General features: G+C 44.9%; 47 protein-coding genes and 1 riboswitch (1 of these 48 only partly in view). Of the genes, 19 read left to right on the forward strand and 28 right to left on the reverse strand.

Annotated features, from left to right (window positions below):
- Positions 1-25: 25 nt before the first annotated feature.
- Positions 26-2,479, reverse strand: a complete 2,454-nt coding sequence (locus tag ABIO93_RS27390; RefSeq protein ID WP_348073199.1) for an outer membrane beta-barrel protein — start codon at positions 2,477-2,479, stop codon at positions 26-28.
- Positions 2,480-2,769: 290 nt separating this feature from the next.
- Positions 2,770-2,961, reverse strand: a complete 192-nt coding sequence (locus ABIO93_RS27395; protein WP_348073200.1) for a cold shock domain-containing protein — start codon at positions 2,959-2,961, stop codon at positions 2,770-2,772.
- 181 nt (positions 2,962-3,142) lie between these two features.
- Between ABIO93_RS27395 and guaA the strand changes: the two genes are divergently transcribed.
- Positions 3,143-4,672 carry a glutamine-hydrolyzing GMP synthase gene (gene guaA, locus ABIO93_RS27400; protein ID WP_348073201.1) on the forward strand — a complete coding sequence of 510 codons (1,530 nt, stop codon included), beginning with the start codon at positions 3,143-3,145 and terminating at the stop codon, positions 4,670-4,672.
- A gap of 65 nt (positions 4,673-4,737) precedes the next feature.
- Here the strand turns inward: guaA and ABIO93_RS27405 are convergent, their stop codons facing one another.
- Positions 4,738-4,902, reverse strand: coding sequence for a DUF1328 family protein (locus ABIO93_RS27405; RefSeq protein ID WP_026628251.1), 165 nt, complete (start codon positions 4,900-4,902; stop codon positions 4,738-4,740).
- A gap of 241 nt (positions 4,903-5,143) precedes the next feature.
- Between ABIO93_RS27405 and ABIO93_RS27410 the strand changes: the two genes are divergently transcribed.
- On the forward strand, positions 5,144-7,000 hold the full coding sequence (locus tag ABIO93_RS27410) for a M1 family metallopeptidase (protein ID WP_348073202.1): 1,857 nt from the start codon (positions 5,144-5,146) through the stop codon (positions 6,998-7,000).
- Here the strand turns inward: ABIO93_RS27410 and ABIO93_RS27415 are convergent, their stop codons facing one another.
- The 3 genes from ABIO93_RS27415 to ABIO93_RS27425 all read right to left on the reverse strand — a co-directional run bounded on the left by ABIO93_RS27415 (position 7,001) and on the right by ABIO93_RS27425 (position 11,102).
- Entirely contained in the window at positions 7,001-9,568 is a 2,568-nt protein-coding gene (locus ABIO93_RS27415) for a DUF5686 and carboxypeptidase regulatory-like domain-containing protein (RefSeq protein ID WP_348073203.1), read from the reverse strand.
- Positions 9,569-9,736: 168 nt separating this feature from the next.
- The gene (locus ABIO93_RS27420) at positions 9,737-10,444 is read right to left on the reverse strand and encodes a DsbA family oxidoreductase (protein WP_348073204.1); all 708 of its coding nucleotides are present in this window, start codon (positions 10,442-10,444) and stop codon (positions 9,737-9,739) included.
- Positions 10,445-10,469: 25 nt separating this feature from the next.
- A complete protein-coding gene (locus ABIO93_RS27425; protein ID WP_348073205.1) occupies positions 10,470-11,102 on the reverse strand; it encodes an NAD(P)H-dependent oxidoreductase in 633 nt (210 codons plus the stop codon).
- Positions 11,103-11,211: 109 nt separating this feature from the next.
- Here ABIO93_RS27425 and ABIO93_RS27430 point away from each other — a divergent pair, with 109 nt between their 5' ends.
- On the forward strand, positions 11,212-11,619 hold the full coding sequence (locus ABIO93_RS27430) for a helix-turn-helix domain-containing protein (RefSeq protein WP_348073206.1): 408 nt from the start codon (positions 11,212-11,214) through the stop codon (positions 11,617-11,619).
- On the opposite strand, the gene asnB is transcribed toward ABIO93_RS27430, so the two are convergent.
- Positions 11,564-13,468, reverse strand: coding sequence for an asparagine synthase (glutamine-hydrolyzing) (gene asnB, locus ABIO93_RS27435; RefSeq protein WP_348073207.1), 1,905 nt, complete (start codon positions 13,466-13,468; stop codon positions 11,564-11,566). The genes ABIO93_RS27430 and asnB overlap by 56 nt on opposite strands.
- A 348-nt stretch (positions 13,469-13,816) precedes the next feature.
- Positions 13,817-14,896, reverse strand: a complete 1,080-nt coding sequence (fbaA, locus tag ABIO93_RS27440) for a class II fructose-bisphosphate aldolase (RefSeq protein WP_348073208.1) — start codon at positions 14,894-14,896, stop codon at positions 13,817-13,819.
- Between the two features lie 184 nt (positions 14,897-15,080).
- Between fbaA and ABIO93_RS27445 the strand changes: the two genes are divergently transcribed.
- The 7 genes from ABIO93_RS27445 to ABIO93_RS27475 all read left to right on the forward strand — a co-directional run bounded on the left by ABIO93_RS27445 (position 15,081) and on the right by ABIO93_RS27475 (position 23,977).
- Entirely contained in the window at positions 15,081-15,326 is a 246-nt protein-coding gene (locus tag ABIO93_RS27445; RefSeq protein WP_348073209.1) for a hypothetical protein, read from the forward strand.
- Positions 15,323-16,528 carry a hemolysin family protein gene (locus ABIO93_RS27450; RefSeq protein WP_348073210.1) on the forward strand — a complete coding sequence of 402 codons (1,206 nt, stop codon included), beginning with the start codon at positions 15,323-15,325 and terminating at the stop codon, positions 16,526-16,528. The genes ABIO93_RS27445 and ABIO93_RS27450 overlap by 4 nt, the downstream gene beginning before the upstream one ends.
- Before the next feature lie 28 nt (positions 16,529-16,556).
- Entirely contained in the window at positions 16,557-17,462 is a 906-nt protein-coding gene (bla, locus tag ABIO93_RS27455) for a class A beta-lactamase, subclass A2 (protein ID WP_348073211.1), read from the forward strand.
- A 24-nt stretch (positions 17,463-17,486) separates the two neighbouring features.
- Positions 17,487-18,107, forward strand: coding sequence for an ABC transporter ATP-binding protein (locus tag ABIO93_RS27460; protein ID WP_348073212.1), 621 nt, complete (start codon positions 17,487-17,489; stop codon positions 18,105-18,107).
- Positions 18,108-18,127: 20 nt separating this feature from the next.
- Positions 18,128-21,589, forward strand: a complete 3,462-nt coding sequence (locus ABIO93_RS27465; RefSeq protein WP_348073213.1) for a gliding motility-associated C-terminal domain-containing protein — start codon at positions 18,128-18,130, stop codon at positions 21,587-21,589.
- 85 nt (positions 21,590-21,674) lie between these two features.
- Positions 21,675-22,124: a DUF4920 domain-containing protein gene (locus ABIO93_RS27470; RefSeq protein ID WP_348073263.1), complete on the forward strand. Its 450-nt coding sequence runs from the start codon at positions 21,675-21,677 to the stop codon at positions 22,122-22,124.
- 71 nt (positions 22,125-22,195) lie between these two features.
- Positions 22,196-23,977, forward strand: coding sequence for an SGNH/GDSL hydrolase family protein (locus ABIO93_RS27475; protein ID WP_348073214.1), 1,782 nt, complete (start codon positions 22,196-22,198; stop codon positions 23,975-23,977).
- Between the two features lie 23 nt (positions 23,978-24,000).
- On the opposite strand, the gene ABIO93_RS27480 is transcribed toward ABIO93_RS27475, so the two are convergent.
- The 4 genes from ABIO93_RS27480 to argS form a co-directional block, all read right to left on the reverse strand.
- Entirely contained in the window at positions 24,001-24,894 is an 894-nt protein-coding gene (locus ABIO93_RS27480; protein WP_348073215.1) for a 1,4-dihydroxy-2-naphthoate polyprenyltransferase, read from the reverse strand.
- A gap of 26 nt (positions 24,895-24,920) precedes the next feature.
- Positions 24,921-25,298 carry a DUF5618 family protein gene (locus ABIO93_RS27485; protein WP_348073216.1) on the reverse strand — a complete coding sequence of 126 codons (378 nt, stop codon included), beginning with the start codon at positions 25,296-25,298 and terminating at the stop codon, positions 24,921-24,923.
- Positions 25,299-25,397: 99 nt separating this feature from the next.
- Positions 25,398-25,955, reverse strand: coding sequence for a glutathione peroxidase (locus ABIO93_RS27490; protein WP_348073217.1), 558 nt, complete (start codon positions 25,953-25,955; stop codon positions 25,398-25,400).
- Positions 25,956-26,050: 95 nt separating this feature from the next.
- Positions 26,051-27,829, reverse strand: a complete 1,779-nt coding sequence (gene argS / locus ABIO93_RS27495) for an arginine--tRNA ligase (RefSeq protein ID WP_348073218.1) — start codon at positions 27,827-27,829, stop codon at positions 26,051-26,053.
- 162 nt (positions 27,830-27,991) lie between these two features.
- Here argS and ABIO93_RS27500 point away from each other — a divergent pair, with 162 nt between their 5' ends.
- Positions 27,992-29,542: a hypothetical protein gene (locus ABIO93_RS27500; RefSeq protein ID WP_348073219.1), complete on the forward strand. Its 1,551-nt coding sequence runs from the start codon at positions 27,992-27,994 to the stop codon at positions 29,540-29,542.
- Between the two features lie 2 nt (positions 29,543-29,544).
- Here the strand turns inward: ABIO93_RS27500 and pyrR are convergent, their stop codons facing one another.
- Positions 29,545-30,087 carry a bifunctional pyr operon transcriptional regulator/uracil phosphoribosyltransferase PyrR gene (gene pyrR / locus ABIO93_RS27505; protein WP_348073220.1) on the reverse strand — a complete coding sequence of 181 codons (543 nt, stop codon included), beginning with the start codon at positions 30,085-30,087 and terminating at the stop codon, positions 29,545-29,547.
- 63 nt (positions 30,088-30,150) lie between these two features.
- Between pyrR and pth the strand changes: the two genes are divergently transcribed.
- Positions 30,151-30,711: an aminoacyl-tRNA hydrolase gene (pth, locus tag ABIO93_RS27510; RefSeq protein ID WP_348073221.1), complete on the forward strand. Its 561-nt coding sequence runs from the start codon at positions 30,151-30,153 to the stop codon at positions 30,709-30,711.
- A gap of 606 nt (positions 30,712-31,317) precedes the next feature.
- Here the strand turns inward: pth and ABIO93_RS27515 are convergent.
- Entirely contained in the window at positions 31,318-32,712 is a 1,395-nt protein-coding gene (locus ABIO93_RS27515) for an OmpA family protein (protein WP_348073222.1), read from the reverse strand.
- A gap of 73 nt (positions 32,713-32,785) precedes the next feature.
- On the opposite strand from ABIO93_RS27515, the gene ABIO93_RS27520 reads away from it, so the two are divergent.
- Positions 32,786-33,670, forward strand: coding sequence for an EamA family transporter (locus ABIO93_RS27520; protein ID WP_348073223.1), 885 nt, complete (start codon positions 32,786-32,788; stop codon positions 33,668-33,670).
- Between the two features lie 16 nt (positions 33,671-33,686).
- On the opposite strand, the gene ABIO93_RS27525 is transcribed toward ABIO93_RS27520, so the two are convergent.
- From ABIO93_RS27525 to ABIO93_RS27535, 3 genes are all read right to left on the reverse strand, one after another.
- Complete coding sequence (locus ABIO93_RS27525; protein WP_348073224.1) at positions 33,687-34,475, reverse strand: PhzF family phenazine biosynthesis protein; 789 nt, start codon at positions 34,473-34,475, stop codon at positions 33,687-33,689.
- Between the two features lie 130 nt (positions 34,476-34,605).
- Complete coding sequence (treA, locus tag ABIO93_RS27530; protein WP_348073225.1) at positions 34,606-36,156, reverse strand: alpha,alpha-trehalase TreA; 1,551 nt, start codon at positions 36,154-36,156, stop codon at positions 34,606-34,608.
- A gap of 36 nt (positions 36,157-36,192) precedes the next feature.
- Complete coding sequence (locus ABIO93_RS27535; protein WP_348073226.1) at positions 36,193-37,134, reverse strand: M20/M25/M40 family metallo-hydrolase; 942 nt, start codon at positions 37,132-37,134, stop codon at positions 36,193-36,195.
- A 139-nt stretch (positions 37,135-37,273) separates the two neighbouring features.
- Positions 37,274-37,381: riboswitch (SAM riboswitch) on the forward strand.
- A 93-nt stretch (positions 37,382-37,474) separates the two neighbouring features.
- Here ABIO93_RS27535 and metX point away from each other — a divergent pair.
- Positions 37,475-38,527 carry a homoserine O-acetyltransferase gene (metX, locus tag ABIO93_RS27540; protein ID WP_348073227.1) on the forward strand — a complete coding sequence of 351 codons (1,053 nt, stop codon included), beginning with the start codon at positions 37,475-37,477 and terminating at the stop codon, positions 38,525-38,527.
- Here metX and ABIO93_RS27545 read toward each other — a convergent pair.
- From ABIO93_RS27545 to ABIO93_RS27565, 5 genes are all read right to left on the reverse strand, one after another.
- Complete coding sequence (locus ABIO93_RS27545; protein WP_348073228.1) at positions 38,520-39,290, reverse strand: glycerophosphodiester phosphodiesterase family protein; 771 nt, start codon at positions 39,288-39,290, stop codon at positions 38,520-38,522. The genes metX and ABIO93_RS27545 overlap by 8 nt on opposite strands.
- A gap of 129 nt (positions 39,291-39,419) precedes the next feature.
- Positions 39,420-41,729, reverse strand: a complete 2,310-nt coding sequence (locus ABIO93_RS27550) for an FdhF/YdeP family oxidoreductase (RefSeq protein ID WP_348073229.1) — start codon at positions 41,727-41,729, stop codon at positions 39,420-39,422.
- 2 nt (positions 41,730-41,731) lie between these two features.
- Positions 41,732-42,100 carry a hypothetical protein gene (locus tag ABIO93_RS27555; protein ID WP_348073230.1) on the reverse strand — a complete coding sequence of 123 codons (369 nt, stop codon included), beginning with the start codon at positions 42,098-42,100 and terminating at the stop codon, positions 41,732-41,734.
- A gap of 1 nt (position 42,101) precedes the next feature.
- Positions 42,102-42,929: a formate dehydrogenase accessory sulfurtransferase FdhD gene (fdhD, locus tag ABIO93_RS27560; RefSeq protein WP_348073231.1), complete on the reverse strand. Its 828-nt coding sequence runs from the start codon at positions 42,927-42,929 to the stop codon at positions 42,102-42,104.
- A 1-nt stretch (position 42,930) separates the two neighbouring features.
- Positions 42,931-43,524 carry a molybdenum cofactor guanylyltransferase gene (locus ABIO93_RS27565; RefSeq protein ID WP_348073232.1) on the reverse strand — a complete coding sequence of 198 codons (594 nt, stop codon included), beginning with the start codon at positions 43,522-43,524 and terminating at the stop codon, positions 42,931-42,933.
- Between the two features lie 62 nt (positions 43,525-43,586).
- Between ABIO93_RS27565 and ABIO93_RS27570 the strand changes: the two genes are divergently transcribed.
- Together ABIO93_RS27570 and mnmA are read left to right on the forward strand one after the other, a co-directional pair.
- On the forward strand, positions 43,587-44,630 hold the full coding sequence (locus ABIO93_RS27570) for a hypothetical protein (protein ID WP_348073233.1): 1,044 nt from the start codon (positions 43,587-43,589) through the stop codon (positions 44,628-44,630).
- Positions 44,631-44,760: 130 nt separating this feature from the next.
- Positions 44,761-45,864: a tRNA 2-thiouridine(34) synthase MnmA gene (mnmA, locus tag ABIO93_RS27575; RefSeq protein ID WP_348073234.1), complete on the forward strand. Its 1,104-nt coding sequence runs from the start codon at positions 44,761-44,763 to the stop codon at positions 45,862-45,864.
- Positions 45,865-45,911: 47 nt separating this feature from the next.
- Here the strand turns inward: mnmA and rlmB are convergent, their stop codons facing one another.
- The 3 genes from rlmB to ABIO93_RS27590 all read right to left on the reverse strand — a co-directional run bounded on the left by rlmB (position 45,912) and on the right by ABIO93_RS27590 (position 48,907).
- Positions 45,912-46,682 carry a 23S rRNA (guanosine(2251)-2'-O)-methyltransferase RlmB gene (rlmB, locus tag ABIO93_RS27580; RefSeq protein ID WP_348073235.1) on the reverse strand — a complete coding sequence of 257 codons (771 nt, stop codon included), beginning with the start codon at positions 46,680-46,682 and terminating at the stop codon, positions 45,912-45,914.
- A complete protein-coding gene (locus tag ABIO93_RS27585; RefSeq protein ID WP_348073264.1) occupies positions 46,658-47,866 on the reverse strand; it encodes a GWxTD domain-containing protein in 1,209 nt (402 codons plus the stop codon). The genes rlmB and ABIO93_RS27585 overlap by 25 nt, the downstream gene beginning before the upstream one ends.
- 150 nt (positions 47,867-48,016) lie before the next feature.
- Complete coding sequence (locus tag ABIO93_RS27590) at positions 48,017-48,907, reverse strand: SDR family oxidoreductase (RefSeq protein WP_348073236.1); 891 nt, start codon at positions 48,905-48,907, stop codon at positions 48,017-48,019.
- Between the two features lie 87 nt (positions 48,908-48,994).
- Here ABIO93_RS27590 and ABIO93_RS27595 point away from each other — a divergent pair, with 87 nt between their 5' ends.
- Positions 48,995-49,705: a DNA alkylation repair protein gene (locus ABIO93_RS27595; RefSeq protein ID WP_348073237.1), complete on the forward strand. Its 711-nt coding sequence runs from the start codon at positions 48,995-48,997 to the stop codon at positions 49,703-49,705.
- Here the strand turns inward: ABIO93_RS27595 and ABIO93_RS27600 are convergent, their stop codons facing one another.
- The gene (locus ABIO93_RS27600; RefSeq protein WP_348073238.1) at positions 49,706-50,626 is read right to left on the reverse strand and encodes an aspartate carbamoyltransferase catalytic subunit; all 921 of its coding nucleotides are present in this window, start codon (positions 50,624-50,626) and stop codon (positions 49,706-49,708) included. It abuts the gene before it with no gap.
- Positions 50,627-51,189: 563 nt separating this feature from the next.
- Between ABIO93_RS27600 and ABIO93_RS27605 the strand changes: the two genes are divergently transcribed.
- A complete protein-coding gene (locus tag ABIO93_RS27605) occupies positions 51,190-52,824 on the forward strand; it encodes a T9SS type A sorting domain-containing protein (RefSeq protein ID WP_348073239.1) in 1,635 nt (544 codons plus the stop codon).
- Between the two features lie 65 nt (positions 52,825-52,889).
- On the opposite strand, the gene ABIO93_RS27610 is transcribed toward ABIO93_RS27605, so the two are convergent.
- Positions 52,890-56,507, reverse strand: coding sequence for a CotH kinase family protein (locus tag ABIO93_RS27610; protein WP_348073240.1), 3,618 nt, complete (start codon positions 56,505-56,507; stop codon positions 52,890-52,892).
- Positions 56,508-56,821: 314 nt separating this feature from the next.
- On the opposite strand from ABIO93_RS27610, the gene ABIO93_RS27615 reads away from it, so the two are divergent.
- A complete protein-coding gene (locus ABIO93_RS27615; RefSeq protein WP_348073241.1) occupies positions 56,822-57,268 on the forward strand; it encodes a transcription elongation factor in 447 nt (148 codons plus the stop codon).
- 3 nt (positions 57,269-57,271) lie between these two features.
- On the opposite strand, the gene ABIO93_RS27620 is transcribed toward ABIO93_RS27615, so the two are convergent.
- On the reverse strand, positions 57,272-57,671 hold the 3' portion of the coding sequence (locus ABIO93_RS27620) for a YebC/PmpR family DNA-binding transcriptional regulator (protein WP_348073242.1). 317 nt of this gene lie beyond the right edge of the window; only the last 400 of its 717 coding nucleotides appear in the window; its start codon lies beyond the right edge, outside the window; its stop codon occupies positions 57,272-57,274.

Raw genomic sequence — 57,671 nt, forward strand, 5'->3', positions numbered from 1 at the left:
TGCTGCGTTTGGCCGGGATTCCAACCTAACTACCGCCGTTCGCACGTTTCTGAAGATCATCAGAACCGGTATTGCGCTGGCGGGCACCCTTGACATTTTGATTGCCAAAATTGTAAGTAAATGTCAGTCTGAACTGGCGGCTTGGCCATTGAGATTTGACATTGAAATCAATGTCTTTGTAAATCGCTTTTCCGCGGAAACGGTTGGTCCAGAAAATGTCGTTGACATTGAAACGTATTGTTCCTTTCTTATTCAGGATATTTTTTTGAAGTCCTGCATTCAGCATTCCCATTGGTTTAGCGGCATACAGTCCGTAAAATGCTCTGCTATTATACCATCCCGAGATCTCCCCAGACCAGTTTTTCGATATGGTAAATTGGTTGCTCGCATACATATTCCAAGACGCCTGCTTGATTTCCAGCTTTTCTTCGAGGTAAATCGAGTTGTAGTGATTGTATACACCCGTGAAATTGGTCTGTACATTCCACCATTTGGCGATTTTGATCGGAAATGAGACGGTAAGGCTTACATTATCCTGGTTGTCCAGGTTATCCGATGTCACGAATGTTTTGTTTTCCGAAGCGATCTGCTGTGGTAGCTCATCAGCGATCATATCCTTGATCCGGCTGTATGCCAATGTCGTATTCAGGAAATTTTTGTAAACGTGTACGAGCTGGAATGAGTTGGTATACTGCGGTCTTAGGTTCGGATTTCCTCTTTGGAATGTATATGGATCCAGATAAAATTCGAAGGGGTTTAATGACTGGTAGTTCGGGCGGTCGATCCGGCGACTGTACGAGAGGTTGATCACGTTATTGGTATCCAGCTGATTGGACAGGAACACGCTTGGGAAAAGATTTATATAGTTTCGGTCGCGTTTCTGGTTCAATGTCACCGAGTTGCCGATGGAATGCGTGTGCTCTCCACGAACCCCTATCTGGTATTTTACTTTTTTCGAAAGGCTGCCGCTGTAATTCAGGTAAGCCGCATTGACATTCTCCGTGTATTTGAACCGGTTGGAGCGGGTGGGGTCAAGCACCCATTCGTCTGTTTTGGTTTCAAAAACCATGTCATTGTCGGATGTTACATAGCTTGCTTTCAAGCCTGTTTCCATTTTGCCTTTCCACAATGGCTGGGTATAATCCAGCTTCGCTACACCAATGTTGATGTCGGAAGGCATGTTGTTTCTCACATTTTCGGGATTTCCGTCATTTGAGCCGTCGGGTTTGTAATAGCGGGTATCAAGGTTGCTGTTCTTTTTGCCGCCGTAATTGACATAGTCCACGTCAAACGTCAGCTCCTTGCCTTTGTCGTCGAATTGATGCTTGAAGTTGGCGTTGGTACTGATGTTGGTCATCTTACCACCATTGAAAACATTGGTACGGAATGTTCTCTGAAGACTCAGGTCTTCATTCAGAATGCGGGTGTTGGTTTGTCCGAACGGGTTGCTCCAATCATTAAAGAAGCCCGAAACGAGTACACCTACCGTAGTTTTGTCGGTTGCAAAATAATCCAGCCCGGCTCTTACATTATAGTATTGCGATTCGTTGATCCGCTCCGTTTTCTGATCGAAAATGGTCACCTTATTTTCGAAAGGGATCTTGCGGTAAATGTCATTATTGTTGAAGCCTTTGTTGTAAAATGCGCCTCCATTGATGAACGTGCTGATTTTGCCAGCCCGGTGATTGATCGTTGCAGTGGCATTGGCCCGGCCATATTTTGCCCAGGCGCCGCCCAGGTTCACATTACCGTTGGTACCGTAATTTTTATTACGTTTCATCTTAATGTTGATGATCCCGGAATTACCGGCGGCGTCATATTTAGCCGACGGATTAGTGATCAGCTCAATTTTTTCAATGTTGTCGCTGGGCGTGTTCCGCAGGAGTGTGATCAGTTCCTGTTGGGAGAGGAATGTTTGCTTACCATCGATCTGGACGATAACGCCTTCTTTTCCACGCAGTTTAAGCTGTTCATTCTGCTGATCAACGGTGACGCCGGGAGCTCTTTCGAGTACTTCCAGGGCAGTAGCGCCAGCGGAAACAATGCTGTTTTCAACATTGATGACCGTGCGGTCAATTTGTTGCTCAATGAAAGGTTTTTTGGCTACCACGGTTACCTCATTCAAAGATTGGGTATCCGTTTTGAGCGTAATGATGGGCAGGTTAACGGCGTCGTCTTTCACCTGAAAAGTAGCGCTGTAACTTTTTTGATACCCTACCATCGATACCAGCGTCATGTACTTTCCGGCTTCTACCTGCTCGAAAAGGAATTTTCCGTTGTCATCTGCGGCGAGGCCTTTTACAAGCACGGAATCTTTGGCATTGAGGAGAAGCACATTCACGAAGGGGAATGGCTGTGATTTTTCATCGAGAATGGCTCCCGATACTTTTCCTTTTCCAGTAATGGCAGCGGGTGTTTGCGCAAGCACAAAACTTCCACTCAGTAGCAATGCTACAGTTAGGTTCAATAAGAATTTCATGGCTAATAGATTATGGTCAATGTAACAGAGGCATTTTTTTTCTTCCGGTACATTGTAAAAGTAAGTACTTTGTATAACATAGAACCTTAGATTACATAAGTGGTTTTTCTGCTATATAAATGGAGTGCGTGTGCCTATCTTTCGTCTGATAGATACAAAGGGAATAAAGAAAGTTGCACGTAGGGAGAAAAAAAGTTTAAGTGGTCAAATAGTGTTGTGAAATGATGAACGGTCAATAAAAAAGCCGCTTCGTTGGAAGCGGCTTTTTGAAATTCTATATTAAGTCCTGATCAGGCAAGCTTAACATTGATCGCGTTAAGGCCTTTACGTCCTTCTTGAAGGTCAAAAGTAACGTCATCGTTTTCGCGAACTTCGTCAACCAGACCGGAGATGTGTACAAAATAATCTTCTCCTGTTGTTGTGTCTTTAATGAACCCGTATCCCTTAGAGTCATTAAAGAATTTTACTGTTCCTTGATTCATATTAATTGTATGATTGAAAATTTAGCCAAAGATACAGGCACCGCGGCAGTTGTACAAATTAAACTTAGAAAAGTTAAAATTAATAAGGACTGTGTCTGGTAGCCCTTGCTTACGAAGATCGCACTTCGTTTTTTGGTTTCGGTCAATCTCCCTACCTTTGCGTTTTAGATAGCATATATATATGACTGAACAAATTCTTATTTTAGATTTTGGCTCACAGTATACTCAATTAATCGCACGACGCGTTCGTGAACTTAATGTTTATTGTGAAATCCACCCTTACAATAATTTCCCCGACCTCACTCCAAATATCAAAGGCGTCATCTTATCAGGAAGCCCCTGCTCCGTTCGCGATGTTGACGCTCCTCGTGTTGATCTGGACCAATTTCGTAAAATAGTGCCCTTATTGGGCGTGTGCTATGGAGCTCAGCTCATGGCGCAGGAATTGGGAGGCGATGTAAAACCTTCACAGCATCGTGAATATGGCCGCGCTCGCCTGGAAATAGATGATACTGATTCATCATTACTGGCCGGTTTGTCGGAATCATCGCAGGTATGGATGTCACACGGAGATACAATCGTACGTACTCCCGAGAGCTTTCACATCATCGCTTCTACCGAATCAGTCAAAGTGGCTGCATTCAAAATTGAAGATGAACTGAGCTATGGTATTCAGTTTCACCCGGAGGTAACCCACACTACGGAAGGTAAAAAGCTGATGTACAACTTTGTAGCCAAGATTTGTGGCTGCAAGCAAGACTGGACGTCGGAATCTTTTGTAGAACAAACAGTTAGCCATTTGCGCAATAAACTGGGTAATGATCGGGTGGTGATGGCATTGTCAGGCGGAGTCGATTCTACTGTGGCGGCCACATTGGTGCATCAGGCGGTGGGAGAAAACCTGTACTGTATTTTTGTAGATAACGGATTGCTCCGCAAGAACGAGTTTGAAGAAGTACTTCATTCTTATCAGGATATGGGGCTTAATATCAAAGGTGTTGATTCCAAATCACACTTTTACCAATCGTTGGCGGGAATCAGTGAACCTGAGGCAAAACGCAAAGCGATAGGGAAATCATTTATCGATATTTTCGATCAGGAAGCACATTTAATTGAAGAAGTTAAATGGCTTGGTCAGGGTACTATTTACCCTGACGTGATCGAATCTGTGAGTGTTAAAGGGCCATCTGCAACGATTAAATCACACCATAATGTGGGTGGTTTGCCTGATTTTATGAAGCTGAAAATCGTTGAGCCACTTAATACTCTGTTCAAAGACGAGGTACGTGCAGTAGGCAGAACATTAGGTATCGACGAAAAAATATTGGGCCGTCATCCCTTCCCTGGTCCTGGATTAGCCATTCGTATCTTGGGCGAGATCACCCCTGAGAAGGTAGCTATCTTACAGGAAGTGGACGCTATTTTTATCGGAGGTTTGAGGAAATGGGACCTTTACAAAGACGTTTGGCAGGCTGGCGCAATGCTTTTGCCGGTACAAAGCGTAGGTGTAATGGGTGATGAAAGAACTTACGAAAGCGTAGTGGCACTAAGGGCGGTAACTTCTGTAGACGGTATGACCGCCGACTGGGCGCATTTGCCTTACGAATTCCTGGCGGAAGTTTCGAATGACATTATCAATAAAGTGAAGGGAGTCAACAGAGTAGTGTATGATATTTCTTCCAAGCCACCTGCAACCATTGAATGGGAGTAAAAGGCTTAAACGAGAAAAGCGGACCTAAATCCGCTTTTCTCGTTTATAATGATCTTGCAAGTGCGTCAGGATCGCCCGACTCCGCGGCTAATCAAACTCAACACAAATAGCACCAGGAATACGAAGAAAAGTATTTTAGCAATTCCTGCTGCTCCCGCAGCTATCCCACCGAATCCAAGTACACCGGCGATAATAGCTACAATCAGAAATATTACGGTCCATCTAAGCATAATTGACAAATGTTAAGGTTTTTATAAAATCTTATATAATGAAGCTTTTACCAATTATGTGCCAAAAGCCGATCAACCATAAAACCCGAATTTTACAGTAAAAACAGGCTTTGAGGAGAAGAATGCGCTGATTTTATGTAGAGAATGATTCCCAAATTATACATTAAATCCGTTTTCCCTGTTTAAGTACTGAGATTCAGCAGTATCCGACAATTATATTAACCCATTGATTAAATTTAGAATGAAGTTTAAACTGATCGCGCTTTTGCTGACCGGTATTGTTTTACAAGTATCAGCGCAAAACGACCGCTGGCAGCAGCGGGCCAAGTACCAGATGGATGTGGAGTTTGACGCGGTCAAGCATCAATATAAAGGGACCCAAAAACTGGTTTACAGTAACAATTCACCCGATACGCTGAACAAGGTATTTTATCATCTCTACCTCAACGCGTTTCAGCCGGGTAGCCAGATGGACGTTCGTTCGAGGAGCATCAGCGACCCCGATCCGCGCGTCAAAGACCGCATTTCTAAATTATCCCTCTCGGAAATCGGTTACGAGAAAATCATCTCACTTAAACAGAATGGTAAATCATTGAAGTACGAGGTGGTGGGAACCATACTCGAAGTGACATTGAATGAGAAGATCCTTCCAAAGACCCAACATACTTTTGATTTGGTGTTTGAAGGACAGGTACCGGTCCAGATCAGGCGTACCGGAAGGGATAATGATGAAGGTATCGCATACTCCATGGCACAATGGTATCCCAAAATGTGCGAATACGACTATGAAGGCTGGCATTCCAATCCTTACATCGGCAGGGAGTTCTACGGAATTTGGGGCGACTTTGATGTGAAAATCACATTGGATGCTTCCTATGTGGTGGCTGCTACCGGCTACCTTCAGAATCCTGAAAAAATAGGGCACGGATATACGAAAGAGGAAGTGAAGCATAAGCCTGGCGATAAGCTGACCTGGCATTTCGTGGCACCGGAAGTGCACGACTTTATGTGGGCGGCCGACCGCGATTACAAGCACGACATTGTGAAGGTCGACGACAACCTGGATCTGCATTTCTTTTACCAGACGGATACGTTAACCGAGGCGTGGAAAGCCATGGAGCCGCTGGCTGTTCGTAGTTTTAAGATGATGAACGATAAATTCGGACGGTATCCTTATAAACAATACTCCATTATCCAGGGCGGCGACGGTGGTATGGAATATCCGATGGCCACGCTGATTTCGGGCCGTCAGAATCTGGGAAGCCTTGTGAGTGTGGTGGTGCATGAGTCTATCCACAGCTGGTTTCAGATGTTGCTGGGAACCAACGAGTCTAAATATTCCTGGATGGATGAAGGGTTTACTACCTATGCGCAAAACATTGTCATGGCCGAACTGTTCCCTTCCAGAACCGACCCGCAGAGAAGTAGTGCAAACAGCTACCGGACTTTGGCGAAATCCGGGCAGGAGGAGCCGCTTACCACGCACGCCGATCATTTCAATACCAACAAATCATACAGTATCAGTAGTTATTACAAAGGCGCGGTGTTCCTGAACCAGCTGGGTTACATTATTGGCAAGAACAAGCTTTCGAGCGGTATGAAACGCTATTTTAACGAATGGAAATTCAAACATCCTAATCCTACAGATTTAAAACGCATCATTGAAAAAGAATCAGGACTAGAACTGGACTGGTATTGGGAAGATTTTATTGGAACCACCAAAACCATCGACTACGGATTGAAAGAAGTGACTGCCAATGGAGGCAAAACGGATGTAGTATTGCAAAGGGTAGGCCAAATGCCTATGCCGCTGGACGTCGTGGTCAGTTACCGGGATGGTACGCAGGAGAATTTTTACATTCCCCTGGAAATTATGAGGGGCGAGAAAGAAGAGAAATTGTATTCTAAAACCACGCTATTACCGGACTGGGGCTGGACGTATCCCGAATATGCATTTACCATTGGCAAAGATCTTTCTGAAATCGTGCGTATCGTGATCGATCCAAGCCAGAGAATGGCTGATATCGATCCTGATAACAATGCTTATCCGATGGCCTCAAAAGTGGTTCCACGATTTAAAGCTGAAAAAACGAAATAGCTATCTCCCGAATTTAATGGAAGTGCCGACGCGCCAGCCCATGGCTTTGAAATGACTCCCATGGAATTGCGCGACGGCTTCCAGCCGGATTACACGGAGAATGTTATCAATGCCATAAACAGCCTCGGTATAATTCCTGATCGTAGGCACCCGCAGGTAATGTAGCTGCAGCGTCTCAGACAGGCCAGTCACGCGTAGTGCCTGAATCCGTGTGAGCGCAAAACGTTGGAGATTCCAGGTAGCGTGCGCCTGAAAAAACCATGATGCGGTGCTGTAACGATAGTATTGCAGCATTCGGAACTGATCGGGCGGGTAGGTATATTGGAAAAAGAACTCGTTACCCATGAAGTGGCGGTAGTCGGGGAAGTACATTTTCTTTTTGCTCAAAAAACTCCCTCCATTCACCAGGTATTCTAGATTACTTCTCGGCCCCAGGTTCAGGTTCTGACGGATCGTAGCCTGCAATCGGGAGTAGTCCACGTCACCTGCGAAACCCATTCCTCTGTTGTAATTCACACTGAATGAGGGTCCTTTACTTCTAATGTACCTCTTTTCGCCATTTCGGATCAGGTAGCGTCTCCACGGGCGGAGGGTGACGGTGAGGTCAAGTAACAATGCATTGTGTTCCGGGAAACCCGTATCTGCTAATTCCTTACTGACAGGCTTGTTTGGGGTAAAACTGTATCTCCGCCAGAAAAAGATCGGTTTCGCACTTTCCTGGTTGAATAACTCTTTCCTATGCTGAAATTCCAGGCCCGCATTGAAGCTGACAATATCGGCGACGTTCCTTATCGAATATTCCGCTTTTGCATATTGTTTCTGGTAAAGCTTCATGAAATTCCGGTCGAAAAACCGGGCTGCCATACTGTTGGGCAATGGGGGGATAGGATCGTTATTGTTGAACTGGCTGGCCATTTCGCCACCTTGCAGCATCAGGTTCCAATTATGATTGCCGACATTGGTTTCCAGATTGCCATAAAGCCTTTTCCTGCCGGCCGAATATCGTACCGTTGGACGTACGCTGAAATAGTGAGATTTACCCCATTTTTTTTGCCATTCGGTGATCAGGTTAACGGCGTTTCCTTCCACGGTATTGTAGCTAATGGAAAGCAAAGGGCTTTTGAAATAAAACGTGGCCCGATTTCCCAGGGTGTAAGTGTTACCGGTGACCAGATGCTGAGTTTTGAAATAGAGCGAATCAGGTTTAGACTTTACCTTCAATGAATCTTTGACGACCTTAATGCTATCCTGCATCACGTAACTCGAAACTTCGGATTTCGTGAGCGGGATCGGGCGCAACGCCTGCCAATAAGTGGTATCCCGCTTATTAGCCATAGAATCAATCACAATGGAATCCTGCCTGACCAGCCTGTCACTGCCACCTTCCATTTTCCGCTCTTTCTTCTGCTCCTTTTCGTAGTCCTTGGTCAGTTTTCTGAAATTTTTTGTCGAAAATTCTTTCTGATCTTTGATGAGATCGTCGAGGTCCTTTTTACGGTTATTTTCTTTGGCAATGTCGTCCTTTTTGTGGTCGTTGATGACAATGTCTTCTTTTAATCCTGGGTCAATGTCGAGTTTTTCATAAGTTAAAGAAACCAGATAGCGAAATTCTCCGGCAAAACCGAGATAGCTTCCATTGATCCTAAACTGTTGATTTACTGGTATCCACACATTTTGAACGGGGCTGAATATTTGTTTGGCTGAAATATTCAATCCACTAGTAGTAGTCTGAAGGTCGTAACTATGGATCGCCCAGCGGTCTTCGAGGATGAAGAGGCTGCCTTTGAAAACGCCTTCTCCATAAGCCTTTGGAATGACCTTGATTTTATTGACGAGCTGGCCCTGGTCTTCAAAATAGCCTTCATATTCGAACTTATAGTAAGCAAAAGCTTTGGGAGAAAGCGGGGAGATGGTCCCGGCTATTTCAGGACTGTACAAACTGGCCAGAATGTACTCATTAGGGGATGGGATACTGTTATCCAGACTGTTACGTGTAGAGACTATACGCTGGGTGTAACTACTCGGCCGACGGTACTTGATTTCTGCAACACTCTCATTAATAATGGCTTTTCCTTCCTGAATACCTTCTTTTTTGAGCCTTCTTTCGACCAGGTAGGGAATTTTAGTAGGCAATGCTGTGCTTCTTGAATATACTTTGGCAGTATAACCTCTGAGCTGCAATTGATGAAAACGCGCTTTGGCAATGGCGCGGCGCATAATACTGTACGCCGGATCTTCTTTTCCCTTACCTATGGTTGCTTCCTGAAGATTCAATGCCTGCTCTTCCAATGTAATGTTCAGTTCCTGAAAGTCATTGGTAATCGTGACGCTGCGGGAAACACTTTTAAAGCCGAGATATTGGAATATAATGTCATAATTTCCAGTAGGCAGGCTGAATTCGTACTCTCCGTCCTCATTAGCCATCGTTCCATTGCTGGTGCCCTTCACCGCAATACCGGCGAATGGTAACGCTTCTCCTTGCTTTGTGGTGATTCGTCCTTTTATTCCGCCTGCTACGGAACAGAGCCGGAGGCCAATAAAAAGCATCAGAAACAAGGCAAAGCGCATAGAGGTTTTGGTCGGTTATTGCAATAAGCACAATTTAGACGAAATTACTGATTCGTCTTTTTATGATTACTTATATAACCGTACCAGTGATGCACTTTGAAACTGGCAAACAAAAAAGGAGCATGCTTTTCTATCGCATACTCCGTTTATGAATGTTTACTGCTTGTTTTAGTTACATTCGCCATCTGTGGTGCACACATCGCCTTCTCCGAATGTTACCAAGGGCTCCGGATTTGCTTTCTGCCATTCAGTGAATGATTGCTCCAGAGCTCCGAGAAATGTCTCCGGCTGCTGAGCGCCTGAAACCGCATACTTACGGTCAAGCACAAAGAAAGGAACGCCTCTTGCTCCCACCTGCTGAGCTTCATAAATATCTTTTCGAACCTCGTCACTGAAAAGGGTGCCTTCTAGTACTTTTCTTAATTCGTGGGTATCCAATCCGATTTCAACTCCAAGTTCCACCAAAGTATCCAGATTCGAAGTGTCTTTTCCATCCGTGAAATACGCTTTGAAAAGCTGTTCTTCGGCCGCGTCGCCCAATCCTTTGGTTTTGGCAAGCTGTACAAAACGGTGTGCATCAAATGAGTTGGCTACTACCGCCTTATCCATATTATATTCCAGGCCTACCTCGCTGGCCAGACCGGTCACGTGGTCATTCACCTGCTGTGCGTAGTCGGGAGTCCAGCCTTTTACTTCGGCAAGATAGTCGTTAATGCTTTTGCCGGGTTCCGTTTTCATTTGCGGGTTCAGCTGGAAACTTTTCCATTCCACCTGAATTTTGTCTTTCTGGGGAAATTGGTCCAAAGCCTTTTCAAATTTCCTTTTCCCGATATAGCAAAACGGGCACATTACATCACTCCAAATTTCAACTTTCATATCTAAATGAGTTTTCTAATCAACATTACACGTTAATGAAAAATTCGTCATGGGGTCTTCTAACTTTTTTGGCCTTCACGTAAGGATCCTTTTCGTTATCCCGGTAGCCTAATGTCATGATCACGACGCTCTTTAACCCTTTTTCTTTCAAACCAAGAATTTCATCCAATGCAGCAGCATCAAATCCTTCCATCGGCGTGGCATCGACGTCCTCGGTGGCAGCCGCGATCAATGCGTGGCCCAGGCCGATATATGCTTGCCGGGCAGCCCATTGAAAATTGACTTCCTCAGTTCTGCTCAAAATTCCGCCCGAAATGCTCGAATGAAACGCAGATAGCGAATCGACTGTAACGCTGCGTGTGGTCGCAATCAGGTCCATGTACTTGTCCAGACTTTCGACCGTGATCTTTTCCCAGGCAGCAAACACCAGCAAATGAGACGATTCCAGGATCTGTGGCTGATTCTTGGCTATTTTATGGATTTTTTCTTTAATTTCTTTATTATCGATTACCAGGACATTGTATGGTTGCATTCCTGCAGAAGAAGGGGCCAGTTTGATGGCTTCCAGAATATTATCTAATTTTTCCTGAGGTATTATTTCTCCGGTCATTCTTTTGGCCGCATAGCGCCAGTTCAATTTTTCTATCAGCTCACTCATGATCATTCCAAATTTTGTATTCAATTATTAAACGGTCACAAAGTTACGAAAAATTACTATATATTTGTAAGTAGTATACAAAAGTATAGCAACATTTAAATTGATAGCCATGAAAAAGACAGAAGAAAAGAAACATACACTGGGGGAATGCACAAAGAGCATTCTACCGGTACGGGACGCATTAGAAGTACTGAGTGGAAAATGGAAGCTGCCGATCATTATATCATTAATGTTCGGCAACAAACGATTCTCTCAAATTGCCAAGGAAGTGCCAGGTATCACGGATAAGATGCTCTCCAAAGAGCTGAGGGATCTCGAATCCAATGATCTGGTTAAGCGCAGAGTTTATGACTCCATTCCGGTAGTCGTAGAATACAACCTAACCGAATATGGACATTCGCTGAAAGTGGTAATAGAAGTGCTAAGGAACTGGGGGCAGGCCCACCGCGAGCGGATCATGACTACTCCATCCATTTCTCATACCACATCTGAAACATTAGCAGATACCAGAGTTTGAGCGCATATTCCTTTTTTCCTGAAAAAAAGTGCTCTTTTAATTTCTGAACAATATGGAGATTAAAAATACCTTGACTGGCTATTCTTTCATCATTCAAATAATGCATTACCTGTTTCTTTAAATCGCATGAAAGCCAATGTTCGAGCGGTATTTGAAATCCCATTTTCGGGCGGTCCATCAATTTTTTTGGAATGTATTGATGAACAATTTCTTTCAAAATATATTTCTTCACGCCATTGTTGTACTTATAGTGGTCCGGAAGTTGAGCAGCCCATTCGATGATACGGTGATCGGTAAACGGCTCTCTGCTCTCCAAACTATATGCCATGGATGCCCTGTCTACTTTTTGGAGAACGTCATCCAATAAAAAAGTCTGGTAATCTATGGCCATCATATATGCGAGCGGCGTGTAGAATTCTTCCAGAAGCCCACTATTTGAATGTGCCGTTTTCAGTGGTTTGACACTCTTTTTTAATAGTAGTTTGATTTCTTTTTCATCAAATTGCTGACTGAGACTCAGCATAATGTTCTTTGCTGATGGATCCTTTAGCAAAGATTTGAGCTTTTCATACCTGTTATGAAAGTTGTATTTATTTCTCATCACTGGTATGTGATCAGCAGAAATGACACTCATCATTCCGGAAATACCTTTTCTAACAAAGTCAGGAATCCGATTAATGGTGTTGCCATGCTTCATGATATAACCGTACCGGCTATAACCTGCAAATACCTCGTCTCCCGCATCTGCGCTTAACGCGACGGTAACTTCATTGGCTGTCAATTTGGACAAAAGCATCGTCGGAATAGCACTTTGATCACCAAAGGGTTCATCATAGTGGTAAGGCAACTCAGAAATTAATTCAAGGGCTTCTTTTCTGGTACAGCTGTAATCATAGTGTTCTGTTCCAAGGTAATTAGCAACATTTTTCGCGTATTCTGATTCATTTAAACCAATATCCGGTACGCCAATGGTAAATGTTTTTAATTTTTCCGAACGGTCTTTTTGTAAAATAGCCGTGAGGCACGCGCTGTCGTATCCCCCGCTCAGGAACACGCCCACAGGAACATCGGCAACCATCCGGTATTCGAATGCGGACTTTAATATTTTCTCTGTCTCCGTCTTTGCCTCCTCAAATGATATATCGAGTTTGGGTTTGTTGTAACCGTCATAAACGTCCCAATACTTCTGGATATCGAAAGCTCTCTCCTTGATATTGAATTTCAGAAAATGCCCTGGCCGTAACTTGTAGGTGTGCTGAAAGATACAGTGGGGAGTAGGCACATTGCCGTGTTGCATGAACGCCGCTACGGAGTCAAAATTGATCTCTTTTTTAAACTTCGGGTGTTTGTGGAATGCCTTCAATTCTGATGCAAACAGGAAAAGGCCATCGTGCCAATAATAGAAAAAGGGTTTGATCCCAGGTCTATCCCGCACACAATAAACGACCTCAGATTTGGTATCATATATTACAAAGGCAAACATTCCAATGAATTTGTCGACACAGGAAATTCCCCATTGTGAGAAAGCATGCAATATTACCTCCGTATCAGAATGGCTTGTAAAAATACGGCCGTAGGAAGTAAGTTCTTCTTTGATTTCCCGATAGTTATAAACCTCGCCATTAAATGTGATCCAGAGGTCGCCCAATTGCATAGGCTGTTTGCCGGAATCTGATAAATCTATGACGGAAAGTCTTCGGTGGCCAATTCCGACGGTAGCACCTTCTGACTCGAACATTTGCTGTCCTGATGCATCGGGTCCTCTGTGATGGAGTTCATTGGTAATGTTTACTAAAATTTCTTCAGTTGAATCTTGGTTGTAATCTATAATTCCTGCAATCCCACACATGTGACCGATTAATATTAAATTGTTAATAACACTATTTAGAGAGGGTTGCCCTGATGGGCTGATCGATCGGCAAGACTGAAATTAGCATAACCTTTGTCATTTAAAGTATACTTTTGGTGACTTAGGGTATCTTCTAAGCGGCATCAGTCGTGAGACACGAATTTTGGGATTTTCGTTGCAATCTATTAGACAAAATTGTGATAATATGCAGGAGTGCTATGTTTATTGTGCCACTAGATAATTTTATTTACTAAAAGGTAAATAATTCAGCAGAAGCTAATAGCGACTACACAAAAAAAAGCAGCTCCGAAAGAGCTGCTTTTTACCAAATTATTAACATTCAAAAAATTATCCCAGCTGATTAATGCAGTTCAAATCCTCGAATGCCAGTTTCAAGCGTTGGATCATGGTTTCTTCTCCTTTACGTAACCAAACACGCGGATCGTAGTATTTTTTATTCGGAGAATCTGCACCGTCTGGGTTGCCCAATTGTGACTGAAGGTACCCTTCTTTTTCTTTGTAGTATTTCAAAATTCCTTCCCAGGTTGACCATTGCATATCAGTATCAATGTTCATTTTGATCGCTCCGTACTCGATGGCCTCACGGATTTCTTCACGTGAAGAACCTGATCCTCCGTGGAATACGAAGTTAACAGGCAGCTCAGCAGTAGCGAATTTCTCCTGAATGAAGTTCTGTGAATTGCGAAGGATTTTCGGCTCCAATTTCACGTTACCTGGCTTGTAAACACCGTGAACGTTTCCGAAAGCTGCTGCAATCGTGAAGTTTGGAGAGATTTTCAACAACTCTTCATAAGCATAAGCAACTTCTTCTGGTTGCGTGTACAGTTTGGAGCTATCTACGTCGCTGTTATCCACGCCGTCTTCTTCTCCGCCTGTTACACCTAGTTCAATTTCAAGTGTCATGCCGATCTTTGCCATTCTTTCGAAGTATTTGGCAGAAATTTCGATATTTTCTTCAAGTGGTTCTTCTGACAAATCCAGCATGTGGGAGCTGTACAATGGCTTGCCATACTGATCGAAATAACGTTCGCCCGCATCCAGAAGACCGTCGATCCATGGAAGTAATTTCTTAGCGCAGTGGTCGGTATGCAGGATTACGGGAATTCCGTAAAGTGCTGCCATTTGGTGTACGTGCATCGCACCAGAGATACCACCGGCGATAGCTGCCTGCTGATTCGTGTTGGAAAGGCTTTTTCCTGCATAAAATATAGCACCGCCATTCGAAAACTGAATGATAACCGGGCTGTTCACCGCTTTGGCAGTTTCCAGTACTGCATTCACTGAGTTGGTTCCTACCACGTTAACTGCCGGGAGGGCATAGTTATTTTCGTTGGCATGGCGGAAGATTTCGCTAACTCCGTCACCGGTAACAACTCCGGGCGCAAAGCGTTTTGTGGTCTCGCTCATAGTAATAAAGAATATTTTTTCAAGAATTAATTTTACAATTCAGATATAAAAAATGAACTGCGTGGCAATCCCTGCAAGTTAGCTATTTTAGAGAAAAAGGCGGAAATATGTATGGTATATTATGCTTTATGACGAAGATTTATCCTAGTATAATCGTTTTAACGCAATCTGTGTATCTTTGAAAATGATTAAAAATTCCAAACTTTCCAGGACCATTCTACTGGCGCTTACCCTTGGTTTTTTTGTGGTGTGGGTGCTGGAATTCAGGCGTGCCGGTCTTTTTGAAAGTTACTGGTTGTTATTATTGAGCATTACCTGCCTGCTTGTCTTCCAGTTCAACCGATTAAAAGCAGCTACTGAGATGAAAAAACAGGGAGAGGAGACATTGAAAATACATCAAACAAAAGCCGGTAAAACTGCAAAAAAATGAACATGCTCCTCCTGGGAACTACCATCGTCTTTTTTGTACTGGCCGGATATTATGGGGCGGTAAGATCGGTACTGCTGGATGTTTCGATTGACCGATATTCGCTCCGGCATGAAAAATCGGATCAGGTAGTACAGACACTTTACTGGCGCAGGGTCCTCAGAATGATCCGCTTACTTTCAGTCGCATTGGGATGCTTCATGGGAGTTGCCACGATTTACGGGATGTTATCCACCCAATCGGGCATTCAGGAAGGCATTCTCATCGCATTCGTGTTCGCAGGATTGGCGATAACCTGGATGCTATCTTACAGCAGTTGGGTTAAAATAGGACGCAATTTCCCCGCCGCACTCGATCTGAAAACATTTCCTGTACGATTTGCAGAATGGTTTATCACGCCACTTTACTGGCTTGTCGAGCCATTTGTAAAAGAAAATATCTTGTCCCCATCGCTGCGTGACGATGCCGTTTCGGCGGACGACCCGGATTTTGATGATCACAGCATCGAAGAGAGAATGTTTATCAATGCATTGGATTTTAAAGACTTGCGTATCCGTGACTGCATGATACCACGGACAGAAATATCGGCAGTGAATGTGAATGCAAGCATCGAAGACCTGCGGACTGCATTCCTGACTTCGGGACATTCCAAGATCATTGTCCATAAAGAATCCGTGGATGAAGTACTGGGTTACTGCCATGCACTATCGCTGTTTAAAAAACCGAAAGAGATCAGCAACATCATTACCCCAATCCTGATCGTGCCTGAGGCGATGTCTGCAAATGATTTAATGCTGCGATTTTTGGAAGAAAGAAGAAGCCTGGCGCTGGTAGTGGACGAATTTGGGGGTACTTCCGGGCTGGTGAGCGTGGAGGACGTAGTGGAGCAGATATTCGGGGAAATTCAGGATGAATATGACTCCACCGAAGACTGGACGGAAAGGCAACTCGATGACAATAGTTATATTCTCAGCGCACGGCACGAGCTCGACTACCTGAACGAAAAGTATGGCTGGGAGCTTCCCGAAGGCGATTATGATACATTGGCTGGTATGCTGATTCACTACTCCGGTGATTTGCCGGATGTCAACGAGACGGTGAGCATTCCTCCATTTTCATTCCAGGTGGTATCGATGCAGGATACCCGCATTGAGCTGGTGAGGTTGACCATTGAAGAGAAAGAAAAGAAAAGCAGCAAGGATTAGCCATTGATAACCATTAGCATTTGCAAGAATGAGTCTCCGCATTACCAGAAATTTTTGTTTCAGCATTTTTTCATTGATCTCGTTTTCCAATGCTGTTTTCGCACAGGAAAATAATCTTAACGCCCAAATTGCGGATATCTCCAGAGAAGTAGATGGGATTGTCGGCGCGGGAGTCATGAATTTGAAATCAAAAGAATTCTTGATTTGGAATGAAGATCATAAGTTTCCAATGCAGAGTGTCTTCAAGTTTCCCTTGGCGATGGCAGTTTTGGATCTGGTTGATAAAAGGGAATTAAGGCTGGAACAGAAAATCCACCTGACCAAAAAAGATTATTTCGCAAACACATATAGTCCGATGCGGGACAAATACCCGGAAGCGGAAGTAGATGTAACGCTTGCCGAACTGCTGACCTATACCGTTTCCCTAAGTGATAATATTGCCTGTGATATTCTTTTCAGGTTGGTTGGCGGGGTAAAACCGGTCGATAATTATATTCACAGCCTGGGCGTGACCGATATTGCTATTGTTGCCAATGAAGAACAAATGCACAGTGGCTGGGAAGTTCAGTATACCAATTGGTGTCGACCCAAAGCAATGCTGGAATTGCTGGATATTTTTTATCAGGGCAAGAAATTATCAAAACCGAGCAGTGACTTTCTTTGGAAAATCATGACCGACGGCCCAACCGGGCCTAAAAGAATTAAAGGGCTGATTGGCCCTGATACGGTGGTTGCCCATAAAACAGGTACATCGGGTTCCAATAGCCAGGGATTAATGGGTGGGGTTAACGACGTAGGTATTGTGAAATTGAAAAAGGGGCAGGACTTTGCAATCGTCGTTTACGTTTCGGATACCCATTCAAAAACAGAAGTTTCGGAGCAGGTTATTGCGAAAATCGCGAAAGCTGCTGCGGATTATTTTTCCAATAAATAGTCGGTGGATTAAAAAAAGCATCGTGTGCGGATAACAGTTGAAAACATAGGAAAGAAATTTATCAGGGAGTGGATCATCCGTAATGCCAGTTTTGAGCTTTTGGCGGGGCAGCAGTATACGTTTGTGGGGCCAAATGGCAGTGGGAAGTCAACATTGCTGCAATTGCTGACAGGTATCATTCCAGTAACAGAAGGTGTAATCCGGTATCAAAATAATGAAGGGAAAGAAATAGATGAAGACCGCTGGTACAAGCACATTGTGATCGCGGCGCCTTACCTGGAATTGATTGAGGAGTTTACATTGCGGGAGTTGATCGAATTTCACAGCAAGTTCAAGCCTTTTAAAAATGGTATGTCGTTTAGTGATTTCGAGGATTTTGTTCAGCTCGCGCATGCCAGTGGCAAAACGATCCGTCATTTTTCTTCTGGCATGAAGCAGAGGGTGAAGCTGGGACTGGCATTTTTATCCGATGTTCCCATTATTTTCCTGGATGAACCCACTACAAACCTGGATGTGCAGGGGATCAACTGGTACCTCGAACGGGTCACAAATTATACTCAAAATCAGCTTGTTTTGCTCGGTTCGAATGTAAAGCAGGAATATGAATTTTGTGAAAATATCATTTCGGTTTCTGCGTTCAAATAGAAACACAAGAAGTACTGGCTATGCAGAAAACTTTACGGTCCATTGCGGTATTGTTCCTGATTTTTCTTTGCGCAGCCGGTAAATCGCTGGCAGGCGGAATGTATTTTATCGAAAACCACGGCCAGTGGAATAAAGATGTTCTCTACCGCGCCGAAATCCCCGGCGGTTTTCTTTTTCTCAAAAGCCAATCTCTTGTTTACGTTTTATATGATGCGTCGAAAGTAATGGCGCGCCATGCAAAAGGAACTTCCGTGTCAGCAGCTGCCAAAGAATCGGTAGGAGCGCCGGACCTCATAGCTGCACACGGTGTGGAAGTAATGTTCCAAAATGCAATGAGCGGTGTAAAGCATATACCTAAACGCGAAATTGAGACCACATTCAGTTATTTTTTAGGTAAGGAAGAGGCCAGCTGGGCTGGCGGGGTGAAGGGCTTTGAGGAAATCCTGTATGAAAATTTATACGATAAGATCGATCTGCGCATTTATCTGAATCAATTTAAGCTCAAATACGAGTTCATTGTAAAGCCCGGAGGCGATCCGTCAGAGATCAAACTAAAATACAATGGCGCTGAAAAGGTTTCGCTTAATGAAACGGGGCAGGTTGTCATTAAAACTTCTATCGGGCAGTTCAAAGAGGCGGAACCTTACTCGTTTCAGCAGGTCAGTTCAAAAACAATTGATATACCATCAAAATTCACATTAGCAGCAGACAATATCGCTCAGTTTGCGTTACCGAAAGGTTATAACAACCGTGAGACACTGGTTATTGATCCGGAACTTATATTTTCAACTTATTCAGGTTCGACGGCGGATAACTGGGGGCATACTGCGACGTATGATGATGAAGGTAACCTTTACTCGGGAGGAACCGTTTTCGGTACCAATTTTCCGGTAACCATTGGGGCTTTTCAAACTAAATTTGAAGGACTAGTCGACGTTTCAATCATGAAGTTTACGCCCGACGGCAGCAAACTCATTTACGCCACATTTCTGGGTGGAAACAATACAGACCTTCCGAGCAGTCTGATCGTGAACTCAAAAAAGGAGCTGCTGATCCTGGGTACGACCTCTTCCAAAAATTTCCCGACCCGTACCACCGGTTTTCAAACCGTTTTCGGTGGCGGTACCCGGGTAATACCCATTTCTGGCCTCGACCTGCCCAATGGAAGCGATATGTTTATCTCCAAACTGAGTGCAGATGGCAAGCAGCTGACGGCGTCGACATTTGCGGGAGGTAGTGGCAATGATGGTGTGAGCAATACCGATGAGGTGATCATTAAAAATTACGGAGACAGTTTCAGGGGCGAAATTGCGGTCGATAAAGACGATAATGTGTTCATCGTTTCTTCTACTAATTCTCCCAATTTTCCATTAGTGAATGCGCCGCAGGCCAAACTGCTGGGTGTGCAGGATGGTGTGATCATGAAATTGTCGGCCGGACTCAATAGTTTGTTGTGGAGTACCTACGTGGGCGGTGAAAAGTGGGACGCAGCTTACTCGCTCAAACTATCTTCGGCCGGTGAAATTTACATTACAGGGATCTCTCAAAGCAGTACACTTCCGACAACCGCGTCAGCATATCAGGCGGGTCTGAAAGGTTCGGAAGATGCTTTTATTGCAAGGTATGCCAATGATAAGTTAGCTGGAATGACCTACCTGGGTACTGATAAGCAGGATGGCGCCTACCTGCTCGACCTCGATCAGGCGAATAATGTATATGTGTACGGGCTCACAAACGGGGCTTATCCGGTTACCAAAGATGCTTATCAGAATGCCAAAAGCGGTCAGTTCATTCATGCATTGGATGCTACGTTATCCAAAACCGTTTTTTCAACCGTTATAGGTTCTGGCCGCGGCACACCTGACATTTCCCCGACTGCTTTCCTGGTCAGTGAATGCGGCAACATTTATATCGCCGGATGGGGTGGTAATGTCAATACCGGCAGCGGGAATAATCCGTCCAGCAGTACATTCAATATGGTCGTTACGGATGATGCGATGCAGCCCACGACCAATGGTAACAATTTTTACATTGCGATTCTGGAACAAAATGCGAAATCGCTTTTGTATGCGACCTTTTTTGGAAGTAGCAGCCGCATCGGAAACATCCAGGGTGATCATGTGGATGGCGGTACCAGCCGGTTTGATAAGAACGGGACGATTTACCATGCTACCTGCGCTTGCGGCGGCAGCCATTTTCCAGTCACGCCGCAGGCCTGGTCTAAAACCAACAATAGTGAAAATTGCAACAATGCCGCATTCAAAATTGATATTGATCGGCTGAAAGCAGATTTTGACGTGTACGCAGGCAGTAACAAGAATGTTTTGAGAGGTTGTGCGCCATTGTCGTTGTCATTTGTGAACACCAGCGAGGGCGGCATTGATTATATCTGGGAGGTTGGTGGTAACACGATTTCACGCGAGGAAGATCAGGCCGAATATATTTTTACAAAACCGGGGGAATACACCGTTACCTTAAAGGCATATAACCGTCTAAGTTGTAAAAGGATAGATGTGGTTCAAAAGAAAATCATTGTGGAAACGCTGAATGCCAAAGTCACCGGTGATACGACTGTGTGTGAGAACACGCTTGTAAAGCTCTCTGCGTCAGGTGGTACTATATACAAATGGAGCCCGGCAGCTGGCCTGGATAATGCTGCCATCGCTACACCAAGTGTCAAAATAAAGGAAACGACCGAGTATTCTGTGGAGATCAGCAATGCCAGCGGATGCAAGGTCACTGAAAAGGTGAAGGTTGCCGTGGAAAAGAAGACAGACTTTGTGGATATGCCTGATACGGAAGTTTGCCAGGGTGCCACCGTCGTGCTGACGGTCTCTGGAGAAGCCCCCCAGTATCGATGGCTGCCAACCACCGGACTAGTCGAGACCATTGGAAAATCGGTAACGGTTAGGCCAACACAGACGACAACTTATACGGTCGAAGGATTGTATACGGACGGCTGCCGACCGCTTAGAGAAATTACCGTGAAAGTGGATAACACTTTTGCGCCGGATTTTGATTTGATACAAACTGGCGGTGCATGCAACGAGCCATTTGCCTATTCGATGAAAAATAAAACGGTAAACGGCAAGCGATACGAGTGGGATTTGGGAACTGGCAACTCAGTCACTGATCCTGACGTAAAAGAGTACTCCTATGAAGTACCCGGCAACTATACGATCACATTAACAGCCTACAATGCGGCAGGTTGCGCGTTGTCAGCTTCAAAAATACTGACCGTATCACCGGCATTTACATTAACGAACGTTATCACACCCAACGGGGACGGTAAGAATGATTCTTTTATAGTACCGGTTTCGCCGTCTTCACTGGAAGTTTTTAACCGCTGGGGTAAATCCGTTTTTAAGTCAGCCGACTATAAAAATGACTGGGGAAAAGGAATTACAAACGGGACTTACTTTTACGTTGTGGATACGCCGCAGGGGAATCATTGCAAAGGCTGGGTGGAAGTTTTGGAGTAATAAGGGTAGGGTAGTTCTTTAAGAAGTGAATTATTTATTTTTGAATTGAATTTGTAACCATTTAAATGTTAACCAATTAGGCATGATGAAAAAGGTAATTTTATTCTTGTTGGTATCCATTGCAGCTATTTCGGTAAAGGCTCAGACCGCCAACCATTTTGGTAAGGAAGTAAATGAAAACAAGGCAATTGAAGCGAGCGCCCTTCCCGCTAAAATGGGAGACAAAACAGAAATGGCTGCAAAGGTGAGCGGTACAGTGGAGTCGGTTTGCCAGGTAAAAGGCTGCTGGATGCAGGTGAAGCTTGATAACGGCGAAACAATGCGCGTCGTATTCAAGGACTACGCGTTTTTTGTTCCCAAGGACATTGCCGGTAAAACAGTCGTATTTGAGGGAGAAGCTCAGAAAAAGACAGTACCAGTGGAGCACTTGCAGCATTATGCAAAAGATGCAGGCCAGAGCAAGGAAGAAATAGCTAAAATCAAAGACCCGAAAGAGGAGCTGACATTCGTAGCGGACGGGGTAATCGTTAAATAATCGGCTATTCCAAAGTAAGAAATATCCCGATGGGCACTTTTGTAGAGATACAGAGGTGTCCATTTTATTTTATGAGACTAAAAACCATTTTCTTCCTTTTCGCGGCGGTATGCTGCTCATTGACTTCACAGGCGCAGTCCGCTCAATTTAAATGGTGGGATCCACAGGCTGCTCAGTTCCCGGTTATAGAAGGACAAGCCTGGCCAAAGGAAGTGAAAAACCCGTACGACCGGTTACCTGCGCGGGCGGAAAAGCAGGTAAGAGATCAGGTGTGGGAATTGTCCAATCAATCTGCCGGGCTAATGATCCGTTTTCGTGCCAATTCATCCGAAATTAAGGTGAGGTACGTGGTAGGAGGCAAGCACGCACTTCCTCACATGGCCGCAACAGGCGTGAGCGGAGTGGATTTATATGCCATTACCAGTGATGGCGCGTGGCGATGGAGCGCCGGGAAATATGCATTCGGCGACACTATTGTTTACCATTTCAAAAACCTGGAACCTAATGATAATTACCACAAGCTCGGGAGGGAGTATCGCCTTTTTCTGCCGTTGTATAATAGTGTAAAATGGATGGAAATTGGTACGCCGGAAGGAACAACATTCTCCCCGCTCGCAGTTAGACCTGACAAGCCGGTCGTCATTTACGGAACTTCAATTGCCCAAGGAGCATGCGCTTCACGACCTGGAATGGCGTGGACGGCAATTTTAGGAAGAAAATTGGATCATCCGCTCGTAAACCTGGGTTTCTCGGGGAATGGGCGTTTGGAAAAAGAAGTAGTGGACCTCATTTCGGAAATTGATGCTAAAATATATGTGCTGGACTGTCTTCCTAATCTTACGATAAGGCCCGATTCGAAATTAGACCTGACCATTGAAGAAGTCAAAAAGCGGGTGATCGGTACAGTTACCGCGTTGAGACAAAAACATCCGGAAACGCCTATTGTCCTCGCGGAACACGCTGGCTACACCGACGAGGACATTAATCCGCAGAGCAAACATTTTTATATGGAAGTGAATGACGCTTTGCGGGAGAGTTTTGGCCAGTTGAAAGCGCTAGGGATTAATCATATCTACCTCATTCCGAAGGCGGATTTTGGGCAGGATATTGAAACCACCGTTGACGGAACACACCAGACAGACTTAGGCATGATGCGGTATGCGGAGGGTTATGAAAAGCATATCAGGGAAATTCTGCACGAGCCGAAAGGAACTGTTAGTACAACCCAGCCCATTACGCAACTACGGGAACTGAACAATTATGACTGGGAAAGCAGGCATCGCGAGATACTGGAACTGAACAAAACGAATCCTCCGGCGACGGTGGTTATCGGTAATTCCATCACCCATTTCTGGGGTGGCCTGCCAAAAGGCCCAAGAGCAAATGGTGCGGATTCCTGGAACAGCACATTTGGTGCGAATTCGAGGAACCTGGGTTATGGCTGGGACCGTGTTGAAAATGTGTTATGGAGGATCAATCACGGCGAGCTCGATGGTTTTTCGGCCAAACAGATCTTTGTAAACATTGGTACTAATAACCTCCACCTGAATACGGACGAAGAAATTGTAGAAGGCTGGAAACTGCTGATCGCGGCATTGAAATACCATCAGCCCAATGCAAAGATCACTATGCTGGGCATTTACCCGAGACGCCAGCAGGAGCAGCGGGTTGCGACATTGAATGAGAAATTGGCACAGCTTACCGGTGAGATGAACATTGGATTTATAGATCCCGGCAAAGTGTTTTTGCAAAAAGACGGAAAGATAGATGAATCCTTTTTCTCTGACGGACTGCATCCCAATGCAAAAGGCTATACGCTTCTCGGGACTACCATTAAAGCCTCTACAAAATAAGAGAGAATGGTAAAATAGGACGATTAGAGAACAACACCGATTCCAAACAAAATTACAAATAACAATGTCGAAAGTGCCATTTGTTTGAGGTATGGATCGAGCTCGCTTGCTTTGGTAAGCCTGGAAATAGCCAATCCATTTTTTACAAATAATGGAAAGCTTAGCAGGAAAATCAGGCTGGTGTAACTGGAAAAATTTTGAAAGGTATAAACCGTTACGCAGAGCATTCCGGTGATCAGGATAGCCCAGTGGTAACGCACAGCTTTTTCACGACCCAGTCTTACAGGAATCGAATTTTTACCGGTGGCTTTGTCGGAATCGATGTCCCTGATGTTGTTAATGTTGAGAACGCCGACTGCAAAGAGGCCACAGCTGGTCGCGGGTAACAGCAGACCCCAGTCCCACACGTGCGTATGCAGGTAGCTGCTGCCGAGTACGCCTACCCAGCCAAAGAAGATAAGTACCGACAAATCGCCGAGTCCTACGTATCCGTAAGGTCGTTTACCGGCGGTATAAGTGATGGCAGCAATGATACAGGCTATCCCGATTCCGAGGAACACCCAGAATGTGTTCGCAGGAGCATCACGCAGCGCTACTGTGAGCAGTGAAATTCCTGATATTAATGCTAAAACTGAGAAAATAATAATGGCTTTCAGCATTACTGCGGCTGTGATTTTACCTGAATGAACCGCCCTGCTGGGACCTTCGCGTAATTCGGTGTCCTTGCCATTAACGGCATCGCCGTAATCGTTGGCGAAATTGGAAAGTACCTGTAATATAATGGTAGTCAACACGCTGAGTCCTGCGACTGTCCAGCTGAAATTACCGGTGGAGGCGGCTAAAAAGCAACCCATTAAGATGCATGAAAGTGCGAGGGGCAATGTGCGGGGGCGCGCCGCTTCAATCCAGGGATTCATTAACGTATTGGATGTAGGGTTAATGTTCAGGCATGTGCTTTCTGCTCAGCCCAGTCAATAATTTTGTCAGCCATTTCCAATCCTTCCGTCGAAACAGCTGCATTTAAAACACCATCATAACTCATCGACTGGTGTAGAATGTCGTAAGCAGCCAGAAAGTAGGACAAGATTTTCCTATCGGTAATCGATAATTCCTTTTGATACCACTCCACGCTTTTACGAGTCTTTTTCTTTTTGTCACCCAAAATACTGTCAAGTGCTACCAAAACACCTGCATATGCGGTGTGGCCTGCCATTTTTACGTACTTTCGGTCTTTGTAAAAGCCATCTTCTTTGACCGCTTTTTCTTTCAGGATCTCTCTTGCATTAGACAAGTGCCTCTTCGCTTCTGTAATGTTTTTCATTTGAATGCAGTGTAGGTTTTACGACTGATACAAATAAAATACCGCCAGGTCAGATTGTTGAAAACGAATTACCTGGCGGTACTCATATTTACTCTAGGATCAGATTCCTACTGATTTCAGGAATTCAGGATCAGTTGGTAATATTTTTGAAGCGAAGAAATTGGTTAGTTCACCTTTTTCATTTACCACATATTTGCAGAAGTTCCAGGTTGGTACTTTGTCATTCCAACCGTTCAGATCTTTGGTGGTAAGCCATTTGTAAATAGGCGCCTGATCATCTCCTAATACTGATACTTTTTCGAACATCGGGAAAGTCACACCGTAAGTAGCAGAGCAGAATGTCGCGATTTCTTCGCTGGTACCTGGCTCCTGGCCACCGAAATTGTTTGCCGGAAAACCAAGCACTACCACTTTGTCCCCATGGTCCTTATTGAATTTCTCCCAGTCTGCGTACTGTTTTGTGTATCCGCATTTGGAAGCAACATTGAGGATAACCACTTTCTTGCCTTTGTACTGGCTAAGATCGATTGTTTTGTTCCCTACCAGTGATTTTACTTTAAAATCATAAAGAGACTGCTGTGCAACAGGAGCGTCGGATGGTCGTTCTGCCATCTCGGTTTTATCAGCGAATACGCCGCCAATGAAGGTTGAAATCATAATAAAAAGTGTTTTCAAGAAGCTCATAATAGTTTTGGTTTTTGGTTAAGTACGCATTTTATATGTAAAACGATTTCAATACGCTATTCTTGCTACTACATCCGTTCGGGAACTTCTATGCCTAACAACCCTAAAGCTTTGTAAATTGTTTCCGAAACTACCTTAGATAATGCAACTCTGAATTTGACAGCTTCCGGATTCGGATCTGAGAAGATCGAGACCTCGGCGTAAAACTGGTTATAGACCTTTGCCAGTTCAAATGCGTAAAGCGATATAATGCTGGGAGCGAACTCGTTAGCGGCCGAAACAACCTTCACTGGAAACTGGGATAAGGCAAATACCAGCTCGCGTTCTGCCTGATGCATGGCATAAGTTTCTGGGGGAATGGTCGCTGTGATTCCGGCCTGCTCAGCCTTGCGGATAATCGAGCGGATACGCGCATAGGTGTACTGTATAAATGGTCCGGTGTGCCCTTGAAAATCGATGGATTCTTCGGGATTGAAGAGCATTCTTTTCTTGGGGTCCACTTTGAGCAAAAAGTATTTTAATGCACCCAGAGCTAGCTGATTATACAGTTGCTTCGCTTCGTCACTGTTAAAATCATCGATTTTGCCCAATTCCTGGGTGCGATCGGAGGCTGTCTGGATCATTTGGGCTACCAGATCATCGGCGTCCACTACCGTTCCTTCACGGGACTTCATTTTGCCGGATGGCAAGTCCACCATTCCGTAGCTAATGTGGTAGCAACCTTCAGAATAGGTTTTGCCCAAACGTTTCAAAATCGCAAAAAGAACTTTGAAATGGTAATCCTGTTCGTTTCCTACCACCCATAAATAACGATTATTGTTGAAATCGCTGTTCTTTAATTCAGTAGTTCCGAGGTCCTGGGTAATGTATACGGAAGTCCCGTCTCCACGCAATACCAGCTTTTCATCAAGCCCCTCAGCCGTCAGATCGATCCAAACAGAGTTGTCGGCTTTTTTGTAAAAGACATTGTTTTCAATTCCTTCTTCAATGATGTCTTTCCCCAGCAAATAGGTGTTAGATTCATAGTAAGTTTTGTCAAAACTTACACCGATTTTCTTGTAAGTCTGGCTGAAACCTTCATAAACCCAGGTGTTCATCTTTTGCCAGAGCGCCACGGTTTCGGTATCACCATTTTCCCAAAGCAGCAATAATTTCTGCGCTTCCAGAATCCAGGGAGCCTTTTTGGCAGCCTCTTCTTCCGACATTCCCTCCTCAACCAGCGCGCGGATCTGTTTTTTGTATTCGACATCAAAAAGCACGTAGTATTTGCCAGCCAAATGGTCTCCTTTAATCCCGCTCGACTCAGGCGTTTCGCCATGGGCCAGTTCACGGTAGGCGAGCATAGATTTGCAGATATGGATCCCACGGTCATTGACCAGGCAGGTCTTAACCACATTATAGCCGCTTGCTTTCAGTATTCGGGACAATGCATCGCCCAGAAAATTGTTGCGCAGGTGGCCGAGGTGCAAGGGTTTATTGGTATTGGGAGATGAAAATTCCACCATCACCGACTGTCCGTTGGAAGGAGTGGTGCCGAAAGCTTCGTCGGTGAAGACATTGGTAAACAGTTCCAGCCAGGTCGTGTCTTTCAGGCTAATGTTCAGAAAGCCTTGCACCACATTGAATTTGTCTACAATAGAAGAGCCTTCAATGAGCTCGTTGCCAATGATCTGCCCTATTTCTACCGGCGCTTTGCGGGTGGTTTTGGTTAAAGGAAAAGTAACGAATGTGTAAAATCCCTCAAACTCTTTTTTGGTCGGTTGTAAAGTGATATCCTCAGCAGCCATATCGAAATGCTTTTGGATCGCTTTCTGGATATCTTCTTTTAGTATGGCTTCAATCGTCATGAAAATAGGGGTAAACAGGAAGCGTATTCTGAAAAATCAAGATACAACCCCGCAAGTTTTTATTTAAGTGAAATTATTTCTAATATTAATAGTAATGTTATCCTTTTTGATGCAAAATTAGGGTAAATATTGAAGAGAGTTACACCCCTGAAGGAAGAAGTTATGAATAACCGTTGTCTCCATTGTCTTCGGATTTATTTAGTCCTCGCATTGAGCCTGATACCGGTATTTGGTGCCCTGGCTCAGCTGCAGCAATCCGACCGGTTGGAAATTCCGACGAGCTCTTCGGCTACCGAGCAATTTGAGGTTTTTAGTCTGGGACAACAAGGGATTCTTTCGGTGATCAGAGGAAATGAATATTCAGCGAACCGGAACGAGCAGTGGCAATTTGTGAAGTATGATACTACATTAAAGGCGGTGTGGCGGACAGGATATAAGTTGGATTTTCGGTATATACCGGTCATGGCTTATAAAGGCGAAGCGAGCGGCTACTGGCTTTTTGCAGAGCCAGATACTGATCGTTTTTTGTTTCTTCAGCTGAATTATAACGACGGCTCCATCGATACCTATAAGGGAAATCTGTTGTCGGGTGTGGATGTGCAGCAATTTAAGGTAATTGGCAGCAAAGCATTAGTTTCAGGCTATTACAGGTCACGCCCAGTCGTGATCGTACATTCATTTTTTGACCATACCACCCGCGTTTTGCCAGGGTTGTTTGAAAAAAATACAGAGCTTAATAATGTCGACATTAATGATATAGATGGATACATCAATGTGATCACTTATGCTTACCGAAAAAAAAATTGTGTTTTTGAAATAAAAACTTATAATTATGATGGAAAGCTGCTAAAAAAGACTTCCCTGAGCGATCCGAGGAACAGCTTCATTTCCGGCCAGATCATCCCGCTCAATCCCGATGATTCTTACCTGATCGGTAATTATTCAGTGGGTTGCACGCAGTATTCACAGGGGTTGTATGTAACGCATATAGATCACGATACGCCCCGGGAGCCGCAATTTATTGAGTTCTCGGAGCTGCAAAATTTTTTCAATTACATGAAACCCAAGCGCCGCGAGCGGATGCTCGAAAAGATCGGCAAGCGGAAAAGTTTGGGTAAAGAAAATCGTTTCCGGTATCGGTTGCTGGTGCATGAACTGATCCAGACAGAAAATGAAATCGTACTGGTGGCCGAAGTTTATTATCCCAATCAAAGATCCTCCAGTCCCATTATTGCAGGAGGAATGTCGCGGCCCTATGTTTCAAGGTCGCTGGAAGGCTACCGCTACACCCACGCCATTGTTTGTGGATTTGACCGGAGTGGAAAATTCATCTGGGACAACACCATTACCATTAAGGACCTCACGAGCTTCGATTTGCAGGAAATGGTGCAGATAACGCCTGTGGATGATTATTTTGTACTTGCTTATCCTCAGGAAGGCGAAATCCACACGGAAGTGATCAGGCGGGACAAAGTGGTGGTAGAATCCGAGAAGTTTAAGATCAACCCGAAATCAGAAAAGGAAAAGGTACTGAATAATGAGGACGGCTATCTTTCTCCCTGGTATGGCCAATACTTTCTCGCGTACGGGATGCAACGGATAGGCACGTCGTCGGTCGGTCAGGGGCGTGAGGTTTTTTACATTAATAAGCTTACTTATAAAACCGAGGATATCGGCAAGGATGCCAAAGAGGAGGCTTCACGCCCCCGCTGACGTCAGTCGACCATCCAGATATGGTCGGCGTCAAAACCCTGTTCTTTCCATTCTACCTGAACCCGCTGGCTAGCCACCGTACTCACTTCCATCCCCACATAGTTTGGATCAATGGGTAGTTCGCGGTTATAGCGGCGGTCGATTAATACCATTAATTCAATGGTTTTTGGTCTTCCAAATGCTGTCATAGCGTCAAGAGCGGCGCGCACCATTCTTCCGCTCGCCAAAACGTCGTCTATGAGGATTACCTTTTTTCCTTCGATCAGAAACGGAACACTGGTTTTATTGGGTAGAAGAGGGGATTCCCGTCTTCTGAAATCGTCACGATAAAAAGTAGCATCCAGGTAACCGAGGGAAATGTCTTTTCCGGTGCGTTCGCGTAATTCCGCGACGATGCGTTCGGCAAAATAAATTCCTCTGGGTTGCAGTCCCATCACTACGGTATTGGAAAAGTCCTGGTGATTCTCAATGAGTTGCTGGCACAACCGGCTGGTCATGATTTCTAGCAACGGGCTGCTCAGTATTAATCGTTTTTGGGGTATCATGTAATTTCCCTGAATTTTAGCCTAAATTAAGTGCTCAAAGATGAAATCAAAAACTTTTAACAAATGAAATATCTGATTGCCGGATTGGGAAATATTGGTCCGGAATACGCATTTACCAGACATAATGTAGGATTTATGGTTCTGGACAGGTTGGCAGCAGAGCACGATTTTAAATTTTCGTTTGAAAAGCTCGCATTTGTCGCCGAATGGAAGCACAAAGGGAGGCAGATTTATTTTATCAAACCGACGACATTCATGAACCTGAGCGGTAAGGCGATCAGGTATTATATGGACCAGTATAAGGTTACGGCAGAGAACACCCTGGTGGTTGTGGATGAGCTGCAATTGGAATACGGAACGCTGAGAATCAAGCCGAAAGGAAGCCATGGCGGGCACAACGGACTGAAAAATATTGAAGAGATGTTGGCTACGTCCGAATATCCCAGATTACGCTTTGGAATTGGAAATAATTTTCCCCGCGGCAGGCAAGTAGATTATGTTCTAAAAGCATTTTCCAATGATGAAATGACGGAACTGCCTATATTTTTGGACAAAGCCGGGGATATGGTTCTTTCGTTTTGTACTTTGGGAATACAATCGACAATGAATAATTATAACCAATGATTGTACTTTTTAAAGAAAATATAAATATTTCAAGAAGGTATTTTATTTGGAAACAGAGCGTAAAATTAGAATATTAGATAGGTTATTTCGTAGTAATGAATATTAAATAGCAAATTGAAGGCATATTTTGATATTTAATTCCAAAGAAAATTTTGTTTAATAGTTTTTTGGTAATTTGTAATTTCAAAACTAATGTGGATATTTGTATCACCGCTAGCGGAAATAAAAATTGAATAAAACCATGAATGCAAATAGAAATAGTTTTATATTTGCATGTGTATTAGAAATTCTGCTTCGCGCTCTGCCTCAGCCAACTATGGAGAAAGGTTTTGAGAGATAATAGAAAATCGAAATTGCAGTGTTTTCGAGTGAATCTGAAGTTTAATTTGCTTCGTATATAGGTTAGGTTCTTCCTGATTTCGATAAACAGAAAAATTGGAGTATTATTAATAATATTGTTACTTTATATTATCAGACATCATCAGTTAATCAAGATGAAATAAGGTGAAAGTGCCAAATTCACTTGTTAGCTTATAAAATATTAAAGAAAAGAAAAGGTTAAGGGTTTAGGAATAGTCAGTATAAAGCCGTCTCCATGAGATGGCTTTATCTTTTTATAGGCTCTGCCCAAACATCCACTCTTCTGTTGGACTTTTTAAGCGCCTCCGTTTGATTCACTCTGCTAGGCTGCGCCGAACCATATCCCACCCCTTCGATCCTGTTTTCAGGGATCCCCCTGCCTGTCAGGTAAGCCTTCACGGTTTCCACACGTTTTCTGGAGAGATCCAGGTTTTTTTCAAAATCCCCCGTATTGTCGGTATGCCCTTTCAGGATAATTTTAAGGTCGTCCCGTTTCTGGAAATAAGCAACAATCGAGTCCAGCCCTGACATTGCTGCGTCTTCAAGCACCTCTGTGCTTTGAGTAAAATACAATGTCGACAGCGGAGCCGTGTAACTTTCGGGGGACAAACTAATGAGGGATTTTACTTCTTCAAAACGGTTGGTGGTCCGTATGGAAACGCTTTTAGACTGAAAACCATCGGCTTGTGCGGAGATTCGGTAGGATTCGTATGGTGTCAGTTCGAAGTTGTAAATACCGTCGACCGTCTTCGTCTGGGCAACGAGTGAGTCGTTATTAGACTTACGCACGAGCACCTCTGCATCATTGACAGGTTTAAGGTTTCGGCCATCATAAATCCTGCCGGTTACGGTTGCCATATTGCTTTTCTTTTTTACGGATGGTTCGGGAGCAATAGTCTCTTTTTCAGGAGCTTTTTCGGCTTTGGCAATGGGCTCTTTAAATGTCTTGGCGATCGTCTGATAACTTCTCCGGATAAATACGGGCGTCATCACACGGTCATATACCCTGATCAGCGCGATGGAACCAGCGCTGGATTCGTGGTTGGCGATCAGATCATCCTGAAAGAAATTCAGTACCTGGTCATTGTCCAGCATGCCCTCGGTTCCCGGATCCTTGAATTCCACCTTTGAAAGTCCATTGATGTACATCTTAATGACCTTGGTTTCAAAGTCACGGGAATAAACATAATGTACATACTGCCCGGCTTTTACCGGCGCTTTTTCGCCGATTGCGTAGTCGTAGAAATTTAGTTTACCATCGTAAATGTAGCTTCCGTAATCGCTTTTGCGGTTTTTGAAATCCAAAACCCGCTTCCAGCTGTCCAGCTCATCGAGTTTAAAGTAAATTTCAATGGTGAAGGATTTATTCAGAAAGCCCTTGGCTTCTATATTACTAAATTGGAGACCGCTGTTTTTTTGAAATACGTAGATGCTTCTGCTCAGATCCTCGCTACCCGGAATTTTTTCCTTGATATACTGGCCGGGTTCGCCAAGCTGCTTCAAGGAAGGTCCCCCACTCTCTATCGGGATCAAGCCATTGTTGAAATCATAAGTCCACTGGCTGCTTTGGGAAAAGGAAGGAATATGCAAAGCAAATAGAAGAACCGCCAGAAGCCATGTTGTACTTTTTTTACAAATCATGCCCAAAAATATGAAAAGTGAAGGCGGAAGCCGAAATGCATCGCGTATTTTTGAACCATAATTCTTTTGAAGTGTGAAAAATATTGGCATTGGTATTCTCTTTTCCATTCTGTGGTCATCGGCGTCTGTCGCAACCAAGTTTGGTGTCCAGTCAGCTGCTCCTTTAATACTGGCAAACGTTCGATTCTTTATTGCGGGTATATTGTTGCTTTCTTTTTCTTACCTGCTTGGCAAAGGTGAGGCTTATCGGTTACCCAATAAAAAGGAATGGAAGCAGCTCGCTCTCTTTGGTTTTCTTAATACAACGCTTTATTTAGGCCTCTACGTGTGCGCAATGAAATATACCGCCGCTGGCATAGGCAGTCTTGCGGTATCAACAAACCCCCTGATCATTGTATTACTTTCATCATGGTGGCTGAGAAGACGGCCGAAATCCGAAGAATGGCTTGGGATTGTGTTGGGTATGGCAGGTGTGGGGCTTGCTACTTATCCTTTGCTGGCAGACAGTGTGACCACATTCGGCGGAATCTCGATTCTGTTACTTAGTATGGTCGCTGTTTCGGCTGCCAGCGTTTACTATGCCACGGTCTCATGGCAGCTTCCCAATCTGCTGATCAATGGGTGGCAGGTATTTTTGGGCGGATTGTTCTTGCTTCCGGTTACGATCATGTTCAGCGATTTTTCTGCTACCCGTCTGAATGGGGTATTCTGGGCATCAGTACTTTGGCTCAGTCTCGCAGTCTCTATTGTAGGTTTGATATGCTGGTTTTACCTCCTCAGGCTTGATACAGTTCGCGCCTCTCTATGGCTTTTCCTATGTCCGCTTTTCGGTTTTTTCTTTGCATGGTGGCTCATGTCGGAACCGGTTACAGGTTATACCATCGCTGGTACTGTGCTGGTCATAGCAGGTTTATACGCAGGCCAGCGCACGCGGCTTGCGGGTAAGGCAAAAGCATAAAGATTTTTAGGCAAGATTAATCTACCAGGATTTCGCCTTTCAGGTATAGTTTGGCTTGTCCTCCGATGAACACACGATCGCCTGCAAGTTCACATTTTAGGTATCCGCCCCTTTTTGAGAGTTGTCGGGCAGTCAATTTGGTTTTGTCCAGCTTTTCGGCCCAGTAGGGGATCAGCGTGGTGTGGGCGGAGCCAGTTACGGGATCTTCGTCAATGCCTGACTGTGGTGCAAAAAAGCGGGATACGAAGTCAACTTCGTCGCCTGCCGCTGTCACGATAATTCCCCGGGCAGGAATCGTGCTCAATACAATAATGTCAAATTCGAGGTCACGCACCGCCGCTTCTGATTCCAGAACGACCAGATAGTCGGTTTTGCCTTTGTATACTTCCAGCAGATTGGTACTGTTCAGGCTTTCCACGAGCGCAGGTGGCGGCACAGCAATGTGGTACAGGTCCACAGGGAAATTCAATGTCAGCCAGTCTTCTTTACAGTCAACGATCAGCTCACCACTTCTTGACTGAAAACGGATCGTCTGACCTTCGTATTTTGCAATGTTAAAGATCACATAAGCTGCCGCTAAGGTCGCGTGACCGCAAAGATCTACTTCGACAGAAGGAGTAAACCAACGAATGTGAAAACCTGATTCTGTCGGAACGTAAAATGCAGTCTCTGCCAGGTTATTCTCGGCAGCAATATTCAGCATCGCCTCATCCGGTAACCATTCCTCCAAAGGAACAATTGCCGCAGGGTTTCCGCCAAAAAGTTTATCTGTAAAAGCGTCAATTTGATATATCGATAGTTTCATGTAAGGTCTAATGGGGTTAGTTGTACCAAGGTATTAAAAATATTCACTATTAAAAGAAGTTGCCTCTTGAAATTTTTAATATAATTTATTGGAATGATCTAAAATTACGGAGCAGATTTTTCGGGGAAAATCACCTCTTTTTATTTTTCATTCTGAGGTATACACCGTTCGTCCAACCGAAGCCTTCCTGGATTTCATACTCGCCGCCGCCCGCTATCAGATTGGTATCGGACACATTATACTTTTCAAGCATCTTACCCGAATGTTTGAACTCTTTTTCGACAAGCCCAAGCCACTCTGCACACAATTCATTTGCTGTCCGATGGAAATTGTAGTTTCTCAATCCTTTATAAGCGATCCATTGCAGCGGTGCCCAGCCATTTGGGGCGTCCCATTGCTGCCCTGTGCGGTTGGTAGTCGTAAGTAGTCCTCCCGATCTCAGAAAGTTCAAACGGAGATAACCCCGGACGTAGTGTGAATGTGGTTTGGGGGCCAGTTTGAAAAAGAGCGGAAAAGCCCCTGCCAACGTAATGGCTTTGGTAAACTCCCGCTTTTTAAAGTCATAATCCATATAATAATTTTTCGACTCATCCCAAAAATAAGTCTGAATTGCCGCACTCCGAGCTTTTGCCTTGTCATTATAAAGGTTGCTGCATTCCTGGTTTTCTTTAAGCATATAGGCTTCCGCCAACGTCTGTTCCAGGTGGTACATCAGGCAATTCAGGTCGATCGGGATAATATCGGTGGTATGGATAGAAGCGAAATCAGATTCGTCATCGAACCAGCGACTACTGAAATCCCAGCCTGACTCTGCGGCTGCGCGAATATGCCTGTACAAGGCATCGGGAGCAACATTATATTTCTCAAAAGCTTCCTGAGCCAGTTCTATATCTTCCCGATACGACTCCGGCCTGGGTGTGCAGCGATCGTCCCAGTAGCGGTTCAATACCGCGCCATCGGGTAAGTTCACCAGTCGCCTGTGAGCAGAGAATGGTTCGGCGTCCTGACCGCCATTGTCCATCCAGTAGTCGTATTCTTTCTGCATTTGGGGCAGAAATCTTGTTAGCACCTTCTTTCCTTCCATTTCGCTATAAAGCCTCACCATGAGTGAAAAGAAAGGAGGTTGCGACCTTCCCAGGTAGTAAGTACGGTTTGCGGTGGGGACATATCCGAAATTATCGATCAGATAGGCAAAATTATTAATCATGCTTTCGATCAAATCCACCCGACCTGATTCTTTTAACCCCAACATGGTGAAATAACTGTCCCAATAATAGATCTCCCGGAACCTGCCCCCCGGTACTACATAGGAAAAAGGTAACGGAATCAATGAGCCGCCCCGCTCCTGGTTTTCGGGATAGCGGGTTAGTACCGACCACAGCCTGCCAATGTGCTCGGACGTGGTAACACTGGTATCGGGCCTGAAATCGGAGGATATGTGCAGCGGCATCCTGAAATATTTCTGTATAAAAAGAGCCATATCAAACTCAGTATCACTCTTTTCCTGATGATATCTTTCAATGATCAGTACCGGATCTTCCAGCGGAATAGCATCTGCAAATGTCTTGGAATCAGGAAATATGTGGCTGTTTTGCACATCTTTAAACAAGGTGCCGTATAGCTCCTCAGGAGAGATATGGGGTGAAGCATAGGTAAAAGAGGGGGCAACGAATCCGTACAAAGCAAGCCTATTTAAGATTTTTCACTAGTTGAATCACTACTTAACCTCCGTGAATTTCAGTTTCGGAAGTTTCATAGCATTCTCTATCAGCATAATTTCAATGCCAAGGATGCCTGCCTCAGCTTTCAAGTCTATTTTTTCAATGTCATCTGTGGGTTTGTGGTAATCATCGTGCCCACCTGTGTGAAAGAAAAGGACAGGTATTTGTTTGGCATAAAAAGAACCATGATCTGAACCGCCGCTGCCTGCCTTATCAGTGAAAAATTTGGTGTCGCTCTTGACATCTTTAAATATGACAGGCCATTCTTCACTCGTTCCAAAACCGCCGATACCCACACCACGATTGGCGTCATAACGCCCGATCATATCCATATTAGTCATAAAATTGATCTTTTCCAAAGGCAATGTCGGATTGTTGACGAAGTACCGCGATCCTATTAGCCCGAGTTCCTCCGCGCCAAATGCGATGAACAGAAAGTTGTACGCCTCTTTAACGTTATTGGTTGAAAAATAACGTGCAAGTTCCAGCAATCCGGCTACGCCCGAAGCATTATCATCAGCACCATTGTGAATCTGCCCCTCCGGCTTCTCCGCTTTGGAACTACCCTGAGTACCCATTCCAAGGTGATCAAAATGTGCGCCGATCACGATGGTATAGTCAGCTCCGTTGTCGAGAAATCCGATCACATTTTTGGCTTTCCGAACACTATCCGGTACGACTATTCTCCTGACCCTGGCTGTAAATGGTTGGTAAAACCCCTCAGTACCTTTGGGTTGTAAATGGTATTTTTTAAATGCTTTGGCCACATATCGCGCCGCTTTTTCATTCTCTTTGCTTCCCGTTCCGCGGCCTTTCATTTTGTCGGAAGCAAGCTTGCTGATGTGTGAGGAGATCCTTTCGGGAGACGGGTTAATACTTTGGGCAAAGGAGGTGACGGACAGTGCCATCAAAAAAATAAAACTGGTAAGACTTTTCATTGACATCATCATCGTTAAATGGCAAAGATAAAGCCCACGGGTGCGTGACGAAATAGAATTTCAGCATTTATTTGCATTTTCAGGCATCCAGGCTTAATATTGCAGCATCAAGTCAATTGCTTCACTTACATGGCGATTGATTTTATAAAGAAGAGGCGAGAGAATGGGCTCTATGAACCTCTGGCAACCTGCTACCGATTTGGAGAAAGGTGCTAATTCCCACCTAAGTTATTAGGAGATATAAACTCAATTCGTGTCAACTTACAGTTAGAAATTTCCGTAAGCCGGATGGCTTTAATCTCGCACTTTTTTTAGTTTAAAAAACCTGTGCTCTGGCACTATGCAAGCGGAACAAAAAACATTTAAATCCCCGTACGCTTATTCCCTGGAAATGGGTGGCGAACTTACAGGCTTCGAGCTGTCATACACTACTTATGGAGAAAGAAATGCAGACGATAGTAACATCGTGTGGATCTGTCACGCGCTCACAGGCAGCTCCAATGCCGCCGAATGGTGGGATGGGCTGGTAGGAGAGGACAAGTACTTTAATCCTGCCAAATATTTCATTATTTGTGTCAATGTATTAGGTTCAGCATACGGCTCTACCGGGCCACTTTCTATTAATGCTAAGACCCAGAAACCTTATTACCGCGATTTTCCTGTCGTGACAGTTCGCGACGTGGTAGGTACCATGGAGCTTTTGCGTCAGGAACTTGCTATTAAAAAAATCAAAATATGTATCGGTGGATCGCTGGGTGGCCAGCAGGCGCTGGAATGGGCTGTGGAAGTACCCGACCTTTGTGAAGAGCTGATCGTGATTGCATCCAATGCATTGCATTCCCCCTGGGGAATTGCTTTCAATGAATCCCAGCGAATGGCGATCGAAGCTGACCCGACATTCAAGGACGATCATGCGGACGCGGGAAGTATGGGCATGCGTGCCGCGAGGTCCATTGCATTGCTTTCCTACCGCAACTACGATACTTATAATTTTACCCAGGCACGTGATAATCCCGATCAGATCGATGATTTCAGGGCTTCTTCGTACCAGCAATATCAAGGAGATAAATTCGTGAAACGTTTCAATGCGTACTCCTATTGGGTTTTATCCAAGATTATGGATTCGCACAATGTAGGACGGAACCGCGGCGGAATCGTGCATGCCCTTGGCTTAGTGAAAGCCAAGACATTGGTACTAGGCATTAAATCCGACCTGCTTTTCCCACTATCCGAGCAGCAATTTGTAGCCCGCCACATTCCTGATGCTGTTTTTCAGGAAATTGACTCACTATACGGACACGATGGCTTTTTGATTGAATATAAGCAACTTACACAGGTTATTCGCGCTTGGCAGGAGACCAATGGTCAGCTACAAATGGCGAAAATTACTTAGAAATACTCAGCAGTAACTCCGGTTCATTGGTAGTAATGTAATCCACATCTTTTTCAAGGAACCATTTCATCGTCGCTTCGTCATTGACAGTCCAGACATTGGTACTGAGCTTTTTCTCGCGCATCGCCGGAATGTATTCTTCTTTTCTTTTGAAAACTGTAAAATGGTAGTCAATGCCATCCAATCCGGCAGCTGCTATTTCGTCAGGTGTTTTGTCTCCGTTCAAATATTCCACGTGTGCTTTTGGCGCGAGTTGTTTTACTTTCAGGCATACATCAAAATCGAAAGCAATGTAGTCTGTAATCTGTTCCACTTTCAACTTCTTGACCAGTTCTACACATTTTGTAGCCAAAGCCAATGATCTTTCCTTACTGACCGAGGAAGTTTTTATTTCAAGTATCAAACGCGTTTTTTTCTGTTTTGAACCAGCTTTCAAATATGCTTCTAACGTGGGCAGCGCCTCCCCGTTTTCCAGTTTGATCTGTGAAAGCTCCTGCGCGGTTGATTTTTCAATGTGTGTTCCTTTGATAGCATGATCGTGCAGAACAAACAAAACCGAATCCGCAGACATATGCACGTCAAATTCGCTTCCGTAGCAGCCCAGTTTGATCGCATGTTCCAGCGCACCGATTGAATTTTCAGTCGCTCCGGTATTTTTCCACGCACCTCTGTGTGCGATTACCTTGTTTTTGTTTTGTGACATACCTTCAAAAGTGGTTAGACTAAGCAGTCCCACAGCAATCGATAAAATAATTTTTTTCATTGTATAAAATTTAAACCTTACCTCAGAAAGATCATTTTTCCTCTGATTTACCCCAACAGGCCATTGAACCAAAGGCGAAAATTACGGCAAGTTTGCTTACGAATTGTTAGGCCAATGTTAAGTTTGGATTCAGGGTAAATGTTTGGTCAATGTTAAAACCACTTGTTTCGAAGTGGGCGTGTTACTTTTATCAGCCACGCTGTTAATGGGGACCAGCACATTGGTTTCAGGAAAATAGGTTGCCGCGCATTTTTCAGGAATAGGATATTCGACCACGATAAACTTGTGGGCGACACGTTCGGTACCTTCAAAATGATTATGCAGATCGACAAGATCACCGTTTTTCAAACTCCTTTTCGCAATGTCATTTTCGTTCATCAATATCACCCTTCGTTCATTGTAAATGCCGCGATACCGATCGTTGAGGCCGTAAATGGTGGTATTAAACTGGTCGTGGCTACGAATTGTCATCATGATTAACTCATTGTCAGCCAGCTGTGGGATTTGTAACGGAGCGACATTGAACCTCGCTTTTTGAATGTCATTGTCGAATGTTCCATCGCGGTTGCAATTAGGCAGATAAAATCCACCAGGCAGTCTTACCCGCTCATTATATTTTTCAAAACCGGGAATGGTACGCTCAATATCTGCCCGGATCACATCATAATCCTCGCTGTAACGATCCCAGCTGATCTGGCTATGGCGTCCCAATGTCGCACTGGCTAGTCGGCAAACGATCTCGGGCTCGCTGAGCAAATGTTCCGAAACCGGAGGCAGCACACCTTTGGAAAGTTGTACTACACCCATCGAATTTTCACAGGAAACAAACCTGTTCTCCCCCTTATGCATGTCCATATCGCTTCTGCCCAGACAAGGTAGTATCAATGCTTCTTCGCCGTGAACGAGATGGCTACGGTTTAGCTTGGTCGAAACGTGCACAGTAAGCCTGCATTTGGACAAGGCTTCTGCGGTAAAACGGGTATCGGGAGTTGCAGACAGAAAATTTCCTCCCATAGCAAAGAATACTTTGGCTTTGCCTTCACGCATGGCTTTAATGGATTCCACGACATCGTACCCGTGTTTTTTCGGAGGGCTGAAATGGAAGTTTTGCTCGATCGCATTCAGGAATTTTTCAGAAGGTTTTTCGAAAATACCCATTGTACGGTCACCCTGGACATTACTATGGCCTCGGACCGGGCAGGTACCGGCTCCCGGTTTGCCAATACTACCCTTCAACAAAAGCAAATTGACCACTTCCTTGATCGTATCCACCGCGTTTTTATGTTGAGTAAGGCCCATCGCCCAGCAGGCAATGATCTTGCTCTTGCGCGCTAGTACCCTCGCGGTTTCCTGTATCAGAGTCAGCGGGACACCGCATATTTTGGCAAGTTCTTCCTCATTAAAAGTCTTGATATGCTCGACAAAAGCAGCATATCCTTCTGTATTTTTTTGAATAAAATCCTGATCGAAAACAACGCCCGGATTATGCTCCTCTTCCCGTATCAAAAGCAATGCAATCGCTTTCAGCAGGGCCATATCACCATTGATCTTGACTTGCAGGAAAATATCTGTCAGTGTCGGGTTAATGCCCAGCACGCCTTTCACCATTTGGGGATTATTAAAACCCATTAATCCGGTCTCAGGCAGCGGATTAATAGAAATAATGGTAGCACCATTGGCTTTGGCCTTTTGCAGGGCGGTCAGCATTCTGGGATGATTCGTACCCGGATTTTGCCCTAATATAATGATCACCTCGGCTTCGTAAAAGTCATTCAGCGTCACGGAGCCTTTGCCGATTCCAAGTGATTCGCCCAAAGCGACTCCGCTGCTTTCGTGGCACATATTGCTACAATCCGGCAGGTTATTGGTGCCAAATTCTCTTACGAAAAGCTGGTAAAGGAATGCAGCCTCGTTACTGGTACGGCCCGAAGTGTAAAAAACAGCCTCGTCAGGTGAGGCCAGCCTGTTCAGTTCGAAACCAATTTTATCAAAAGCAGCCTTCCAGGAAATCGGCTGATAATGGGTACCGCCAGCTGGCAAAAACATAGGTTGCGCTATCCTACCTTTGCCACCTATTTCATAATCAGTCAGTTTGCCCAGTTCTTGGACAGCATGCTGTGAGAAAAACTCAGTCGTCAGTTTCTTAGTAGTGGCTTCTTCTGCCACTGCCCGGGCACCATTTTCGCAATATTCGGCAATGCCTGAGCGCTCATCGTCCGGGTCGGGCCAGGCGCAGCTCGGGCAATCGAAGCCACCCTTTTTGTTCAAATTGAAAAGAGCCCTCATTCCACGCTGTAAGCCAGCCTCTTCCACTATTTTCTCGAAGCTGGAAACGACTGCCGGGATGCCCGCAGCTACCTTTTTAATCTTACCTTTTTTGAGTCCGGTCAGTTTCTCGGGATTTTCCGAATTGGGGACCGGGAGGTGATGATCGGCCATAGCTAGCAGGTTTTGGATGGGTTTTCGTAATTGTCTGACTGGTCTTCGGCGACATTATCCAGACATTTAAAATCTTTTTCAACCAACAGATACAACGTTTCCTGTCCGTCGAACGGTACATTAGCGTCAATCCCGACGACATTGTTTGCCGCCCAATCCTTTGTAAATGCCGTGGGCACAAACATGGTGATCATTCCATTGGCAAACTCGGCCGACAATGTTTCGCCGGATGGATCCTGTTTGACGGAATAGTAGAATTTGGAGGTGCCAAATGCAGTTTCCTCCTCTAAGTAGCCAATAGTACCAAGCTGCTCCACATCAGTTTTAGACAACCTGAACCTGACTGAGTTACGCTGAATTCGTATTTTCATATTACTCAACACGGCCGAAACCGGTGTAAACATTAAATCTGTCATTTTTTAAAAAGCCAACCAGCGTGATGCTACTTTCCTCGGCAAGCTGTACCGCCAGGCTCGACGGCGCGCCAATCGCGGCTACCACCTTGATACCCGCCATCGCCGCCTTTTGAATGAGTTCAAAACTCGCACGGCCACTGAGCAGCAGGATGTTTTGGGCCAATGGCAGCTCATTATTCAGGAAAGCCGCGCCGATTAGTTTGTCCAGCGCATTATGTCGGCCCACATCTTCCCTAAGCATGATAAAGTTGCCGCCGAGGTCAAAAAGCGAGGAGGCGTGAAGACCGCCGGTACTTTCGAAAATATTTTGCTGTCCTGCGATTTTTTCACTCAATGCAAAAAGGATTTCTTTGGTCAACAGAATGTCATCCAATTGATCCTGGTAAGCCGACACCGTTTTAATGGCATCGATACTCGCTTTTCCGCAAACACCACAGCTGGATGTCGTGTAAAAGTTTCTTTCCAAAGCATTCAATGTCGGGACGAACGTGTCGGAAAGCGTTACGATCACTTTATTTTCTTCCAATACCGCGCTTTTCACAGACTCCACCTGATCAAGCATTGATACAATGCCTTCCGTAAACAAAAATCCAATCGCCAGGTCGCGATCGTGCCCGGGTGTCCGCATGGTAACGGAAATGCTTTTCGTGATCTTTTTTTCTGATTGATAGTAAGCCAGTTGAATTTCAAGTGGTTCCTCCACAGCCAGATGATCCTCCCAATCCGTCGCTTCGTCTCTCCCTATCCTTCTGATTTTTTGGTATGCTATCGCACTGGTTTCCATTTCACTTGTTGTTTTCGTTAGCCAAAATTGCTTTGACTCTCCGGAATTCTTCGGGAGTATCTACGCTGGTTACAACCTTTTCGGATTGTGGCACATATCGTTCCGCATTGTGTTTTTTCAAAAAATGCTGCAATGAAAATTCATTTTGATTAAAATGCTGCTTTAACAATGGCCCGGCTTCCTTCGAGTACCAGGCCAGCAAAGGCTCATATTTGTCATCCTGATTATAAAAGGCAGCGGCAGCGGAATCTCTTTTAGTTTTTGTCAAAAATAACTCCAGTTCCTTTTTATTCAGGAATGGGTAGTCGCAGCCTGCCACCAGGAAATGATGTTCCGGGAATGCATGAAATGCTGTCAATAGGCCGGAAATAGGGCCGTGGCCGGAGTATTCAGCCAGATCCGCTATTTTTTCATTCGAAGTTTTGAGCGAAATATACTGTTCCTTATTACACGAAATGATCACTTTTTCGCAAAACAATGCAAGCAAATCATGGACATGATCGTGCTGAGGCTTGTCATAATATACGAGCGCGCTCTTGTCGGTACCCATTCGGGCACTGCTACCGCCACAAATCACAAGGCCATACAGCGCCATTGTTTATAGGTTTAATGAATTCGTGTTTTCTACTGTCAACCAAATATGCGTAACTTCCTTTTATGGAACAGGGGGATGTCAAGATTTTAAAAAAGAAACCTATTTATCCGGTCAGCTCGGAGTTGAGGAAATACCTCCGCTTTTACCAGCGGGATGCGAAACTTCCGGTAGGCTACCACGATCTGCTGAATTTCTACGAATCATTCCCTGTGATTGATAAAAACGGGAAGGATACACTCTGGGAAAGCCCGCTTTACCCGCCTCACGAAATAGACCGGCTGCATTCGGGGTTAAAAAAGGCCTATGCAATGTTGAAAGCATCGGGTAACCTCAGGATCGTTGAGCATAAATACATTGATCGCATTGATTACTGCAAGTTTGGAAATTCCAACCCATTCCGGATCAAGATCGTGAACCGCCTCAATGACATTTACGACTATTTCTATGTCAAAAAAGCGGATGCTTCCCGGATTTATGGCCTGGAACTGGAAGAGATTTTTTCGCCGAATCAGGTCAATTACCTGGTAGATGGTGACACGCTCATTGAAGAACACATCGCGGGTATTCCGGGGGACGAATTCGCCAAAACACGCCTCCGCGAGCCCGATTACAACCCGATACGCATTGCCAAGGAATTCGTAAAATTCAACGAGCGCTGCATGATCACGCTGCTAGGGGATATGCGATCGTACAATTTCGTCATGCAGATCACGCCGGATTTTGATGATTTTCAGTTCAGGCTGAGGGCTATCGATTTTGATCAGCAGTTTTACGAAGGCAATGTGAAAGTGTATATGCCGCAGTTTTTTAAAGAAAATCGTCCCTACGTCGAACTGGCAATGGAGTACCTGACGGACAAAACGGTACTACAATACCAGCAGGAAGAGCAGTCGTCGATCATGTACCAGGCGAGAAGCGAAAGGTATCGTTTGAAAGAACTCAGAGACGTTTCTATTAAAGATAATATTTCGACAGTTGACAACATTCACCAGCTCAGGGAAGGCCTTTTCAAGCATTATGCCGATCCGCATTATCACAAATGCGAGACGATGACTGATATTATTGAGTTGAATATCAAGAATGTGATCAGGCAGGTGAATGCGTAGCGTGATTTTAGTTGAAGGGGATAATGCCGATAATTAATTATCTTTGCGGAACCTGGTGGTTAATTTTTGCTGTTCAGGATTTTCAACTTAAATAAAATCGGAAGGCATTCAACCTTCGCTGATTATCGCAATGAGCAAACACGGACGCATTTTAGTCGCCATGAGTGGCGGCATTGACAGCTCGCTCGCAGCTGTTATGTTACACGAACAAGGTTATGAGGTCATCGGAATGACCATGAAAACCTGGGATTACGCCAGCAGCGGCGGTTCTAAAAAAGAAACGGGCTGTTGTTCCCTCGACTCCATCAATGACGCGCGTAATATTGCCGTCGAATTAGGCTTCCCACATTACATTCTGGATATCCGCGCCGAATTTGGAGATTATGTGATCGATCATTTCACTGGCGAATACCTCGAAGGCCGCACACCCAATCCTTGCGTTTTGTGTAACACGCACATTAAATGGGACGCGCTGCTGAAACGTGCTGATAGGCTTGATTGCGAGTCTATTGCCACCGGGCATTATGCTAACATGCAGTTCAACAATGGTCGGCATTATGTTTCCAAAGGCATTGACAGCTGGAAAGATCAAAGTTATGTGCTTTGGGGAGTTTCTCAGGAAAGCCTTTCCCGTACCAAATTACCTTTGGGATACCTGCACAAATCAGAAATACGCGAAATGGCTCGGCAAAGAGGCTTTATTGATTTGGTAAACAAATCGGAAAGCTATGAAATTTGCTTTGTACCCGACAATGATTACCGGGGATTTTTGAAAAGACGCATTCCTGGTTTAGAAGCAGAAGTAGCAGGAGGGAATTTTGTTTTTGAAGACGGTACTATTGTCGGGAAACACGAAGGATATCCGTTTTATACAGTAGGTCAACGGAAAGGTTTGGGAATTGCCCTGGGTAAACCAGCTTTCGTGACCGAGATCAGAAAAGAAACTAATGAAGTGGTTTTAGGAGATTTGCCAGACTTGTTCCGCGACGGAATGCATGTCGGCAAACTGAACCTGCAAAAATATGCGTCACTGGACAAGCCGCTGGAAACAGTAACCAAAGTGCGTTACAAACACGACGGAACTCCTGCGTTGATCGAACAAATTGAACCAGACAGAATCATAGCCAAATTCCACGACGGTGTCAATGGCATCGCGCCAGGACAGGCTGCTGTATTTTATGAAGGAGATGATGTAGTCGGCGGCGGCTGGATTATGAAGAGTTTCCGACAGTAGATAAAGAAAGACTTGGCAAGTCTTTAAGACTTACCAAGTCTCGTTTATTATTTAACCCGTTGTCTCACAGCTTCGTAAAGGACGATCGAGCTGGCTACAGACACATTCAGGGATTCAACCTGACCACTCAACGGAATTTTTGCCCCGCTATCAGCCAGATGTATGAATTCCTGTGAAATTCCATCTTCTTCTGAACCCATGATGATCACCGTGGGAATCGAAAAATCGATGTCGTAAAGTGATTTCTCTGTTTTTTCGGTACAGGCAATGATTTGCAAGCCGCTGTTTCGCAGATAAAGCAGTGTTTCGTACAAGTTTGGTTCACGGCAAACAGGCAGGAAGTTCAATGCACCCGAAGAAGTCTTCATAGCATCTGCATTGATCTGGGCGCCACCTTTCGTTGGAACGATCAATGCTTGAACGCCGGCACATTCTGCCGTCCTGGCGATGGCTCCAAAGTTGCGAACATCGGTAATCCTGTCCAGAAGTAGCAGCAATGGCGTTTTCCCTTCTTCAAATACCTGCGTAAGCACGTTGTGCAACGGCATGTACTGGATCGGGGACACGAACGCGATAACTCCCTGGTGGTTTTTGCGTGTCACCCGATTTAGTTTTTCAACTGGTACACGCTGGAATGGGATGCCAAGTTCTTTGGCAAGTTTCTCAATTTCAGAAAGACCAAACTCTCTCTGAATGAATAATCGTTCTATTTCTTTGCCCGAACGCATTGTTTCGAGTACAGACTGTGTACCAAAAACCATATCGGCCTGGGACTGTCTTGGGGCGGGGTTTCTTACCGTATACTTCCGTTTCTCCATGCTTCTACTACTGGATACCAAATCGGCTGGTATTCGGCATAGCGAACCAGTTCATAATGATCATCCACAAATTGATTGTTTCTTCGATTAAAAGTAAAATTTACATTCTGCGCATTACCTCGCTGATCGTAGGTCCAAACCTCGCGATCTTTGCTGCGCTGCACTTTATCCGGAGGGCCTAATACGATATATATCATGCCCTTATCCGTTTTCCAACCTTCTTTGTAGGTTGTAAAAAGTTGATTGGCTTCTTCTACACGTCCATAAAACGAACGGATCGATTGCTGGGCGAGCGGCGCATTGCCATTCATCAGCGTGAGCCAGTATTTGTCAAGCGCCTTTTTATAATCTTCCGCCTTTTCGATTTCGTTGATCTCGTTGTTGGTGCTCATGTAAAGCAGCGGACCTAGCAAAAGCTGTGGTCGCGTTACTTTTGGAAAGCGTTCATTGACGACCAAAATTCCTAATCCTTCTGATTGCGTGGTATCAGCGAATACATTATAAAGTCCTTCTTTATCAAAACGAAGCGGTTCATTGGTGTTAATCGTGAATGAACTATCTACTTCCAGCGACTTATTAATATTCTTAGGGGCAACGTTCATCGGCGAACCTGCCGCCTCAAAATCATGATTGTAGTAAAATACATGCAACTGCTCATTTCCCTCGCCGACTTTTTTAAGGGTAAATGGCTCATTGGCATTCACATAGTGGCGCTGCAATGGTTGTGTGCTGGCAGCCGTGTAGACGCCGTACGTCTGACTCACTGCAAGATTTTTGAACTTGATCGTGAGATCATTCAAAACTTTTTTCAATGTTCCGGTCTGACTGATCTCACTCAAAAGCACGCCGTAGTCCTTATTGGGGCTTTTAATGTCATAAGCGATTACAATTTTATCGCCAATCCTGGACACATTGGATGAGTCGAGTTTTACATTTCCGTAACCTAGTCGGTCCCTTGTTCCGTAATCAGAATAAATGACGTAGTTGAGATTGTAAATTTTGACAAAGTCGGGAACTGATATCGGGTTTTTCCCTTTGAAAGCGTCGACATACAGATAAACCTTTGTCTGGGTAGTGTCTTTTAGCAGATATTTACTTTGAATGGCGATCAGTGTAAGTTCTTCATTAACCGGAGCCGATTGCAGTTCCGAGGGTCTTACCTGCGCTTCCGGCAATTGCTTCATTGACTTATTGGATGACGCACAACCTGCGATCACCAACACCGATAAAATATAGACGTAAAAGCTTAAAGTAGTTCTCATGTACATGTTTTCATCATTTGTCAAATAACGAACGAACGGGCAAAATTACCCAATAAAACCGTAAGAAAATTTTTATTCTGATTTCTTACTATTCCGGTTGGCAGTTTTGATAGTTTCTTCAATGGAATTCCACTGATCGTCAGTCACTTCTTTTAGGAAATTGAACTGTCCGGCTGCCAGTACCTCACCTCCGTCCAATGTAATCACTTCGCCGGTCATGTAGGCCGAAAAATCTGACATTAAATAGGCGGCCAGATTCGCGAGTTCCTGATGGTTGCCGACTCGTTCCAGTGGAATTCTGCTTTCAAAAGAGAATTTTTTGGCAAGCTCTTCCGGAAAAAGCCTTTCCCATGCACCTTTGGTCGGAAATGGCCCGGGAGCGATAGCATTGAGACGAATACCATGGTCAGCCCACTCGAAAGCCAGTGATTTGGTCATCGCAAGTACGCCCGCTTTTGCCATCGCGGAAGGTACCACCCAGCCAGAACCGGTCCACGCATAAGTAGTGGAAATGTTGAGTACTGTGCCTTTGATGTTATTATCAATCCAATATTTGCCTAATGCTAATGTGAAATAGTAGGTACCACGCAGCACAATGTCTACCACCACATCCACCGCCTTATAGGAAAGCCGCTCGGTAGGGCTAATGAAATTCCCTGCCGAATTATTGACCAGGCCATCTATACGTCCGAATTTTTCAATGGCACTCGTGATCACATTTTCAATCTGCTCCGGCTTTCTCACGTCGCACGCCACACACAACACATTTCCGCCGACGGTTTCTTCAAGTTCTCGGGCAGTCGCTTCTAGTACTTCGAGGCGGCGGCTGCATATTACGATATTGGCGCCTAGTTTCAGAAAATAGGTGGCCATGGATTTTCCCAAACCGGTACCACCTCCTGTTACAATGATCGTTTTATTATTCAATGCTCCGTCGCGAAGCATTCCTTCCGTATAAGCCATCAGATTCGAATAGTTAAGGATGTGCTTAAAGGTAAAGTTTAATCTAAAATTGTTATATTTTGTATCAAAAATAATAACCGGCGCAAAATGAATCAGGTGAAGGACATTATGAACCAGCTGGCAATGCTGGGCAGTGAGCAGACCTTGAAAACGTTTCGTAATCATGGCGGTAAGGAGCCGATGTATGGCGTGAAGATCGGGGACATGAAACCTATCCTCAAAAAGCACAGGAATAACCACGAGCTGGCGCTGGAACTGTATAAGACTGGTAATTCGGATGCGATGTACCTGGCCGGATTAATGACAAATCCTTCACTATTGACTCCCGACGTGCTGGATGAATGGGTTGAAAGTGCCTCATGGCACATGATCAGTGAATACACCGTTGCATGGAATGCTACTGAAAGTAATTACGGATTCGAAATGGCCAGAAAATGGATTGAATCTGACAAAGAACTGATCGCGGATGCGGGCTGGTCTACATTTGGGTGCCTTATGGCGCTGACCCCGGATGAAAATATTGATAAAAATGAAATTGAACAGCTGCTCGAAAGAGTCGAAAAGGATATTCACGAAGCGCCTAACCGCGTGAGATATGTAATGAACGGCTTTGTCATTGCCGTTGGATCCTATTACAAACCGTTGGCTGAGAAAGCACTGGCGATCGGAAACAGGATCGGAAAAGTTAAAGTATATATGGGTGATACCTCGTGCAAAGTACCTTACGCTCCCGATTATATTCTAAAAGTATGGGATATAGGCAGGCTAGGGGCAAAAAAGAAAGAAGTACGGTGCTGATTATTGTTGGGCTAGCAGATAAAGCACTGCCATCCGCACTGCCACCCCGTTTTCAACCTGATTTAAAATAATGGAATGGCTTGAATCTGCTGCGTCGGAAGAAAGCTCCACGCCACGATTGATAGGGCCGGGATGCATCAATACAATTTCCTTATCCAGATCATCCAGCATGGCTTTATTAATTCCGTAATAAAGTGAATATTCTCTCAGCGAAGGAAAATATTTGATCTGCTGACGTTCCAGTTGTATGCGGAGCACATTCGCTACGTCGCACCATTCCAGCGCTTCCTTTACATTGTGGCTGATTTTTACGCCTAATTCTCCTAAATGCTTGGGAATTAGTGTAGAAGGTCCGCAAACCATCACTTCTGCTCCTAATTTCTGCAAACAAAATATATTGGATAAGGCAACCCTCGAATGGGTGATATCTCCGATAATTGCAATTTTCTTTCCGGTAAGGTCCCCCAGTTTTTCACGCATCGAAAACGCGTCTAAAAGTGCTTGTGTAGGGTGCTCATGGGTCCCGTCGCCTGCATTTACGACATTGGCAGGTATACGCGTAGAGAGGTAATGTGGCGCGCCGGGGCTGCTATGGCGCATGACGATCATATCCACCTTCATGGCCAGGATATTGTTAACGGTATCCAGTAAGGTTTCTCCTTTTTTGACTGAGCTGCCTGAGGCTGAAAAGTTCACTACGTCAGCGGAAAGCCTTTTTTCAGCTAGTTCAAAAGACAGTCGGGTACGGGTGGAGTTTTCGAAGAAAACGTTGGCAATGGTAATGTCTCTGAGCGAGGGTACTTTTTTAATGGGCCGATTGATGACTTCCTTGAACTGAGTCGCTGTATCTAATATAGTTTGAATGTCATTCTCGTTCAGGTTTTTAATTCCAAGTAAGTGCCGGACCGAAAGTTTTGTCATTGCTGATGTTCAAGAAAGTTTTGCAAAGATAATAAGGAACCACTCAACGAGAAAATGCAATTGCTATTTAAAAATGAATGAGGTATCGAAGGAAATGCAAAAAAATTGAGAATCAGGTAGAAACCAATTTGCAGTTACTGCATCTAAAACTGAAAAACCGGCAGGATGATCCATTGAATCACTCGCAAGTGGCTCAGAGCGAGCCCTGAATGTTTGTAGTATGAATTAATTGTAAAAATTAGAATTTATTATAAAATGTTGAATGATAGTATTGTTCTCTTTATTATTTTTGTCAAAGACAGTAATCGTCAACCCCGGGTTACTAGTGTATTACCTCCCTCTAATTCTTTAATATTCAATCTTTTATATTTTAACGCGGCTAATTTAACGTTTACTCATTGCTCCTAGCACGTTTGCCAGGGATGGGTATTTATTGTCTTCATCTTCATTTTTCACTTTTTAAATTTTAATCTATGCGCATGAAAATCTTTACTATTTTATTTTTTTGTTTGACCTCCAGCACACTCTTTGGACAGCTCAGTATCAGTTTTCCTCCCGCCCGAATGGTTTACCAAAGAAACCAGGCAGGTAGCGCGACCGTCTTTATTACCGGAACCTACATTGCCACGGTCGATAAGATCGAAGCCCGTCTCAAAACCCGGGCAGGCGAACCAGGAACTGCAGTAGATTGGACGGAAATTGTAGGTAGCGCCAGCGGAAATGTCTTTTCTGGATCCCTGACATCGGTCGGTGGTAGGTATGATCTCGAAGTGCGGGGTAAGAAAAATGGATCTCAGGTAGGAAGCTCTGTGACCGTTGAAAAGGTTGGAGTAGGGGAAGTCTTCCTGATCGTAGGCCATTCCAATGCAGCAGCAGCGGGCCAGGCTGGCGATATGGTAGGAGCAAACAGCGATATGGTGAATTCCATTAACCCCAATGCTGACCTGCCGCTTTATAACCAGTATCTGATGAATGGTACAGCCGATTATCTGGCTCCTTTGCAACCTACCCAATTGTGTGAAACTTGTGGGATCGGGCCTATGGTACAGTATCCCTGGCTATGGTCGAGGCTGGGTGACATGCTGGTGAGCCCTGCTGCATTGAATGTGCCGGTGTTGTTCTACAGTGCAGCTTTCGGTGGCAGCAACATTGACCAGACGTACAAATCGGCCTATAACATTCCATTTGATCATGGTTTTATCGAATATAGCATCCGGATGCCCTATGCGAACATCCGGAATGCAATGAATGCTTATGTTCCGAGAACAGGCCTGAGGGCGATTCTGTCGATGCATGGCGTAAATGATGGTACTTTAACTGCGGAAGAATTTAGATTCAGAAGTGAACGGGTGATAACAAAAACACGCGAGGAATCCAATTATGCGGATCTTGCGTGGCTAATTGCTACTTCATGTTACAATAATGGAGTAAATGCTGTCATTACTTCTGCACAAGAAACGCTCATTAGTACAATACCGAATGTATTCAGAGGTGCCAACCTAAATACGATCGATAACAGCGGAAGATATGACGGCCTGCATTTTAATGTAACCGGGCAAACGATGGCTGCTTCATTGTGGAAGGACGCGATCACGAACCCTTCGGTCAATATTATTCAAAATGCAAAGTCATTCATGGCGCAGGCGCCTCCCCTTCCGGGCCCTCCGTTGCCCGTCACTCTGGCGAGTTTTAGCGGCCGGAAAAATAGCAACGGACAAAACGAGCTCAGGTGGGTAACCTCGTCGGAGGAGAGTAACGATTACTTCGAGATACAGAGAAGTGCTGATGCCGTCAATTTTGCAGCAGTTGGAACCGTGAAAGGTGTTGGCGATAGCAAAGAGAACAATACCTACACATTCTCAGAGGAAGCCCCTGCGCAAATGGTGAATTATTACAAGCTGAAACAGGTGGATTATGACGGGAAGTCGACACTGTCGAGGATCATTGCTGTTCGGAATGATAGTGAGAAATTCAATGAATTTGTATTCCCAAATCCTGCGCAGCACCAAATACAAATAGCTACCGACAATGGAGCAGTGGTGGAGGCAATCACATTGTTTGATCTCAAAGGTAAGGCGGTCATGCAAAACACGAAATCTAACCAAATGGACATTTCCAAACTGAGCCAGGGCGATTATTTGATTCAGGTCAAAATGAGTTCGGGGGAATTGGTTAAGAAGAAAATAGTGAAGCTTTAAAAACAGAAATAACCTGAACTGGCTATTTCTGTTTTTAAAGCTAAGGCTGTGTCACGGAAGAATCTCTATTCTTTCATAAACTTCAAATTGACAAATTTTCCGTCTTTTGTTTTGATTTGAATGATGTACAAGCCTGAGCCGAGATTCTCAACGGGGATAGCCAGCTCATTGCAACCGGATACCTTGCTAGCTTTACGCGACCTGCCCGCAGCGTCGGTAATGGTGAAAGATATCGCGTCGCAAGGTTGCGCCAGCGCTACACGCAGCACGCTTTTTACAGGATTAGGGAAGAGCATCGCGGCCTCCGACGTTTGGCGGTTCACCGATACCATATGGGAATAGGCGAAAGTCTGGTCGTGATCCACTTGTTTGAGCCGATAGTAACTTCTGCCTCCCAGAGGTTGCTGATCCATTACCCAATATTGGTTGGACTGATGGCTGGTACCATTACCGGCCACTGATTTCACTAAAACCCAATTTTTGGCGTCAGCAGATCTTTCTACATCAAAGTGATCATTGTTTACCTCGTCACTGGTTTCCCAGGTCACATTTACCTGGTTTTCCATTGGTTTTGCATCAAATTTTACCAGCGAAACGGGAAGCGGATCGGAACAGGATTGAATGGAAATTTCGTCCAGCCGTAATTCGTCACGCGCACCGCTGATCGTAGCATCAGTACAGAAATACCGCCACATTAGCTGAACATACGGCTGGTTTAGGGCTGCTGCTGGTAGTTTCACCCAGTCGATAACCTGGGAATGTCCCGCTGTTGCCGACCGCAGGTATTGAACAGGCTGACTACTGGGATTAAGTACATCAGTAAAGGCACCCGTTTCGGAAAGCCGGTACTGTAACCGTATCGCATAAGGACGTAGATTCGGTGTAACCGTTCCCCCGGTCCATCTCACGCTAACCTGTGTTTTGCCGGTCGTGTTAAGCGCCAGGATTGCACCTCCCAGTTTCATTCCTGGATACCCAGGGTTACCTGCTGCATTGCCAGTATTAATGAATGAAATACCGTCTGCACCAAGGCCATTGATCCGGGTTCTGCTGGTGAGGTTATAAACACCGCTTGTGAAACCCGCTACTGCAGACGCCAGTTCCGGATCATCATTTACCATATACACAAAGCCCATATTGGATGGGAATGTGCCGGAAGCGGCATCCGCTGCCCAGGAATTGAAATTGTAAACACACGCACCTGCATCCAGTGGGACAGGAATCTGGGTAGGCGCGAGGTCAGTTGTAAATACAGCCCTGTAATTGGAACCTGACGAAGGAAGAAAATCAATGGTAGGCGTAGTAAGGACTGCATTCGTTGTGATATTCTCCCATTGTAAAAATTTAAATCCTGGTTTTGGAAGCGCAGTGAGGGAAATCGATACGTTTTTGTAATAAGTACCACTCCATGGATAGGGATTGGCTGCGAGTCCCGGGGTCGATGGCAGAATGTCGATGGTGTTCACCCTGACATAGCCATGTGCGGTATTGGAGACATTCACAGTCACCACCCGGGTACCGTCGACGAGCGCAAACTGGCTCTGAATGTGTCCGCGTGCCACATTGGGGCGGTTAGTCGCAAAATTGACCATGAGGTTAATATTTGCTTCCCAGGCTGCAAAACTCGAAGGCCGGTTCCAGCGTTTAATATTTTCCGGAATCTCGTTGACGATCGCACTTTTACAAACCGCGATCTGATCCAGCAACCGCTGGGGCTGAAAATAGGAATTGATCAGATCGGCATACCGGTTAATGAATTTGTTACGGAATGTGGTATTCGGCAGCAGGTATTGCAGCAGGAAATCAGGCGCGCCGAGTGCTTTTGAAAATTGGTTGGCATTCAGGTCTTCAAAGCTGAGATCCACGTCAAACAGCGCCCATCTCCATCGCCCGTCCTTTCCAGCACCCGCAGCAGGGTTGTAAGGTACTTTGTGCCGCCAGTAGGTGGTATTTCCATACGGCCAGTCCCAGTTGGCTGAGTACAATTCCAGTACACAGTAATCGATGAAATTATCCATATCCATGCGCGACAGTGCGTAGTTGTAGTTGCCGGCATCGGCCATGTTGTGGGTTTTGATGTAACCTGACAAGTCGGCATAGTGTCCGGTATCACCTGAAATGTCCGGGTCTGCAAAGAATTCAATGTTGTCGGGTTCCAGGGCGTAATGACTGGCGTAATAGTACTCGTCGAGGCGCTCCCTTGCATTGTGGATACCCCAATATTCGCCATTTAGATAGGTGACGGCGGGCCTGTAATCCTGCAATTCGATATTAAGACCTTTGCCGATCTGATGAATGTAGGCGTCTTTGAAAAGGATCCTCTCGTAATCATTTCCCGAGTTTCTGAGCAAAAGCCTTTTAAATGTATGGAAAGGCTGGGAAGGAAATATGGGGTAGTCGATATTGCTTTGCGACGCATTTTCACCGGTTGAATAGAGCCTGAAGCTCTTTTTATCATGCGTACGGGAACCTGCACCATGTATGCGGAGGCCTACTTCCTGATTGAGGACCGATACGCCGCCTACCAGCATTTCTATATTCGCAGGTATTTCGTCACCCCGGTAATAGTTACCGACAGGTGCCCCAAATGAGCCGGAACCCGGATTGGCATTTCGCCAGTCGACAAAATCCTTTCCCGCAACGCCAATTCCTTTCACATAATCAAACATGTTATCAGGACTGGTTTTGATTGAAAAAACGGGAAGGCTTGACTTGGGCTGTCCATTGGCGGTATACCAGTATGATCTCGATATAGTCTCGCTGGGCAATTTGCCGGTTTCATACACCTTAGCCCTCACGACCATTCCTTTGTATACGGGTTTAACAGGCACCGAAGAATAAGTTGGCGTAAAATCATTGGTCGTCGATATGGCTGCATACACATCGGGCTGAGTCGACTTGTCAACCACGGACACATTGACCGGCGTAACCTGCTTGGTAGTTAAATAATAATTGGTGAAGGTAGGGCCCGCAGATTGCCCTGGATCCTGCGGGTATACGTTTTTGAACTGATAGGCGGTACCAGGGGGTGTAATATTGTTTTTGTTGGGTTCGGAACCGTCTGTGGTATAGAAGATTTCGGAACCGGGTACGGGAGATGATATCGTCAGTGTGAATGGATTTTGAAAGAATCCGCTCGCGGTACTCATCACAGGCGGTGCTGAAATGCCGGTAAATGAGTTGGCCGCTACATTGCTTGCATTGGGGGATGAAGGTGAAAAGTAAACGATCTCGGCGCTTCCGTTCGTTTTTCGTCCGTAGGAAATGTCTACCCTCTGCTTTGGGAAAGTGATTTGATCTACGATGACTTCACCTGGTGTCATGATAAAAAATTGCTCTCCGTCGCCACTGAGGTTAAAATTTAGGTGCCTTGGCAGCACGGTGGTACCACTTGCCCAGAGGATCAGAAATGATCCCGAAGTCATGACATACTCGCCGGTGCCTGACGGCAACTGATATTTTTTTAACTCACCAGGATCATCAGATACATAGTAGCCACCCAGGTCAATGGTACCCGGGCCCGGGTTGTAAAGTTCTATCCAATCTTCATCTTCGCCATTTTGATCAGCGTAGGCGTTGGAATTAGATGCCATTATCTCATTAATGAAGACGGATTGTGCGCTGCATTCGGCAAAAACAAGCCACGCAGCCAAGCAGACAGTGCTGTATAAATATTTCATCATGCGAGGGGGACGGTTGGGGTAAAATTTATATTAAATATATAATAATTGATAATAAAATGCTTATTTATTTATTCAATGTTACTGATTAACTACTTATTTTTCAGTTGTTTAAAGAAAAACTGACTTTACGGTCAACGTAGCTACACTCACTGCAACCCGTTTGTGTTTTTAGTAGAATTTGTTTAATACTCCACACTCGAAGTGTTGAGTATTAAAACACACTTTGTAGAATTCTTAATGTAGTATCAGGATAATGCAGCCAGGTGCATTTATATTTGATGCTTTGTAATCTTATCATACGCGGCACCATTGAAATGAATAAGTCAACAGTAATCAGCCATTTAAAAGCGCTTTTGGACGAACGCATGCAAGTTGCCTGGACCGCCATGGAGGCAGCCCAGGAGTCTGCGAACGACCAGGGGAAAAGCTCAATGGGGGACAAGTACGAAACATCGCGGTCGATGGGTCAGCTGGATCGTAACATGCATGCACGTCAGTATGAGCAGGTAAGGCAGGAAAGGCTGATTCTGGAACGGACCGCTCAGAGTGAAGCGAGTAGTCGCTGTGCGGTGGGGTCCCTGCTGGAAACTACGGCAGGGTGGTTTTTTATTGCGGTCAGCTTGGGGACCATTAAAATAGAAAATGAGACCGTTCTGGCAGTCTCATCTTCTTCGCCCGTCGGCGCCTCGCTATTGGGTAAGGAGGCAGGCAGTAAGTTTGAATTTATGAAAAAACAGCATGCTATACTGGCCCTGTATTGAGGATCAGCCCATGTTATGGTAAACACGCTGCACGTCGTCGTCTTCTTCGATTTTTTCGATCAGCTTTTCTACCTCGGCCACTTCTTCATCACTCAATGATTTCGTATCGTTAGGGATACGCTCAAAATCCGCTTCCACGATCTCATAACCATTGTCTTCAAGAAAGTGCTGTAATGCGCCGAATGCTGAAAATTCACCGTAAATGTTGATCAGATTAGTTTCTTCGTCCAGAAAAACCTCTTCACCACCCACATCGATCAATTCAAATTCGAATTCTTCCAGGTCTTTGGAGCCGGTGTTTTTTATTTTAAAAATACATTTTCTGTCAAAAATAAAGTCCAGCATACCCATTGTGCCCAGGCTACCACCCAATTTGTTGAAATAGCTTCTGACATTGGCAACG

The sequence above is a fragment of the Dyadobacter sp. genome (assembly GCF_039919315.1).
Classification (GTDB): domain Bacteria; phylum Bacteroidota; class Bacteroidia; order Cytophagales; family Spirosomataceae; genus Dyadobacter.

What these genes read in the sequence shown, in the direction of transcription:
- ABIO93_RS27390 (WP_348073199.1), bottom strand. Translation starts at nt 2,479, where the DNA reads ATGAAATTCTTATTGAACCTAACTGTAGCATTGCTACTGAGTGGAAGT.
- ABIO93_RS27395 (WP_348073200.1), bottom strand. Translation starts at nt 2,961, where the DNA reads ATGAATCAAGGAACAGTAAAATTCTTTAATGACTCTAAGGGATACGGG.
- guaA (WP_348073201.1), top strand. Translation starts at nt 3,143, where the DNA reads ATGACTGAACAAATTCTTATTTTAGATTTTGGCTCACAGTATACTCAA.
- ABIO93_RS27405 (WP_026628251.1), bottom strand. Translation starts at nt 4,902, where the DNA reads ATGCTTAGATGGACCGTAATATTTCTGATTGTAGCTATTATCGCCGGT.
- ABIO93_RS27410 (WP_348073202.1), top strand. Translation starts at nt 5,144, where the DNA reads ATGAAGTTTAAACTGATCGCGCTTTTGCTGACCGGTATTGTTTTACAA.
- ABIO93_RS27415 (WP_348073203.1), bottom strand. Translation starts at nt 9,568, where the DNA reads ATGCGCTTTGCCTTGTTTCTGATGCTTTTTATTGGCCTCCGGCTCTGT.
- ABIO93_RS27420 (WP_348073204.1), bottom strand. Translation starts at nt 10,444, where the DNA reads ATGAAAGTTGAAATTTGGAGTGATGTAATGTGCCCGTTTTGCTATATC.
- ABIO93_RS27425 (WP_348073205.1), bottom strand. Translation starts at nt 11,102, where the DNA reads ATGAGTGAGCTGATAGAAAAATTGAACTGGCGCTATGCGGCCAAAAGA.
- ABIO93_RS27430 (WP_348073206.1), top strand. Translation starts at nt 11,212, where the DNA reads ATGAAAAAGACAGAAGAAAAGAAACATACACTGGGGGAATGCACAAAG.
- asnB (WP_348073207.1), bottom strand. Translation starts at nt 13,468, where the DNA reads ATGTGTGGGATTGCAGGAATTATAGATTACAACCAAGATTCAACTGAA.
- fbaA (WP_348073208.1), bottom strand. Translation starts at nt 14,896, where the DNA reads ATGAGCGAGACCACAAAACGCTTTGCGCCCGGAGTTGTTACCGGTGAC.
- ABIO93_RS27445 (WP_348073209.1), top strand. Translation starts at nt 15,081, where the DNA reads ATGATTAAAAATTCCAAACTTTCCAGGACCATTCTACTGGCGCTTACC.
- ABIO93_RS27450 (WP_348073210.1), top strand. Translation starts at nt 15,323, where the DNA reads ATGAACATGCTCCTCCTGGGAACTACCATCGTCTTTTTTGTACTGGCC.
- bla (WP_348073211.1), top strand. Translation starts at nt 16,557, where the DNA reads ATGAGTCTCCGCATTACCAGAAATTTTTGTTTCAGCATTTTTTCATTG.
- ABIO93_RS27465 (WP_348073213.1), top strand. Translation starts at nt 18,128, where the DNA reads ATGCAGAAAACTTTACGGTCCATTGCGGTATTGTTCCTGATTTTTCTT.
- ABIO93_RS27470 (WP_348073263.1), top strand. Translation starts at nt 21,675, where the DNA reads ATGAAAAAGGTAATTTTATTCTTGTTGGTATCCATTGCAGCTATTTCG.
- ABIO93_RS27475 (WP_348073214.1), top strand. Translation starts at nt 22,196, where the DNA reads ATGAGACTAAAAACCATTTTCTTCCTTTTCGCGGCGGTATGCTGCTCA.
- ABIO93_RS27480 (WP_348073215.1), bottom strand. Translation starts at nt 24,894, where the DNA reads ATGAATCCCTGGATTGAAGCGGCGCGCCCCCGCACATTGCCCCTCGCA.
- ABIO93_RS27485 (WP_348073216.1), bottom strand. Translation starts at nt 25,298, where the DNA reads ATGAAAAACATTACAGAAGCGAAGAGGCACTTGTCTAATGCAAGAGAG.
- ABIO93_RS27490 (WP_348073217.1), bottom strand. Translation starts at nt 25,955, where the DNA reads ATGATTTCAACCTTCATTGGCGGCGTATTCGCTGATAAAACCGAGATG.
- argS (WP_348073218.1), bottom strand. Translation starts at nt 27,829, where the DNA reads ATGACGATTGAAGCCATACTAAAAGAAGATATCCAGAAAGCGATCCAA.
- ABIO93_RS27500 (WP_348073219.1), top strand. Translation starts at nt 27,992, where the DNA reads ATGAATAACCGTTGTCTCCATTGTCTTCGGATTTATTTAGTCCTCGCA.
- pyrR (WP_348073220.1), bottom strand. Translation starts at nt 30,087, where the DNA reads ATGATACCCCAAAAACGATTAATACTGAGCAGCCCGTTGCTAGAAATC.
- pth (WP_348073221.1), top strand. Translation starts at nt 30,151, where the DNA reads ATGAAATATCTGATTGCCGGATTGGGAAATATTGGTCCGGAATACGCA.
- ABIO93_RS27515 (WP_348073222.1), bottom strand. Translation starts at nt 32,712, where the DNA reads ATGATTTGTAAAAAAAGTACAACATGGCTTCTGGCGGTTCTTCTATTT.
- ABIO93_RS27525 (WP_348073224.1), bottom strand. Translation starts at nt 34,475, where the DNA reads ATGAAACTATCGATATATCAAATTGACGCTTTTACAGATAAACTTTTT.
- ABIO93_RS27535 (WP_348073226.1), bottom strand. Translation starts at nt 37,134, where the DNA reads ATGAAAAGTCTTACCAGTTTTATTTTTTTGATGGCACTGTCCGTCACC.
- metX (WP_348073227.1), top strand. Translation starts at nt 37,475, where the DNA reads ATGCAAGCGGAACAAAAAACATTTAAATCCCCGTACGCTTATTCCCTG.
- ABIO93_RS27545 (WP_348073228.1), bottom strand. Translation starts at nt 39,290, where the DNA reads ATGAAAAAAATTATTTTATCGATTGCTGTGGGACTGCTTAGTCTAACC.
- ABIO93_RS27550 (WP_348073229.1), bottom strand. Translation starts at nt 41,729, where the DNA reads ATGGCCGATCATCACCTCCCGGTCCCCAATTCGGAAAATCCCGAGAAA.
- ABIO93_RS27555 (WP_348073230.1), bottom strand. Translation starts at nt 42,100, where the DNA reads ATGAAAATACGAATTCAGCGTAACTCAGTCAGGTTCAGGTTGTCTAAA.
- fdhD (WP_348073231.1), bottom strand. Translation starts at nt 42,929, where the DNA reads ATGGAAACCAGTGCGATAGCATACCAAAAAATCAGAAGGATAGGGAGA.
- ABIO93_RS27565 (WP_348073232.1), bottom strand. Translation starts at nt 43,524, where the DNA reads ATGGCGCTGTATGGCCTTGTGATTTGTGGCGGTAGCAGTGCCCGAATG.
- ABIO93_RS27570 (WP_348073233.1), top strand. Translation starts at nt 43,587, where the DNA reads ATGGAACAGGGGGATGTCAAGATTTTAAAAAAGAAACCTATTTATCCG.
- mnmA (WP_348073234.1), top strand. Translation starts at nt 44,761, where the DNA reads ATGAGCAAACACGGACGCATTTTAGTCGCCATGAGTGGCGGCATTGAC.
- rlmB (WP_348073235.1), bottom strand. Translation starts at nt 46,682, where the DNA reads ATGGAGAAACGGAAGTATACGGTAAGAAACCCCGCCCCAAGACAGTCC.
- ABIO93_RS27585 (WP_348073264.1), bottom strand. Translation starts at nt 47,866, where the DNA reads ATGAAGCAATTGCCGGAAGCGCAGGTAAGACCCTCGGAACTGCAATCG.
- ABIO93_RS27590 (WP_348073236.1), bottom strand. Translation starts at nt 48,907, where the DNA reads ATGGCTTATACGGAAGGAATGCTTCGCGACGGAGCATTGAATAATAAA.
- ABIO93_RS27595 (WP_348073237.1), top strand. Translation starts at nt 48,995, where the DNA reads ATGAATCAGGTGAAGGACATTATGAACCAGCTGGCAATGCTGGGCAGT.
- ABIO93_RS27600 (WP_348073238.1), bottom strand. Translation starts at nt 50,626, where the DNA reads ATGACAAAACTTTCGGTCCGGCACTTACTTGGAATTAAAAACCTGAAC.
- ABIO93_RS27605 (WP_348073239.1), top strand. Translation starts at nt 51,190, where the DNA reads ATGGTTTACCAAAGAAACCAGGCAGGTAGCGCGACCGTCTTTATTACC.
- ABIO93_RS27610 (WP_348073240.1), bottom strand. Translation starts at nt 56,507, where the DNA reads ATGATGAAATATTTATACAGCACTGTCTGCTTGGCTGCGTGGCTTGTT.
- ABIO93_RS27615 (WP_348073241.1), top strand. Translation starts at nt 56,822, where the DNA reads ATGAATAAGTCAACAGTAATCAGCCATTTAAAAGCGCTTTTGGACGAA.